The sequence below is a fragment of the Paenibacillus sp. FSL E2-0151 genome, assembly GCF_037993015.1.
In the GTDB taxonomy this organism is placed as follows: Bacteria; Bacillota; Bacilli; order Paenibacillales; family Paenibacillaceae; genus Paenibacillus; species Paenibacillus amylolyticus.
Map to the genome: position 1 here is coordinate 6684897 of NZ_CP150308.1, position 57671 is coordinate 6742567.

Below are 57671 nucleotides of genomic sequence, written 5' to 3' on the forward strand. Positions count from 1 at the left end.
GTAGTTTTGCGAAAATAGTTGAAAGTTTTTTGCAATTCCATAAATAGGTATTTTCACTGCTTTCATAAAGCCCCATTTCCGTAAGCTTATCCGAGGTTTCAGAAGACAAAAAAGGCCCCTCCCAACTCGCTTTTAAGCAAGTAATGGAAGGACCTTGGACCCTTAACCTTTTAACCTTTAACAGAACCCGCAGCAATGCCCTCCACAATTCGATTACTCAAGATGAGAAAAGCAATCAGGATTGGCATAATGCTAATCATCAGCGTTGCACCAATGGCTCCCCAATCCGTTGTGTATTGTCCAATAAAGTTCTGTACCCCAACAGTCAGGGTTTTGTACGAATCTGTACTGATGAACGTATTAACAAAGATGAATTCATTCCAGTTATAGATCATGTTAATGATCGCCGTTGTGGAAATGACCGAAGACGTCATCGGCAGCACAATCCGAAAGAAAATCCGATGCACGGAGCAACCATCCATCACTGCGGCTTCTTCCACTTCCCGGGGGAGCGCGTAGTAGAATCCAAGTAGAATCATAATGGTAATTGGCATATTAAAGGCAATATAAGACAGGATGACTGACAAAGGATGATCTGTGAGATGAAGCTTCAGGAACAAGCTGAACAGCGGGATCAACGTGGAGTGTACAGGGATCATCAGACCCACCATAAATAGCCCCAGCACCAGCGAACGACCCTTCCAGCGCATACGTGTAATGGCAAAGGTCACCAGGCTGGCAAACAGCACAGTGACCACCACCGAGACCACCGTAATCCATACACTGTTGAAGAAGTACAAGCTGATATTTCCCTCTGTCCATACCTTGACATAGTTTTCCCAACGCGGAGTAGCAGGAAGGGAAAAAGGCGCCATGTCGAATACTTCCTGATTATTTTTAAGCGAAAATAACAGCAGCCATACCAAAGGTAAAATTTGCAGCAAAGCTACCAAGGACAAGAGGAAATACAGCAGAATATAGCCAAATCTCCTTAACCATGCCGAACCTCGGCTTGTCCCCGGGTAAGTTGGCAATCTAACGGCCGTATCCGTCTTCACCGGGATGGACCTCCTTTCATTTCACTAGGGCGTGTCTGGAAACTCCGAAGGTGGCAGATTTTGCCGAATTTTCGTTCCAAGCAAGGAAATTTTCCGCAGGCGTGCCGGGGCACGTCAAGGGAAAGTGACGCAGCAGGGGGCGAAAAGGCGGTAAAAGATGCACTTCAGCGAGTTTTCAGACACGAACTAGCGTCAGGAATACTGGATCGTATCTTTGGATGCTGTCGCTTTACGAAGCAGCCAGGTAACAAGCAGACAGATCAAGAGCAGGAAGAACCCTACAGCACTGCCGTAACCAAAGTCGAAGCTACGGAACGCCTGACGATACATATAGGAGGCCATCACTTCGCTGGAGCCATTTGGTCCGCCATCGGTCATCACGTAGATGAGGTCAAAATACTTGAGTGAGCCCACCACTGCCAGTACCACAGTCACCTTGATGACTTCTGTAATAAGGGGCAGCTTGATTCGAAAAGCGATCTGCCAAGGACTTGCCCCATCAATCCGGGCTGCTTCCACCAGAGATTCCGGAATATTTTTGAGGGCCGCATAATAGATCAAAATATAGAAGCCTGCATACTGCCATAGAATCGGTACGAACAATGCATACAGCACCAGTGATGGCTCCGCCAGCCAAGCTGGCGGATTGCTGAAGCCGATCGCTTCCAGAAAGGTGTTCAGCACACCATTGCTGGGATGGTAGATCTTCAGCCATAACTGAGCGATCGCGACCGAAGACAGCAGCATCGGGATCAAATATATTTTGCGGAACAGATTGGCCCCCTTGATCTTGCCTGACAGCACCAAAGCGATCATCAGATAACCGATCAGACTCAGCGCAGAGAACAAAGCAAGCAAAAAGGTATGGTTCGCACTCTGCCAGAATGTTCCGTCTTGAAGAAGTCTGGCGTAATTATCCAATCCAATAAAGGTCATTGCACCGATCCCGTCCCATTGCATCAACCCATAATACCCGGTGAGCACGATCGGGATGTAAACCAAGACCAGCAGCAGAAGCAGTGCAGGAAGCACGTACAACGCAGCAACGAGACGGTTGGACATGACTTTGTCCATCACATTATCCTCCCTTCAAGCGTTCAAACGTGTGTACGTCAATTGCCTTTATCAATTGCAGCCTGATGATTCTTCACAAAGTCCTCCGGTGTTACCGCTTTGCCAAACAACGCCTGAATCATGTCGAGATGGGCCTGAGCGGCTGCCGGTTTCATCTGTACATCTGCAAAGAGTGTAAGGCTGCTGGCCTGATTCAATTCGTTGAGCAGGTCAATGTAAAGCTGTGGCAGCTGTACTGCAGCTGTATCCACTTTGGTAGCCGGGATGACGCCTGCTTCAGTTACAGAACTTTCACCCCATTTTTCCACAAAGTATTGCACAAACTTCTGCGCTTCTTCCTTCACTTTGGAGTTCTGGGCCACGAACAGTCCTACGCCTGGACCACCTACCCAGCTGTTAATATCGCTCTTGCCATCTTCCATTGTTGGGAATTTGAAAAATCCGATCTTGTCCTTAAATTCCTGCGGGATGTCCGGGTTAGTCGTGAAGTTTGGCAGTTCCCAGGTACCCATCAGGTACATGGCAGCTTTTTCGTTCATGAATTCGGATTTACCCTCATCGTTAGACAACCCGTTGAAACCTTTGTTGAAGGCATTCATATCCACCAGTTTTTGTACCTCGGCAGCAGCTTGAGTCAGCGCAGGATCATCAAACTTGCCAGAGCCATTGATCGCCTTTTCCAGTGCATCTCCACCTAACCGATTCGCCAGATACATATACCAGAGTGAGCCGGTCCAGCGGTCTTTATTGCCCAGTGCGATAGGAACCTCACCGTTCTCTGTCAATGTCTTCAGCACACTCAGGAATTCATCGTACGTTGCTGGCGGCTGCAAGTTATATTTCGCAAAAATGGCTTTGTTATAATAAATGGGGGAGATATTCAACTCGATTGGTAACGCATATGTTTTGCCGTCTATGGCATAAGCTTCTGTTGTTCCGGCTATGAATTTCTCGCCCAGAGAGTCACTCAGCAGATCATCGACCGGTGCGAACAGGTTCCCCTTCACATAAGGGTCCAGAAATCCGGCAGCCCAAGTTACACCAACATCGGGAAGTTCATTGGATGCCGACAGAATTTTCAATTTGTTCTTATATTGTTCATTCTCCAGCACTTCCTGCTTAATGGTTACATTGGGATGATCCGTCTGATACTGCTTGATGATATCGTTGACCAGTTTGTTTTGCTGTGCGGAGCTGCCTGCTGGCCAGAGGTGCATAAACTTGAGGGTTACTTTCCCATCTGTGCCGTTGCTGCCTGATTCACCCTCTTCATCCGAACTTGAACTGTTACATCCGGATAAAATTACGGCGAGAACCAGCGTCCATGACAGAAGAATGGCCATCGTCTTTTTGCTCATTATTCCAACCCCCTTGGTTTTTTCGGTTAATGTAACCGCTTTAACCAAATTGTAGCACGGGCCTATCACACCTATAAGACCAGAGTAATTTGGAAAAACTCCACTTTTTTGAGGTTATTTGTTATTTCGTTCAGATAGGGAATGCCGATATTTGCTTGGACTAAGCCCCTCAAGACTTTTAAATACCGTGATAAAATACTTATCCGTCTGATAACCCACCTGTTCCGCAATCTCTGAGATTGGCATCGTTGTCTGCACAAGCAACTCCTTCGCGCGCTGAATGCGTTTGCGGGTAAGGTATTCACTAAAATTGATGCCGATCTGTTCCTTGAACAATACGCTGAAGTAACTGGAGTTGAGATGAAGTAAATCAGCGATTTCACGCATGGTCACATGTTCACCCAGATGAGCATCCACATAGGTCAAAGCTTCACTGATCTGGCTATTGAGCCTTTGTTCCCCTCGCTCCTTAACATCCAGCAGCTTGGGGTCAACCATTTCTTGCATCGTTTGAATACGTCGCTGTTGTTCGCTGAACTTTAGGGCTTTTTCGACGGTCTGCAGCAATTGTTCCTTATCAATCGGTTTCAACATATACTCCACAACACCCAGCTTAATGGCCTGCTGGGCGTACTGAAAATCGGCATGCCCCGACATAATCAGGACAACAGGCTTGTTCGAAAAATGTTGAATGGCTTCAATCAGAGACAAGCCAGAGAATTCCGGCATGCGAACATCCGTTATTAACAGATCTGCCGGCTTTTTCTTGAGCCATTCCACAGCCTCGACGCCACTTTCTGCAGTCTGAATGTGATTTCGTCCTGCCGACCATCCCTCCAGTGTTTTGCGAATACCCTCTCTTGTACGCGGTTCATCATCCACGATAAGAATTGTTTTGTCATGAATCATATGCACCCTCCGTTCCCATGGGAATCTCAAAGCAAATGACAGTCCCTTCCCCAACCTTACTTGTTATGGAAAGCTTGCAACGTTCGCCAAGTTGGCTGCCAAAGTAAAGCATAAGTCGCCGATGTACGTTGATTAGACCTACACCTGTACCCTTGTTAGATACAGCGGGCCCGCCATGTAAAGCATGAATGACAGATTGAAGCCGTAATTCGTCCATACCGGGACCATCATCCCGAACCTCAATGCGAACCAGATTTTTCTCGGTCGAAGCATCCACATGGACGCTTATCTTTCCCGGTCCCAGTTTACTTTCAATCCCATGGAGAATCGCATTTTCCACTAAGGGCTGTATGAGCAGTTTCGGTATTGCGACCTTACGCACCGTATCACTCAGCTGAATCTCCCATTGCATTCTCTCTCCCAACCGCATCTGCATAATTTGAAGATAACGCTCGGCGTGTTCCAGCTCGTCGGCAATCGTAACCCATTCATCCTGCTGCGAACTGGAGATGATATAACGAAATAATCGGGACATCGCCACAACCATACGTGCCATCTCCTCGTCTCCCTTCTCCTCAAGGGACCAATAGAATGCCTCCAGTGTGTTGAATAAAAAATGGGGATTAATCTGAGACTGCAACGCCTTCAGCTCAGCCCGGGACTGCATGACTTCCTTCTCATGAACCACACGGGTCAATTCATTCTGCCTGTAGACCATCTGGTTATATACGTTGTTAAGTTCATTGATCTCCATCGTAGAGCTAACCATTAGATTAGGTCTCATTGCTCCCGGCTGTGCACTGCGCATGGCCCGCATCAGACGTATGAGTGGACGTGTAATCATTGTGGACAGAAAAAAGGACATGATAAGGAACAGAACAACACCAATCATTCCCGAGACGAGCAGCGCTGTTCTCAGGATGGATACACCTTCCGTTGTCTCCCGCAGCGGGGTCAGGACAGCAAGTGTCCATCCCGTTAACTCCGATTTTTGCCTGACGACGATATAGGATTCCTCCCCGTTCTGCACGACTGATCCGCTGTCCAATATGGCTTTGGGATCGAGATTAATCTCCAGATCAGAAGTCACCACTTCGCCTGCCCCATCCAAGAGCATGATAGAGTCCTGCGAACCATCTGTCCCATTCGAATCATTGAGTTGAAAAAAACTGCGCTGCATCCGCACCACCACATAACCTCCATGTTCAAAAGAATGATCCAGCAGGTTAATCCGCCGAATAGCCAGAAGCACACCCGGATCTTCAGGGTCAGCGCCTGCCCATACCAGTCTGCCTTTTCCTTCATCCGCCAGGTTAATCCAGTTGCGCTCCACTCTGAGATCGAGGGATCGGTCATCCATCGGAAAGATGCGGTTATAACCCGTGGTGTATATCTCCATACTCTGCGCTCCGTTGATGAAAGACTGATAACTGCCTGCAATCTGCAAGAGAGCTTGGCGCTGATTAAAGGTGGCCGGGTTGTCTTGTTTCTCATCGCTAAGCAGACGCTGCACGTATGAATCATCCGCCACTTGGGCGGTCAGCGAATTCACTTGTGCAATGAGTGCATCCAATCTGCCACTGGCTTGGACAGCGGTTTGATGAATATGTTTCTCCGCATTGCTTTTCAGCAGGGCAGCTACCCGATCATAAGCCGTTATGCCTGCGAGCAGCAGAACAACAAGCATCACCATAACGAAACCAATGAAAATCTGATTCCGAAGTGAGTTAAAATGTCCTTTTTTCCCGTGCAACTTCCCCATTCTCCTCTCTTTTTGGCATGTAAAAGAACCCACCACCTTACGCCCGTGCTCTTGAAGACTGGGTACAAACGATGCCGGATTTATCTACGTATTCAGTTCTTCTATATAAAATGAACAAAAGAATATTTACACTAGCCACTACGATGACAGAATAACCTTCCAATCGCTGTTATCCCCAGATTTTTTGATTCCCTTTTTAAAGGGGAAAATCCGGTGATAAAGGCGAAGCATATGCTTCCGATGCAGCTTTCTTTCAGAAAGCCTTTAGCTCCGCTTTTTCAGGTTATTTCTGCCCTCTCCGTTCTCGTGTAAATGTTTAGTTCATTTATATAGTTAAAGCGCTTGCAGAAATGAACCTTACTCTTCTTCTCTCTTAGTCTTTGTTTACCGATTAAACTAACGACTAAAAAATAGCATAGTTTTACAGGTTAATCAATCCTCCCGAATAGTTCCCAAACGTTAAATGACAAGGATCAAAAAAAGAGAGGGGACTTTTAAAGTCCACCTCTCTTTGTTCATATCCCTTCACACATATCCTTCTCTGTGACACATCTTCAGTTATTTCACGGACCCTTGGGTAACCCCGTTGATGATCCACTTCTGCGCAAACAGGTAGATGATAATCATCGGAAGCAACGCGAGCAGGTAGGATGCAAACGCAAGGTTAAATTCAGTATTGAACTGTCCTTGGAATACATACTGTACCAGCGGCAGCGTGTACTGTCCCGGATCACTGATAATAATGAGTGGCAGCAAGAAATCGTTGTACGTGGATAGGCATGTCAGAATACCAACCGTGGCACTGATGGGTGCCATGAGCGGGAAAATGATTTTCCAGAACGTGCCCCAAGTTGTCGCCCCATCCACAAACGCCGCTTCCTCCAGCGCTACCGGAATGGACCGGATGTATCCAACGTACACAAATACGTTAAATGCCAGGCCATATACCGTGTGCAGCAGGATCAGACCTACCAAGTTCGTCATCTCCAGCGATGCGGTCAGCTTAACGATCGGCAGCATGATGATCGGGAACGGAATGAACATGGCGCTGACGAAGTAATAATAGAGTCCTTTGAAAAACTTGCGTTTCTCCATATTCCGTGCAATCGCATAGGCCACCATCGAGTTACTGAGCAACGTCAAAAGCACGGTGGATGCGGTAACGATTGCACTGTTACGGAAAGATTGGAAGAAGTTTGTCATGTCGATGGCTCTCGCGAAATTCTCCCAGTGAAGTGTCGTCGGAATGGCAAAGACCGATTGGGCCATCTGTTCCGGATTTTTCAAAGCTATTGTAACGGTCATATACAATGGGAACAGGATAAACAGGGTACCCAGCACAACAAGCAGCATAACGAGCCAATTAATTCGTGTACGGCTTCTCATTACAGATCCATCTCCCTTCTTTGCAGGAACCGGATTTGCAGAATTGAAATCACCGCAATAACGATGAAGTAAATAACCGAGTTCGCAGATTGATATGCATATTCGCCGCCTTCAAATCCGCCGGTGTAGATCAAGTGGGAGATGGACTGCGTCGCCCGCCCGGGACCACCGTTGGTCAAGGCTACGATTTGGTCGAAGACCATAAGTGAGTTTTTCATCGCCAGCACCATATTAATGGTGAAGAATGGGGCAATAAGCGGGAAAGTAATACTCCAGAATTCACGCCATTTTCCTGCACCGTCGAGGTTGGATGCCTCGTACAGTGTTGTTGGTATCGTTTGCAGACCAGCCAAATACAGAATCGTATTCAGGGCCACGGATTGCCATACTGCAACAATGACGATACCGATCCAAGCCAGACTCTCGCTGCCGAGAATGTTGGTGGATAGCGCATTGATGCCCAGATTTTGTCCCCAGATCGGGAATACGTTGGAGAACAGGTAGTTAAATATGTAACCTACGATCAGTACACTCAGAATATTGGGCAGGAAGTAGATGCCGCGGAAAAAGTTACGGAACTTGATCTTGGCATTCAGCCCGAGTGCAATGAGTAAGCTCAGAATATTGGTCAGGATCGTCACCACGATCGCAAATTTGAACGTAAACCAGTAGGCATTGCCTACATTGTCATCTTGGAACAAGTTGAAATAGTTTTTAAAACCAACAAAATCATATTCTTTCCCGAATCCGTTATAATTCGTAAATGAATAATAGATGCCCTGAAGGGCCGGCAGCGTCATAAATACAAAGAACAATACTACCGCCGGAACCGTCATCCAGTAATAAGGTGCGATTCGCTTGTTCATATTCCATCCTCCTTCAGACAAGGCTTAGCGCCGATTGGCAACCTTGTCCCATTCTTTGTCGAGTGTATCTAGATAGTTGTCGATGTTTTGGTTCTGCAAAAAGGACTGTACGATGGAATTCAACTGCACGGCAGCCGGAATATAGTGATCGGCAAAGTCAACAACCTTGCCCTGCTCGATATAAGGCATCAATTCCTGTACGGCAGGATCATCCTGCTTCACATCTTCTACCGCAGAGAACAGCGTCTGTTCATCAATGTACCTTCCGATATTTTCAGACTTTAACAGGAATGCAATAAACGTCTCTGCCTGCTCGCGATTAGGCGTGTCCGCCGCAATGGTAAACAGGGAGTCGATCCCGTTCACCAGCTTGATCTCGCTCGCATCATTGCCCGTAGGGAATGGGAAGAAACCGATGTCTACATTCGGGTTCGCTTTGCGAATCTCCGAGATGGCCCAGGTTCCCTGGATGTACATAAAGGCTTCACCGTTAGCGAAGGCACGGTTACCGTCCGAATAAGCTTTACCAAAGTTATCGCCGTGACCGTATTTCATGAGTTCCAGTTGCTTCTCAGCTACCTCGCGGTACTTCTCCTTGAATGTCACTTTGTTATCGCGTCGCTCTTGGTAGAAATCAATACCGACCAGATTGGAGGCCAGTGCATTGAACGGCAGGCTCGTCTGCCAGTCATCCTTGTATGTGAAATAAAATGGAATCTCACCTGCATCCTTAATCTTTTGGGCGGTCGTAATGAGTTCATCCCACGTCTTGGGCACATCCAATCCCATTTCCTTAAACAGCGTTTTGTTGTACATGATGCCGTTTGCATTAGTCGCGTAAGGAATACCTGTCACTTCGTCCATACCTGTGAGATCCTTCAGCATTTGTATGTAGTTCGGATCAATCGTCTGGAGTAATGAGCTGTCCGTCAGATCGGTGAAAATATCACTCTGGGCCAGGATCGAATACGTATCCGTTGCCCCCATGGCCATAATATCCGGAATATCATTTTTGACGACACGCGTCTTCAGTACTGTCTCCGCATCGGGCGGATTCACCTGTGTCACTTGGATATCGTCATGCTCCGCATTAAACGTTTTAATTAATTCATCAAAGGTTGTTTTAGCTTCAGGCTTGTTCTGGAAAAATTCAATCTGCACTTTGCCATTCGCGCTATCTCCACTGGTACAGGAAGATAAAAGTACAGCCATCATTCCACACAGCAACATTGTCCCGAGAGCCTTGGTAAGCGTTGTTCTCATGTTGTACCTCCCTCAGCTTAATATACGTAAAGATTTACCCATCCAAATGGTGAAATAACCATTTGGTTAATCCTTCCAAACCGACTTCAATCTGAATGGATAATATACGTCTTTATTATTTCTAAAACGGTTTCGGTAAAAATGAATCACGGCAGTTCTTCCCATGACCTGAATCAGGCATAACAAAAAGGACACTGGATGATATCCAATGTCCCTCATTTAATAAGCTTATATTCAGCCACTGTAACGCTTTTATCCAACCTATTACGAACGTTCTGCTTTCGGCAAAGCATTACGTAAACGCTTGGCCCGATAACTCTGATATGCACGAATCAACATGCCAATGATAATCATGACCACACCGATGTTAATTGCGACATCAGCGAGATTCAAAATCCCGCGTCCTGACGGAAATACGAGGAAATCCGTTACCCGGGCATAGATAAATCGATCGATTGCATTTCCCAACGCCCCGCCAACCATAAAACCCGCGCCAGCTTGCATCCAGAAACCGCGAATCTCACCTTTACTCCGGTAATACAGCATGCCCGCTATGAACAGAACAGCAATCACACCAAACAAACGCGCATTTCCCTGAAACATGCTGCCCGCCATTCCACTGTTCTCGTAATGCTGTAACTGCATGCCTGAGTTACCCAGTCTCATGACGTCGCCAACTTCCATATACATCCTCACTGCAATCTTGGTTCCCTGGTCCACCAAAGTCACCAGCAGTGCTACAAAATAAAACAGCATCGTGCTTCTCCTCCTGCCTACGTAGCAATAACTTATTTTAACTTTAAGAGTTATGTATATTAGGTTCCCTTCACTTTAACACAGCCGATGTACGGTCTCCAAATGAACGGTCTTTAACCACGCAAATAACGTCCACTAACATCGTTCAGACTGCATCCAGAAGGGACTACACCAATCCATGTCGAATGTAGACATCAATCATATACGTAAAGGGGATGCCTGTAATTTGAACCTGACCACGACAGAGAAATTAAAGGAAATGCAACAGGAAGAAAAGGACTTGGTATTTGACACATTTGATTCTGAAATGGCACTTAACCTTGGCCTGCATCTGGTTGAAGAAGCGAAGCGTCGTTCCCAAGCCGTGACCATCGACATCACCCTGGAGGGGCATCGTCTCTTTTTGCATGCGATGGAAGGCACTCATCCCGACAACGAAGACTGGATTCGACGCAAAAACAACGTGGTGAATCATTTCTCCTCCAGTTCTTGGCATACCGCCCTGCGGTTGAGAAGCGAAAACCAGACACTTGAGCAAGACTTCAATCTGCCTGCATCGGACTATGTTCTGGCTGGTGGTGCTTTCCCGCTGATTCTGGAAAATGAGGGACAGGTCGGCACCATTACAGTATCGGGTTTGCCTGATGAGGAAGACCATGATCTGGTCACGACAGGTATCCGCTCGTTTTTGTTGCAGCAAGGTTAGATTAAAATGAGCAAAAAAATCCGTACCTGGGATAGGCACGGATTTTCTTCTTTTTCCTGTAGTTAAATTCCTGCGTTTATTGGATCGCCGAGAGAACGTCCAGCAGCATGGATTTGAACTTGGGCCGATCAATCGCCTCACAGACACGTACATTCGGCTCTTTGCCAAAACGTCCGTTGATATCAACCACACTGTATCCACGTGTCAACTCTCCTGCAGCTTCCACATCCACATAATATTGACCCGACTTGGTCATGATGGATTCATCTGCCGCAACAGCCATTAGCAACGTATCGGGATGAGTGGTGCCATTCAGCTTATGTACCGACTTGTTGAACTGCATAACTACTTTGTTGATTGCAGTGAAGAAATCGGCACCCGATGTACCGAGAGCTGCAATCTCTGCATGATCGTCATCGTCCATCACTGAATATTGCGTGCACATCTCCCACCCAACCATCGTGATCGGAATGCCTGCATGCAGTACAATTTTCGCTGCTTCCGGGTCCACGTAGAAGTTATACTCCGCCGCCGGTGTGATATTGCCAAGTGCATTATTGGTTCCGCCCATGATGTACAGGTGAGCAATCTCCGGAATAATCGTTGGGTCCTTTTGGATCGCCATTGCAATATTCGTCAGCGGGGCAATCGCCAGAAGTTCAATTTCACCTGGATGTGCATGCACCTTCTCAATGATAAAATCAACCGCATGCCCGCTCTCGGGACGCTGATCTGCCTTCGGGAAATGCGCGCCGCCCATACCATCATCCCCATGCACATCTTCCACTGTGCGGTGCTGAGCTTTACCGTAGGCCATTAGCGGACGCTCGCAACCTTTATACACAGGTACCTTGCCGCCATGTCCAGCAACCTGTACCGTGTACAGGGCATTTTCAACCTCTTGGTCGAATTGTACGTTACCGCCCGTAATGGTGATGCCCTCCACCTGAAAGTGATGCAATGCTGTCAGGATCGCAATCGTATCGTCTCCTGCTGTATCTGTATCGATGATGACTCTTCTCATGATGCCGCGCTCCTTCTTCCGTTTAATAGTACATTCTATAAAACACTATGTCTTATTTTACATCAAAAACGTACCAATGACGATGGAAACGCCGATGATAATCGAACGCAGCAGCTGAGCTACCGCCATATTGCCTCGTGCAATTTCGTCACACACCCGCATCTTCGGAATCAGGAAATCAAATATAATATAGACCAGGCACAGCACAATAATTCCAAACGCCGACCACAGCAGCATATCCAACCACGAATGCGTCGAGAAAGATACCATGCCCACAATAATACACAGTCCCAATAATTTGCTACCCATGTACATGCCCGCCGCTTCGTTACCTTTGGCGATTTCCTCACTATCGTTATACCGGGTCAATTTGCTAAAAGCGAAATATCCACATACCAATACCACCAGCAGAATGCCTACACCCACCGCAATATTCACGAGGTTTAATCCCAAGTTCTCCATTCCTTCTCCTCCTCATCATTCATCCGTTCACGAGCCGTAGCCGCGCAATAATAGGCCATATCTCCGGTTACTTTCTCCCCGACCCGTGGTAGCATCCCAGCCAAACGCCCACCGATAACAAACACCCCTGTAAGCAGATAACCGCTGTATGCTCCAGCTTCCGTCTCGATCACAACCTGTTCCATCGGAACCAGCTGCTGATAGATTTTGGGCTGATTTTCGTAATACGCTGTAATCTCTTCATCCTCGTCTGTTGACCCAGATGCAAGATTGGATTCCAGCGCCTCGTTAAGAGGATGCTCCATATCCTGCTTTCCAAAGGCATTGTCCGTTCCTCCATCCAGCAAAAGAGTTCCTCTGCCTTCGCGCCCCCAATAGCTCTTGGCTACATATGGCATGGCGTTCAGCTCGAAAGGCTCCGCCGAAAAATAGGTTGGCAGCAGATATTGGGAGATCACGTCCATCTCTGCTTCATCAAAGAGGGTAAACCCGCAATATTCCGGGGTTTGCTCGTTCCGCTCGTAGAGCGACCAGATTGCCGCCATGAAACCTTTGCTCTGCATCAGTACATGCTGAACCGGATTCATCAGGCCTAGTCGTCCCTCCCGTACAAGTTCAAGCAGCGCAGCCCCAATCTCCACCCCTGTCGTCTCATCTCGATCATCGATCAGATACTCCAGTGGATAAAGGCGATACAGTAGATTAATCTCCCGACCCTTATGGTAAAGCGCCTCTCCCGGAACAATCTCCAGTTCCTCAAGTGGAGCATAGAAAACCTCGTATCCCGCTTCCTGACAACGTCTCATCAGGTATTCCGTATTCGTTCGGTCTTCGACATGTTCGCCAAAAGAAGTGAATGTCACCGGACCCTTTAATCCCTGCTCTGTATAGAATTCCAGCCACATCTTGAAACATTCCCGAATACGTGTATCCATCTCGGCAGATGGCGCAGTTAACGCGGCATCCTCAGCAAGACCGACCAGGATATTTTCCAATGCAGCAGCCTCCGGTATGCCCGTTGGAGTGTCCGTATTATTTTCAATACACTTGGGCCCAGCTTCTCCGATAATCCAGTCCTGACGGGTAATGCCTCCAGTTACCAACTCCATACGTGCCGCCGGGATAAGCCCCGGATGAATACCCAACTGATGCTCTAAAAAAGAATCCGGCATATATTGCTGGATAAATCGCATCACTTTACAGTAAATGCCGTCTACCGCCTCGGCTGCCGCACGCAGCTCCTGCATCTCCGAGGGAGAATAGACCGTCAATGCAGGCACACAATATTGCTTCCCGTACATTCGATGATATGGAATCTGTTGTTCCGTTTCACCCTGAAATACCTCTTCGTGACTTAACGGTAGTTGAACCACTTGCCTCATCCGGTTATCCTCCCGAGCTGCGGAAGAAGCTACCGAAGCCGCTTGATTTGGACTTGGATTTGCTATAGGAGCTGTTACTGTCCTTATTGCTTCGATACGACGACCCACCGTAGTAATAGTGCCCACTGCTGGAATCATATTCACATCCGGTATCATACTCCGGGTCACATTCATCATTGTTGCTACCACAACCGGATAACACGGCAGGAACCGCCAGCATCAGGGAGAAAGCAACCAACTTTGCTTTTGATCCGGGTTTCGATGCTTGCCCCCGCTCTTGGTCACTCATCACAGATCCACCTCTTTCATATAAAACAACACTTTCTTGCGATCCGCATCCAGCACGGAATACAGGAACTCATACGTCTTGCCACCGCGAACCATGTAATGGTCCAGCAGTTGTTCGGCAAGCTCCATCGTATAGGTGGAGGATACTGTGAGTTCCAATTCCTGAAATGAACTTCCATTCCACAACATATACTCTGCACTATACATGGAAGACATTTTGCACATCGCCAGCGCAGCATCCGCAATGGCTGCACCGTACTCGTCCGGCATCTGTTGGTCATACGCCGTCACGTATACTGCATGTTCCCGCCCATCCTGGCATTCATTGGACAGATGCGCCCAGAGTTTGTTTTTCACCAGGGTGGCATCCACCAGTTTGCGCATGAACAGTTCATCTCGTGTGACTGAAGCCTGTTCCAGCACCCCCGTCTCCGCCTGTCGATCATCCGACCAACTCCGATACGTCAATGAATAATAGATACCGATAACCTCCCTTTTTGCGAGCTCTTAGGTGAGCCGTTTCAATTCATACAAACGTATTTAACGCATCAGAAGGAAAAAAGTTACACTAGTGAATCAATTTCATAGTACCTTTAGCTGCTTCAAATCAAGGCTAGACATAGATCAAAATGGTTTAATTTGTCTATGTGTAGTTACAAAACTTCATTTTTAGTGATTTATGAAATTGATTCTATTCACCATGACATGTAATAAAGAACATGTTGGCTACCTTCGTTCTCCGATTAACGAAGCAGGAAATAACATACTGTTTTCTACTTTTAGTATGTAATCCAGTTCAAAAAGGCCGGAGAAGACTCTCCGACCGCACTTTTTTTAATCTTATGCTCATGCCATTCTGACTTATAACTCAGCCCACTGTGCCAATACATCATTATATTCAGCGGACAATTGCTCGCGATCATTCCAGATTTGTTCCAGTTCAAGCGGATTGTTCTGCACCATTTCCAACTGTTGATCCAGCACCTGAATCTCTGCCTCAAGACGAGCCAACGTCTGTTCCAGCTTCTCCGCAGATTGTTGGTTGCCACTGCCACTTCTATGTTTCGATGCAGTTGCTGCCGAAGGAGTCAACGCCTTACCTGATTCAGTAGAAGCTTTATGATCATGACTTCCACCGGCAGCTACAACAGTGGATCCGTTCATTGTCGAGGTTGCTCCTGGCTTCTTCCCTGATCTGGCAGTCCCGCCGGGCGCGGACGTTAAACCTGACTTCATCTCTGACTTGGTGTTCCCACGAGAAGAAACGCCCACGCCTGCTGTAGCCTGAGTTGTCGCCGCCGCACGAGCTTGCAAATCAAGCTTCTTCTCACGATACGCCTCATAGTCTCCCAGATAAGCGGTCATCTGACCGTCCTCCAGTTCCCAGACACGGGAAGCGAGGCGATTGACGAAGTACCTATCATGCGAGATGGCAAGTACGGTTCCTTCAAAATCAACCAGTGACTCTTCCAGCGCTTCTCTCGATGCGATATCCAGATGGTTGGTTGGCTCATCGAGCAACAGTACATTGGGTTTACGTTGCACCAGCAGAGCCAAACGCAGACGCGTCCATTCCCCGCCAGATAATTGCCCGACAGAGCGGAATACATCCGCTCCATAGAACAAATATCGTGCCAGAATTCCGCGAGCCTCTCCCTCTTCCACGCCTGCTTCTAGACGGAAGTATTCGAGCACATTCAGCTTTGGATTCGTAGGTTCCTCCTGTTGAGCCAGATACCCGACATCCACACGCGCCCCCCACTCCAGCTTGCCCGCATTGGGCTGCTCGTCACCAAGCAACAGCTTGAACAGTGTCGTCTTGCCGGAGCCATTGCGGCCAATGAGTGCAATTTTATCTCCATATTCCAGCAGACCCGAGACCCCGTGCAGGATTTCACGCTCACCATAGCTCTTCTCGACCTGTTCCAATACCGCTACCCGTTTACCCGTTCGATCCGTAGGACGCACATCGAACTCGGCATTTCGGCGCTCCAGTACAGGACGCTTCACCTGTTCCATCCGCTCGATGGCTTTACGCATAGAAGCCGCCCGTCTGAAGAACTTTTCATTCCCACCAACTCGGCCCCACTCCTCTAACTGGCGGATCGTTTCTTTCATTTTTTTGATAACCTTCTGCTGCTCCTTGAACTCCTCGAATTGCTGCAACAGCCGTTGTTCCTTCACTTTCATATATTCCGTATAACCGCCAGCAGATGTTTCCGCTTCTCCATCCTCCAGCTCCAGTGTTCGATTCACGACCCGATCCAAAAAATAGCGATCATGCGAGATCAGGACAATGGTGCCGGGATATTCTCGTAAAAATCCTTCCAGCCACTCAACCCGCTCCAGATCAAGATGGTTTGTCGGCTCATCCAGCAATAACAGGTCGGGTCTTACGATTAGCTGTGAAGCCAGAACCACCCGAGTCTGCTCCCCACCAGACAGGGAACCAAAGCGCCAACCATAGTGTGCCTTGGCGATATCCAAACCGTCCGCCACCTGATCGATCCGGGCATCCATTTCGTATCCACCCTCACGCTCGAACTGGTCTTGCAGTGCCGCGTAGCGTTTCAGTAGGCGCTCCAATTGAGTAGGGTCTGCTGCACATGCCGGATCGGACATCTGTTGCTCCATTTCCTTCATTTGCGTGCGACATATCATAAGCTCCTTGAATCCAAGACTCAGTACATCCAGTACGGTATGGTCATCCAATCCTTCTGGAACCTGAGCCACATATCCCATTCGTGTATCTTTCTTGATCATCAATTGCCCTTCATCCGGCTTGTTCAGTCTTGCCATCAGGCGCATAAGTGTGGTCTTGCCGCTTCCGTTGCGGCCAATCAGGGCGACCTTGTCACCTTCCATAATTTCAAACGTAATGCCGTCCAGCACCAGATGTGCTCCGTGGTATTGAGTCAGTTGTTGCGCGCTAATCATTATCATAATAAGGTTCCTCCTATGGTATGGAAGATCCTGACCGCAACACAAAAAGAGCCGCAGGAGGTTAGCTCCGCGGCCCTTCAGAATTCAAGCAATATCGCTTATCGTCCGAAAGAGGTCAAGGCAGGCATCTTCTCGCAAATGTTAACTTCCGTATATTCAAAATTGGACAGACTTCTCCCGTTGGTCAGAAAAGTATGAACAATGCCAGCCATAGCAATCGGCAGCTGGCTAATACGGTTGTTAAGCATCTCGTGATTCACCTGTCTTCACCTCCCTTGTCATAATTAATGTCAATATATCACAGACGAATGCGTTTCCGCAACCATCCCTTCGCCCAATTCAATCATACTGTACAGTAGTTTCATTCTTACGCTTAATTCCTGCCCCGTCGCCGAAGCATTACATCCCTGATCGCTACCGTAATGAGTGTTAACATTCCCGCGGTACCCAGTGATGCGCCCAGCAGGGCATATCCGATGCCATTCCACCCGCCAATATCGATGCTGATCATGATTACAACGGCACCGCCGAGCAAGGCCACACATGGCAATATATATTGAACCCACGTCATTCGCCGTCCTTGCAATCGGTAAATAAGCCATTCAATCAGCAGCAGCACCGCCCACATTCCCAATGTCCACAAGATCAGTACTTCCATAAGGTTCCCCTCCTGTTGCTGGATGGATTAAGCCCTTTGTTACAGACCTTACGTTACTTCAACCAATCCGAGAAAAAGTGTCGGTACCCTTCTTTCATCTTCGTGCGCGAAAAGGCACCAAACGCATACTCCCGGTTGTCTTCTGACACACTACGAGGCGCAGCCGCAGCCATGTTCACCAGTTCAAACCAGTTATCCTCGTTGCCTGCAAAGGCATGCGTGGATCGAATATGACCGTAGCAAGCATGCTCCGGTTTCACGACCATTTTGCCCATCGCCATCGCTTCCGTCAACGGCATCGCAAATGTATCAAAGGCCGAACAGTTCCAATACACCTTGGATGAGTTCATCAACGTAAATATCTCATCCTGCGTGAGCGCAAACTTCAGCTTCACGTTGGAAGGAATGTCGTACTTCTTCATGGTTTCCTTATAGCGTACACCGCCAAACACCATATATACTTCCTTGTCCGGGTTCTGCCGAGCGTATTCCAGCACCAGATCCGGGCGACGATTCGCCTCATCCCTACCGATCCAGAGCACCCGATTATGCACAACCTGACTCGGATCATAGTGCCGGTTCGCCAGCTCTTCGCTAAAGCCAATCGGAATAACGTTCACGTCATGTACACCGAAATTGCGACCCAGCTCTGTTTTCAAAAACTCCGTCTGTACAATGGCTTTATCCACCATCGTATAAAATGGCTTCATCATCTCATATCCCGTTAGCGCGGGATCGGGGAAACTGTGCGGGAACAATACACTTTTCGGTAAGAACATCTTTAAAAATGTAAACCCGGATACGGTGTAGATAACATGCTCTATATTCTGGCTATGAATCTGGTCCAGCACGATATCGTAGTTCACCAGGTCACCTTTCTCATGCTCATAACCCGGCAACCAGTCGTATCCGCTGACATGACGCTCCGGCGAGATGAACACAATATCCACGCCCAGCTCCAGACCAATCTGCTTCAGCCGATCCGCAAATACGCGTGGCCCCTGTGCTTCCGTGAATTGAATTTTACGCATAACAAGTCCGACTTTACGCAAGCTTCTCACCCCTCATTTCTATTCCTCATCCAAGTGCTTCATGCACTGTTCCAGCGTCGCTGCCGTCTCATGCCACTGGTTACGCAACTGTTCCTTCGGCCACACACATTCCTCACTTCTCAGGTCACCATCAATTAAACACAGCATCCAGAGTGAGAATACAATAGCATAAGCGTCGTACCATTCTGCAAAAGAAACCCGTTCAATCTGTACGCCCAAGCTCCCCAGTTTGTCCAAATAAACATCCATAACCCGCTCTCGCAATGCAGGCGTAACCGTTCTGGGAAACAGTGGATGCGAGAGATCCACCAGATGATATATATCCCACAGTGGCGTATTCAGATGGGCATGCTCCCAGTCCAAGATGACCAGTCTGCCGTCCACCTCAGCCATGTTACCGGGATGCAGGTCTCCGTGACACAAAACGGTTGGAAGTTGCTCCTCAGCTGTGACGATCAACGTGGTAATCTTGTCCCAATCCGATGAAGACAACCCCATATCCAGTCTGGACAACAGGTCATCCGTAGATTGTCTGTGCATTTGCAACTCATCCAATATTGTGCGAATAGACGGTTTCTGGCCCACGCGAGGCAGCTCACTCCAATCCGTAACAGGCAATGCATGCCATGCTGCCATATGTGCCGCTACGCCGAGCATCGTCGCTTCTTGCGAATCATGTACCAGTTGCCCCAGATCCTCGTAGATCATCCAGCTCTGTGCTGGAGCAATGGTAAGATCCGACGCTGCAATGAGTTGCGGATAGATTGGTGGTAAGCCAGACATCACACGCTTGTACATCCATCGTTCCCGTCCATGCTGTACAGGATTCGTTAACGGTTTGAAAATATAACTTTCACCGCTAGGAACAGTGAATCGCTCCACATATCGTCCGTTCATTCCTTTATACAACTGTTCACGGCTTGTTATATATTGATCATTCAGCATTCCTTCGGGCGTCACCCAGCTGTATGCATCCAACTCTTCGTTCACGCTACCCACCATCCATTTCGTTCTCCCTGCTACTCCGATGTTGATTTCTATTCATCATACGTTGCCGCTCACAAGCCTGCAAGCTTTGGTCGTAAGCGCTTATTCAGTGTCTCAATTCAGAGTTTCAAAATTGCTTATTGCATTTTGGTTAGTAATCACTTACTATACAATCATGAAGAACAAATCTCATGTGGATAGCAAAAAGAAAGATATCCTACAAGCGGCGATGCGCTTGTTCGCAACCAAAGGCGTTGACGGCATATCCGTCAAAGAGATCGGTGACGCCGCCGGAGTAACCGATGCGGCGATCTACAAACATTTTAAAAACAAAGATGCCGTTGCCCTGGAAGCCTTCACCCAATACTGTGTCGACTATACTGCACTGATTGACGGGTATGTTCGACAGGAAGGTCCGGTGTTGGAACGCTTCAAGCAACTGGTTACCGAGGTTCTCCATCTGCATGATGAAGATCCCTACGGACTGCTGCTGATTTCACAGAATCATGAAATATTCATTGAAGCCGGAAGCAGCGAGGATTACCGTCAGCCATTGGATGCGTTAATGGATCTGATCGATCAGGGAATGATGCGGGGCGAACTGCCTCAGCAGGATTCACGGCTCACAGCCGTGCTGGTGATCGGTGCAATTACACGTATGGCGGTCTCCAGTATGCAAGGTGAACTACCGGAGCTGTTGGTACCTTATACGGGGGAAACGGTTCACAGACTTGCATCGATGTTAGGGCAGGTACCCCAGGAGTAACAATGGAGATGGGATGAAGCTAGAAATGGATTAGCGGAGCGTAGGGAAAACGACGTGAGCAACTACATTGTTTCCGAAGGAAACAACCTTCGTAAGTTTCCGCTTATTTCGGCTGAATCCCATATTCGATGCAGATGATGCTGCTAGGCATGATTTGTAATCAAATACGGACTTGTTGAATAACTTCTAAAGAGAATCGTCAGCATACCATTAGGATATAAGAATGGATTACCGGGTCACACGTGACCTTTTCTTTTTGCACATGAGGTTAGTGTTCATTAACTAAAATAGTCAGGACGTGTCATCTTCCATGAAAAAAATATTAATTATTCAAGGCAATCCCGTCTCCCCCAGTTACAACGGCGCACTAGCCGAAGCTTACCGTAAAGGTGCGGTGCAGGCGGGTGCCGACGTCCGCATGATCACCCTGAACGAGTTGGCGTTCAACATGAATCTGGAGGGAGGATATCGTAATAAACTTCCACTTGAACCAGATTTGCTACAAGCTCAAGAAGCGATTAAGTGGGCTGAGCATCTTGTATGGGTATTCCCAATCTGGTGGGGAGGACCGCCTGCCCTGTTGAAAGGTTTCGTTGACCGAATCTTCATGCCAGGTTACGCCTTCAAGTATCAAAAAGGAAAACCTTTCCCGGATCAACTGCTCAAAGGCCGCACCGCTCGCATGATCACCACGATGGATGGTCCAAGCTGGTACTTCAAATGGTTCCAAGGTGAGCCTGCGCATAAAATGATGAAAATCTCCACATTTGCACTGACTGGCATCAAACCTGTGCGGATAACAACTGTAGATCAAGTTGGTAAAAAGTCAGATGAACAGAGAAAGAATTGGCTTGATAAGATTGAGCAGCTTGGGCGGAAGATGGGGTAAAGATTTCTGCAAGAAAGCCTCATGGGAAGTATATACTTCTCTCCAGATTTTCACGTTGTAAGTTAAATCAAAAATCTGTGGATACGCGCAATTTGAAGGTAGTCCTGTAATCTGCAAGTGGCACAATTGTAATTATAGTCTGACTTATAACAGAAAGCAGAAATGTGCCTATTCCCAGTTACAAAAAAAGGGTTGTCCCCTACGTCTTGAACAAGACGTAGGGGACAACCCTTTTAGTATTCATTATGATCTAACGAACCGTAAACACGTTATTAGCGCCATTTCCGATAAGTCTGAGGTTTAACGAATCGTAGACGCGTTATATCCTCGATCTGTGTATCATTTAATGATTTTAAACTAGTTTGCACCGGAATAACTTCACTGAGGTTCGTTACATTTTGCATTCCACGCTAAATCGCCATTTAACACTGACTCGGTTCGTTAGCGACTTGCCCATCTACAAATACAAACAACGCATTACCTAAACGAAATACGACCTGATGGATGCTCAGGCAAAATAGCTGTAACCAACTGCTGCACAGCCGGATGATCAGACTGCATTACCGAATCCCCGGCATCACCGCTATATACCAGCTTTCCCTGATCCATCACGGCAATGCGGTCACAGATCGTCATGGCAGCTCGAATGTCATGTGTGATAAAAAGGTAAGACAACCCGTAGGATGCTCTTAACTCTCCCAGTAAGGATAGGATTTGCGTCTGGTGCACCATATCCAGGCTGCTGATCGACTCGTCCAGTACGATTAACTTTGGCTTGAGCGCAATGGCTCGTGCGATGTTAACTCGCTGTAATTGCCCACCGCTGAACTGGTGCGGAAGCTTGCTCCCATCCTCAGGTGTAAGCCCAACCTGCTCAAGCAGTTGTCCGACCACACGAAGTTGTTCTTTTGCCGAAAATCGCTCGTAATTATCCAGTGGCTCACCGATGATCTGCGCGGCAGTCATGAGTGGATTCACAGCCGAATAACAGTCCTGGAATACGACCTGCAGATCGCGCCGTAATCCCTTAAGCACGGGTTTGCTGGATCGATAGATATCCTGACCCTGAAACAAAACCTGACCCTGGCTGGGCTTCTCCAGACCAAGAATGATTTTACCCAAGGTACTTTTACCTGCCCCGCTCGTACCCAGGAGCCCCAGACACATACCCTTTTCGATCGTAAGTGAGATATCTGCCAGCACAGGAGGACGCGCTCCCGAACGATCCAGCCAGTTGCGTTTGCCATAGCTATGGCTTACTCCACGTACCTGAAGCATCAGGTCATCCTCCTCTCTTGTACTTGGCAGAAGCAATCTCCGAAGAAGCCGAATTTACACATCACCATGTTCATTCCACCCCTACGCCTACCCACTCAAAACACAGTGTATTCCCGCTCTACACATACACTCACTGAACAATTCAACTCATCTGTCATTCGCTATCGTCCTAAATACATACTGGGTCTGGCATTTAACAACATCCGTGTATACTCATGCTGCGGGTGATCGAACAGTTGGTACACATCCGCCTGCTCCACAATTCGCCCCTTCTGCATGACCGCGACTTCATCCGCCATTTGCGAGATCACGCCCAGATCGTGGGAGATGAGCAAGATGGATGTGCCATACTCCGTACGTAGCCGATCCAATTCCTGAAGCACCTTGAACTGATTCACGACATCCAGTGCCGTCGTTGGTTCATCCGCAATAACCAAAGCCGGTCGCAGGCACATCGATATGGCGATCATCACACGCTGCAACATACCGCCACTCAGTTGGAAGGGATATCTCTTCATCAGTTTAGCTGGTTCGGGTAAGTTCATATCTGCCAAGGCAGCAATGGCCCGCTCCCTGGCAGCTGCTTTGGACATTCCCGTATGCGTACGCAAGGTTTCAATGAATTGAGATCCAATCGTATATACGGGTGTAAAAGCATTCATCGGATTCTGCATAATAAATCCGATTTCCTTGCCACGGATGCGCCGCATCTCCTCACCTGACAACGAGCCAAGCTCCCGTCCATTCAGGTGGATGCTGCCCGACACTTCCATCCTGCGCGGATCAAGCAGATGGAGCAACGCGTTACATGTAACGGTCTTACCACTGCCACTCTCACCGACGAGACCGAAGACACGACCTTTTTTTAATTCAAAATCAATGGGCTCCAGTAACGGGACTGAACCCTCCGCTGTTCTTAGATTCACTTGCAGACCACGAACTTCGAGTACCTTCGCTGCATCATCCATCGTTACGTTCACCCCTCATATGCCTTCGATTCCGAACCACTACCTTTTTGCAATGCCATAACGCTCGGATAACGCTTCTCCCAAAATGTTGAACGTAATGACTACGAGCAGAATCAATGCCCCCGGGTAGATCATCAACTCCGGATGACTGCGAATATAACCTGTCCCCTCATGAATCATAGCGCCCCATTCTGCATTCGGTGGTTGAATACCGAGTCCCAGGAAGGACAACGCAGATATATCCATAATCGCCCAGCCCATCTCCAGCGTGCCCATCACAACAATGGGACGCTGCACGTTGGGGATGATATGTTTCCGAATAATCGTCCACGAAGAGGAGCCGCTAATCCGCGCCGCTGCGATGAAGTTCCGTTCTTTCAGACTAACGACCATGTTCCGGCAGATACGTGCATAATACACCCACTGTACCATCATGAGTGCTAGAAGCACCTGCATCAAACCTGGACCAAAGATCCCTACAATACCGAGCACCAGCACCAGATTCGGAAACGCCATAATGCCTTCACACAAGCGCATCAACAGACTGTCCACCCAACCACCAAGGTAACCGGAGATTGAACCTACAATGACACCTATGAGCAAAGATGACAGGAAGATCAGGGTAGCAAATCCAAGCGACACTCTCGCTCCATACATCAGCCTGGTGAGATTGTCGCGTCCCAGATGATCCGTTCCGAGCCAATGCTCCAGCGATGGACTCGCCAGCTTCTGCAACAGATTCACCTTCACCGGGTCATGAGGAGCAATCCATGGGGCTAATAACGCGATCACGAAGAAAAGCAATATGATCACCGAACATATCTGGATGGCTCTCTGTCCTTTAAATACCGCACGCCATTTGTTTATCAATGTTCTGCCCGTCCTTTCGCTGAAATCCGTGGGTCCATAACGAGCTGCACCAGATCAACGAGCAGATTGCATACGATGAACAGGCAGGCCGCCAGGAAGACATAACATTGAATAACGGGAATATCCCGATTAAATATCGCATCGACAAAATAACGTCCGAACCCAGGCCAGGAAAACACCTGCTCTACAATAATGGTGCCTGTGAGCAGCTTGCCCATACTCATCCCCATCCCCGTAATAAGGGGCGATATGGCGATTTTCAGGACATGCTTGAGCATAATCACTCTTTCGCGAATCCCGCGTGTTCTCGCATACTGTACATATGTCTCCTGCAATTGCTCCAGTACACTGGAACGCAACAATCGGGTGTAGACCGCAATAAGAATCAAGGAGAGTGTAATCGTAGGCAGAACCAGATTCTCCCACGATCCACGGCCCTCCACAGGCAGCCAGTCCAGCTTCACCGAGAAAAAGAAGATCAGCAAGTAACCGAGCCAGAATTGCGGAATAGATGCTCCAAAATAGGAAATCGCACGACTGACCATGTCAATCCAGCTATTCTTATACACCGCCGCCAGTATTCCCAATGGAATACTCACCAAAGCGGATAACAACATACTCCAGAGGGCTAGTTCAGCCGTAGCGGGAAGCCTTAGTTTTACTTCATCCCATACGGGTTTGTTGGTGAGATACGAAGTACCAAAGTCGAGCTTGGCAATCTTCTGAATCGTATGCACATATTGGGTTAATAAAGGCTGATCCAGACCGAACTCATGCCGTTTTTGCGCAAGCAGCTCCGGTGTTGGATAGATATGAGCGGCTGTCAGATAAGCCTCGGCCGGATCAACCGGTGAAATATGAATAAGCGCAAAGGTAACAAGTGTAGCGATAAAAACGATAGGAATGATCGCGATCATTCGTTTACCAATATAACTGATCACCAAACGTTCCTCCCTTTTATCAAGCTACATGGATCATTATTGATTGCCCAACTCAATGCCTACAAACGGATTTTCATCACGGTTTGCCGGGAAAATAAAGTTGGAAATTTTCTTCTGATATACCGCCGTTTTCTTAACATACGAGATGGGGACAATCGCCGATTGTTCCTGAAGTGTTGTCAGGATAGAGCCATACAGCTCCTGACGTTTCGTCTCATCTGTTGATGATAGTGCGGCATGCACCTGCTCGTCCAGTTCCTTTTTCATCGGCAAGGCACTGAGCGTCTCAGAGATACCAAATCCAGGGCTCGCTACAACGTTAATGAAGGAATGTGGATCATACGGAGCACCATAGTTGTACCAGAAATACAGGTCAAAATCATTGGCTTTCAAACGTTTGATCTGTACCGTCAGTTCTAGCCCAGTGAGGTTTACCTTAACCCCAAGCTCGCTCCATTCCGCCTGAATGGTCTCAGCCATCGCTTTCTGAATCGGGTCCGTCTTGTCAAAAATCATTTCGAATTCAAGCTGTTGTCCGTCTTTCTCACGAACGCTACCATTCGCAGGCATCTTCCAACCCGCTTCATCCAATAAAGCTTTGGATTGTTCCACATTATATTCGATCGGTTTCAGGTCAACATTGGTGTATGGGTAGTTTTTGGATAGTGCCGTATCTGCCGGTTCTTCCAGACCCAGAGTGATGCCTTCCACCATCGCTTTTTTGTTAAATCCTTGCTGGAGCGCCATCCGTACTCTGAGATCAGACAGCTTCGGATTGGAGGAATTCAGCAGCAGATCTCGCGTACCTACCGGATCAGACAGCTGACTCACATATTTATCGTTGTCACGAAGCTGTTGGAACGCATCCAGACTGATCATACCTTCACCATAGATCAGGTCGAGATCACCTTTTTCAAAAGCAAGCACGCGGGTTTCTGCATCAGGGATGATCTTAACCGTAATCTGATCCACCTTCGGTGCGGTTCCCCAATAATTCGGGTTGCGTTTGAAAACAGCATATTCGTCCTGCTTGTAATCAGCCAGCATCCACGGGCCCGTTCCAACTGGCTCTTTGATGCCTTGGGATGTATCTCCGTCATCCGGGAATCCGGCTTCACCCAGGAAGCGGAAAGGACGAACCACCGACAAGTCCTGAAGAACAGGATAATACGGCTCTGTGAGTGTCATGCGGAAAGTCTGATCGTCCACAACCTCTGTCTTGTCGAGCACACCTACAATGCCCAGCCAGCTATGTGTAGCTTTATTTTTCATCACAGCGTCAAAATTCTTTTTCACAATCTCAGCATTAAATGGCGTACCATCTGAGAATTTCACACCTTGGCGAAGCTTAAATGTATATACTTTGCCGTCATCGGAGATGGTCCATGATTCTGCCAGCGCAGGTTCCAGTTTTCCGTCCTTCTGGTAACTGATCAGTGGCTCATAGAGCATGGATTGGGCAAATAATTGCGAAGGATTGTACGTGTGCGGATTCATTGTACCGATATCACGTGGCCATGACATCGTAATCGACTTCGTAGACGTTTGATCCGAAGCAGCAGATGAGGATTCATCTCCACTTCCTGTATTGCTGCAACCCACAATAACGAATAACAACAAGAGCATAGTTGCCAACGTGAGGGCCGAAGATTTGCGATGTTGTACAGACATGGATGTTGAACCCCTTTTCTCTATTTTATGATAATGATTATCATATTCATCCATTAAGAATAGGCAGGAGCCCTCCTTTTGTCAACAAAATTCGACATAGTATGCATCACTACTAAATATGCCAAAAAAGCCCTTCCTGTAGGAGGAAGAGCCTCTCGACCTGCATATGAATCACAACTGAAAAAATAAGCTCCACCATAATCTGTTATTCCTTGCTCACAGCATGGAAATCACGAAAGTACATATGGAGATATATCACTGAGATTCATCATCACATACACCTTCTTGTTTCTCGTTTAAACTCCTACAGCGATGCCCTCATAGAACCGACGAATTACCTGCTCCGCTGGCTTGCCGTACACTCCATATCCGTCATCGGTCAGCGCATCCTTCTCCGCGTGCAGATGTGCGCTCCAATCCCACAGACCAAATCCCCGTACCCAGTCGCGCTGACTGACATCCCGGAACATCGCCTCATAGAAACGCTCTTGTTCCTCCGCACTTACTTCGCCTTCTAGTCCCCAATCGTTTGGTACCTGGGCTGATCCACTGCGGCTGGGACAGCCTGCTTCTGCGAAGAAGAAAGGTTTGCCGTAGGGAGCAATCGCCTGCTCAATTCGATCCAGCTGTGCCTCCCAATCTCCGATGGGATAATAACCACTGGAAGAGATCACGTCCACAGCATCCCACCACTTCACATGATCTTCCTGATATTTGTCCGTGTTGTATGACACCAGTCCCGTATACACTTCACGCACACCAGCGATCACCTCGCGCCACTCTTGATCCCGACGCTCGGATTGCACCATCTCACAGCCAACGATGAACATTTCACACTTTTCCTGCTCTGCAATCGCTGCATAATGCTTCTGAAATGCCGTGTAGCTGCGGAACCAATCCTTCCACTTTGGCTCACACGGCACATCGATATCAAAAAAGTTAATGTGTGCACGCCATGTGCCATCGGTACAGTTGACGGTTGGTTTCAGAATGACACGCAGCCCGAGTGTACGGGCATAACGAATCATGTCCACCAGTTCATCATCAACCACCAGATGTGTGCCCCGATACTTGACCTCTACCGCCTGCGGATGATCCTGATGTGCCGCCAGTGCAAAAATAACATGAGAACTGCCTGTACGTTCTGCCATCAGGCGCAAAGATTCTTTGGCTTCCGGCTTACGGAAGTCACCCTTACCACTCATCCAACCAAATGTAAATCCCTTGATATAATCCATATGCATTGCTCCCCAATGTTTCTGTTTACTTAATGAAAAAAGAATGACCTACTATATACACTTTCACTACGATTGCAGTACCATCTTCCGATCGCCGTTATCCCCAGATTTCTGTCAATCCCTTTTATACAAGGGAGAAATCCGGAGATAACTGCGACCACTTCGCTTCTTCAGATTGGTTCTGCACTTTCACTTCGATTACAGCTTGCCTTCCTCGTGGTCTCCAGCGATGACTTCGTCCGTCTCGATCACATAGTTCACGATTTCCTCGATGGTCGTGTAAGCCACGCCCACATAGGTATCGGCAGCACCGTAATAGATGGCGATACGCCCAGTTTCTGCATCATGCAACGTTGCGCATGGGAAGATGACGTTATCGACAAACCCTTGCTCCTCGTACCATTTTTCCGGTGTTAGTACGAAGTTAGAAGAACGATATTTTACTTTGGACGGCTCATCGAGATCCAGAATGACCGCTCCCATGCTATAGACAAAACCGTTACAGGTCCCAGTGACGCCATGGTAGAACATCAGCCAGCCTTCGGACGTCTCGATCGGAGCAGGCCCGCCACCAATTTTGACCGATTGCCACCAGCCTTGGCCGCCCTTGCTCATCACATGACGATGCTTGCCCCAATACACGAGATCCGGGCTTTCACTCAGGAAAATGTCCCCGAATGGCGTGTGTCCACTGTCACTTGGTCTGGACAACATTACATAGTTATCGTTGATTTTGCGTGGGAATAACACGCCATTACGATTAAACGGCAGCATTGGATTTTCGAGGCGGACAAATGTTTTGAAGTCATCTGTTTTGGCCAGGCCCAGTGCTGCGCCGTAGAAGTCTGTACACCAGATGATGTAATACGTGTCCTCGACTTTGACCAAACGTGGATCGTACGCATAGTTCGGCATAAACGGATCGCCATTTTCATCTACAAATGCAATGCGTTCCTCTTCAATTGTCCACTCCAAGCCGTCTTCACTCGCCCCCATGTGAAGGTGAGGACGGCCATTAACAGTTTCGGCGCGGAATACCCCAATGAATTTGCCTTCATACGGTACAACGGCACTGTTGAAAATGCGGGCAACACCTTTGACCGGGTTACGCGGAACCACCGGGTTGGCCGAATGTCTCCATACCGGGCCTTCCGTTCCCTCCGGTTTGTTCTCCCAAGGCATATTCGGCAAAGCGTCCCCAACAATGTGTACGTTTTTCGTTTCAGCAACTGACATTTTCATTTCTCCCTTCGGTTAGGCTTTATGAAATGAATACTTAAAATTGCACTAGACCACTTTGATGACAGAACAACCTTCCGATCGCCGTTATCCCCAGATTTTTTTTGATCCCCTTATAAAAGGGGGAAATCCGGTTATAGCGTATGCTTACGGAGCGAGCTTTCTTTCAGAAAGCTTTTAGCGTCCCCTCCGTTTCTCCAGCTTTTTTCCGTCCTCTTCGTTCCTGTGTATTCTCATATGCATTTCATATAGCCTTTCGTTTTTTTATTTAACGGAGCCTTGCGCGAAGCCATTGTAGATGTACTTCTGTAACAGCAGGAAGATGATCATCGTTGGAATAATGGCGATCATGATGCCGGCGCTGATGACTTCCCACTGCGATCCAAACGGTCCCTTGAATTTGAACAAGGCGGTGGATATGACCTGTAGATCGGTCTTTGGCATGTACAGGAACGGTGTGTAAAAGTCATTATAGATGTTCACACCCTTCACGATAATGACCGTTACAATAGCCGGTTTCAGCAGTGGCAGAATGATTTTCCAGTAGATCGTGAAGTACGACGCGCCGTCCAGCATGGCGGATTCATCCAGTGCACTTGAGATGGAGCCCAGGAACTGTAGGAAGATATAAACCGCGATGATATCTGTACCCAGGTACATCACGATGGCCGCCCAGCGTGTGTTAAACAGGTCGAGCGCGTTGATGATCTGGAATGTGGCGACCTGCGTTGTAACACTTGGAATCAGGGTAGCGAGCAGGAATGCCGCGACCATAATTTTCTTGCCCTTGAATTTGAACCGATCCAGCACATATGCGATCATGGAGCCCGTTAAGGTCGCTCCTATAATAGAGATGATCAGAATAATAATGGTATTTTTGAAACCAACCAGCATGTTGCCATCCACAAAAGCCTTCGTATAGTTCGCAAAGTTCAGCCAGTTGGCTGGTGGAGCAAGCGGGCTGCTGGTGGCGTATTCCGCATTCGTTTTGAGAGATGCAAACAGGATGACCACGATGGGCAAAAGCGCGATAAACGCCGCAATAACCAGGGAAGCATATTTAACCACGCTCGCAAGGGTGTATTTGAGTTGTGTCACGTTTATTCCTCCCCTTTCATGGTGACGCGCTGCACAAGCGTAACGAGAATAACGATCAAGAGCAGCACCACAGCCATGGCGGATGCCAGTCCCAGCTTGCCATATTTAAACGCCAAATGAACCGTCTGGATTACAAATGTCATACTGCCGTTGGAACCATCGGTCATGATATATGGAATATCGAACGCACTAATTGCGCCGCTAATCGCCAAGATCAGGTTGAGCTGCAGGATACGTGTAATGCTTGGCAGGATGATGTGGCGGAATTGCTGCCAGCGATTGGCGCCATCAATATCGGATGCTTCATACACATCCTTTGGAATGGAGGAGATTGCACCCAGGAAAATGATAAAGTTGAAGCCCATGTATCTCCATACCGATGCACCTGCGAGTGACACGTTGATAATATTCGGATTACCGAGCCAAAGCTGCGTGTATTGTCCCAGCCCTACAGCATGCATGAGCATATCGAGTGTACCGTCCGGTTTGAAGAAAAAGAGGAAGATAAAACCGATGGCTACCCCATTCAGCAAATAAGGGAAAAACAGTATGCCTTTGAAAAAGTTTTTGCCTCGAACCTTGAAACTCAGAATGGTGGCAAAGTAAAGCGCCAAGCCCATCTGTAAGAACGTAGCCACGAAGTAATATAAACTGACAATAAATACTTTGAAGTATTCGGGATCACTGAATATGCGCGTGTAGTTCTCAAACCCAACATAATCAAACCTTTTACTGTATCCGTTCCAATCGGTGAAACTGTATTTGAACATGTTGATGACAGGTAAGTATGCAAACGTGAACAGCAACGCCAGCGGAATAATTGAGAAGGCACAGATGATAAATATGCGTTGCGCTGAGTAGCCCCAATTCGAAAGTTTTAAGTACTTCATGCTCTCCACACCTCCAAGCGGTTCTCCCGCCTATATATCGAAAGACTCCCGTCCAATGGAATTCCTGCGGAATAACTGCCGGGGAAGAGCATGGGCATCATGCTTTCAAATACCACATACTCCATTCACAAATGGATTCCTATATCCCCGCAGTCCATTCATCACCTGATCCACTTACGTTAATCCAATTATTTTGTGAGTTCTGCTCTTGCTTTGACCCACTTGTCGTTCAGATCTTTCATGATGTCGTCATACGATTCCTTGCGGTTCCCAATACCTGCTTCGATAATGCGTTTCTTGAAGTCAGGCTGCCAGAGACCGATTTCGCCTTCGTTATCAATCTTGTCAACCAGACCTTCCTGACCTTCTTTGGCAGGTGTAAGCGTGGAGAATTTAACGTCTTTATATTGATCCAAAATTGGTGGTAATTCAGCATTCTTGTCTGCATCCATACCGCCACCCTGTTCAACCGCGTAGTTTGATTTCGCCAGGAACCAGTCAATCCAGGCTTTGGCAGCAGGTTTATTCTCACTGTTTACGTTCATGCCGATGTTATAGTCGGCGGAGAGCGGAACCACAACCTCACTAGCATTGGTTGGGAAAGGTAAGAATCCAATGTCGTCCGGGGTATCCGTCATACCTTGGATCTGTGTGATGGCCCAAGAGCCCAGTGCCATTGTGGCAATTTTGCCTTTGGCAAGATCTGCTTTGGAGCTTTCCCAGTCGGTTGTTGTTGGATCTTTCTCGATTAGACCGTTCTTGGCTGCATCAAAGAGCACTTTATATAGTTCATAATGCGGCTGACCAGGCACAAAGTTCTCATCTGTGTTCGGTTGGTCCACGTTAACGTAATCCACACTGCCTGCAACGGTTGGCAGATCCGATTCCCATTGGGTGAGAGCCCAGCCGGATGCATAGTTGGTGTAGAGCGGAACCGCATCTGTATTGTCTTTGACCAGTTGAAGCGCAGCCTGAAATTGCTCCGGTGTTTTTGGAACTTCCATAATGCCTGCTTCTTTAAACACCTGTTTGTTATAAATGATTCCTGAGAACGTGATCACGGTAGGAATACCGTACACCTGACCATCCACCATGCGTTCTTCAATGGCGGTGTATTTGTCTTTCAATTCATCGTACGTGCCGAGCGGCTCGAAAAAGTCCGGGATATCTGCGATCGGAACACTGGTCGGGATCATCAGTACATCACCGTAATCCTTGGTGCTCATACGGATCTTCACTTGTCCTTCGTAGTCGGCCAGTGCCTGGAAATTTACTTTCACATCGGGATATTCCTTGTTGAACTCAGCCGCATAGTCTTTGAACACGGTATCCACAATATCTGTCCGTTGTGTCAGAACAGTTATTTCACCTTTGATATCTGCCGGATCTGTGCTGATCTCCTCCCCTGCCTGCGAAGATCCACCTCCGGATGAACATGCAGCAAGTAGCGAAGTGATGAGCAACATCGTCAGCAACATCATCCAACCTTTGTTTTTTTTCAATTGTTTCGACCCCTCTCTTAAGTTAATTAAGTTATCGTTAAGGTTACAAAATGAATTCTATTATGGTAACGATTACCTGTCAATTAAATTATTTATAACTTAACAAGAAAAATTGCGAAGTAATTCGTTGACATCTGTTTTTTAGGGCACTAATATTATTTAATAAAGTTACCGTTAACTTAATTTAATTAGATTGATGCACTATTTTGAAGGAGCGCTCACTTATGAATACAAAAACAACCGAACTTCAATCTGAAATTAAGGCGCATTGGGAGACGCAGATTTTACCCTTCTGGTCCAACCTTAAAGATACAACCCACGGTGGATTCTACGGCTGGGTTGGCAATGATCTTCAAGTGAATCAACAGGCGCCCAAAGGCGGGATCGCCACGGCACGGCAACTTTGGTCTTTTGCAGCAGCCTATCGGGTAACCGGAAACGAAAGATGGCGCAATCACGCGGAGCACGCCTATCGTTTTCTCGCTGACCATGTGATGGACACCGAATATGGCGGTATGTACTGGATGGTAGATTACACAGGGGAAGCACTGGACACGAGCAAACATGTGTATACGCAATCATTCGGCGTGTATTCACTCAGTGAGTACTATCGTGCAACTGGGGATACTTCTGCATTGGAACTTGCGAAAACGCTTTTTGCTCTAATCGAGGACAAAGGTCTGGATGCCGAACTACCTGCGTACAAGGAACAATTTGATCGCACATGGAAGGAACAGCCCAATGAAATGCTGAGCGAAAATGGAGTGATTGCGGATTACACAATGAATACGCATATCCATGTGCTGGAGGCCTACACCACGCTCTATCGCGTGTGGCCGGATCAACAAGTGAAGGCGGCGCTGGAATGCCTACTCGGGATTCTGTATGAACGGGTGTATGACCAAGACACCAAGTTTCTCGGGGTATTTTTCAACAAACAGTGGGAATCCATCATTGACCTGCGCTCGTTCGGACATGACATTGAAGCCAGCTGGCTGATTGACGAAGCATTGAAAGTTCTGGGGATGGAACAACATCTGGAGTATGCGGCGATGGTTACGGATATCGCCTATAACATTTCCAATGTAGCCGTGAATGCCGATGGTTCCCTGTTAAATGAACAAGAAGGTGAACATATCCATGAGAAGCGAATCTGGTGGGTTCAAGCTGAGGCGATGGTCGGTTTCTATAATGCATTTCAGCGTACAGGTGATCCACTGTTTCTGGAGAGAGTGGAACGCTTGTGGACCTATACAAAAGAAAACATCATTGATCGGCGCGCTGGTGGGGAATGGTACTGGTCGGTTGATGGAAACGGAACACCGGATCAGAGCGAAATTGCCGGACCGTGGAAATGCCCGTATCACAATAGCAGATTCTGTATTGAACTAATTGAGAGGATGGGATCAGAATGATACACCCGAAATACAAGGAGTTACTGGAGAAACAGGAGCAGCTACTTAGTCGCCCTAATGAGATCAATTCTTCCTTCTACAACGGCGTATATGACCGGTACCAATATCCGGTAATCACTCGCCATCACGTACCACTGCATTGGAGATTCGATCTGAATGAGACGACAAACCCGCATTTCATGGAACGCCTGGGCATTAACGCAACACTGAATCCGGGAGCCATCTATTTCAATGGCAAATATATCATGGTCATTCGTACCGAAGGATTGGATCGCAAATCGATCTTTGCGCTCGCCGAGAGTGACAATGGTATCGACGGATTCCGTTTCACGGGTAAACCATTGGTCTGGGAAGATATCGATGCGGATGAAACCAATCAGTATGATATGCGCCTCGTTCAACATGAAGATGGCTGGATCTATGGCATCTATTGCTCGGAACGCAAAGACCCTGAGGCTCCTGCATTTGATACATCCAGTGCAGTCGCACAGGCAGGACTGGTTCGTACACGGGATCTTACAAGCTGGGAACGGTTGCCCAACATCACAACGAATTCCCCTCAACAACGCAATGTCGTATTGCACCCGGAATTCGTGGATGGAAAATATGCCTTCTACACCCGTCCACAGGACGGATTCATCTCAACAGGCAGCGGCGGCGGAATCGCCTTTGGTCTGTGTGAGGATATCTTGAACCCTGTCATTCATGAAGAGAACATTATCGACGAACGGCAATATCATACGGTATATGAGGTCAAAAACGGTCAAGGCCCTGCTCCGCTCAAGACGGATCGTGGCTGGATTCACATTGCTCACGGAGTTCGGAACACCGCGGCAGGCCTGCGTTATGTGTTATACACCTTTGCTACGGATCTGAATGATCCGGCGCGTATTATTGCCAAGCCGGGCGGCCACTTCATTGCTCCTTATGACGAAGAGCGTGTAGGCGATGTATCCAATGTTATTTTCTGCAACGGTGCTGTGGTCAATGAAAAAGAAGAAGTCTTTATCTATTACGCATCCAGCGATACCCGCTGTCATGTGGCAACAACTACTCTGGAGAAACTGGTTGATTATACGTTCAATACACCAGCTGATCCGTATCGTTCCCTGGACTGTGCCAGCCAGCGGGGTCAGCTGATTGAACAGAATGAGAAGCTTTTACAGAAACAATTAACGTAACATCGGTAGAGCGTCCTCTCAGGGAAACCTGCAATGTGCTGAAAATTAGCGAAACAACAGCCAGAATGGCTTTATTACAAGTGGGTAACGATGTATACTGATATGGATTGTTATTATGTTGGAAGAAAGTGTTCATCATAATGACAGCACATTGTGCCTATACCGGCTTGAAGGAGGCGACCATACTGAAGAACAATATCACCATGCGGGATATCGCCGACAGGCTCGGGGTCAGCAGTGTGACCGTCTCGAAAGCATTGAATGATAAAGATGGCGTGAGTGGCGAATTAAAGGAAAAAATTAAAGTGCTTGCTGCCCAAATGGGCTATCGGTATAATGCTGCTGCCCGTTCCATGAAGGAAGGCTTAACCCATAATATTGGCGTAATTATCCCGGAGCGTTTTACCGGGCCTACGCAGTCGTTCTATGTACGCGTGTTCCAGCGCATCACCAAACATCTGGAGGAACAGGGCTACTACGGCATTCTGCACATTCTGAATGTGGAGGATGAGGAGGAATTAACACTGCCCAAGCTGTACAGCGATAACAAGGTCGATGGTTTCATCGTGCTCGGACAGATCAGCAAAGAGTATATTGAACTGGTGCGATCGATGGAAGTTCCCAAAATGTTTCTCGACTTCTACGATGAACATTCGGACATCGATTCCGTTGTTACCGATAACTTCTACGCTGCCTATGAGCTGACGAACTATCTGGTTCAGCAGGGCCACCGTAACATTGCTTATGTAGGGAACCTGTATTCCACGAGCAGCATCCAGGATCGATTCCTCGGGTACTACAAATCCTTGCTGGAACATCGCTTGCCGATGAATCCAGATCTGGTTCTGAATGATCGGGATGAACGGGGTACGTTTATTGAGATTGATCTGCCGGAACAGCTGCCAACCGCTTTTGTATGCAACTGTGATCAGGTCGCTCATCTGCTCGTTCAAAAACTGACTTCAATGGATATTCAGGTGCCTGGCCAATGCTCTGTTGTTGGTTTTGATAATGATATCTATGCGATGCTCTCCGATCCCAAGCTCACAACTGTTGAAGTGGATGTGGAACAGATGGCACGCACGGCAGTTCAGTCCATGCTCAAAAAGGTCGACAACCCAAACCGCAGTTTCGGCCGTGTACACGTGAAAGGCAACATCATCTATCGTGAATCGGTAAGTGCTGTGTCTGCCTCATCAGATACTATGGATATCTGAATAAAAAAATGAAATAAACGAACACAGATGACTGGCCTTTATCTTACTGGCCAGTCTTTTCTGATGAATTGGAGCTTAACGACGGCGATGATCTGTTGAATTTTCCAAAAATGTAGTCGTTCTCCAAATCGAGAGGATGAGGATCAGCTCATACACATTGGTTAAAGTACCGGTTTCCACTGGCAGGGAGATTAACTGCCCTACAAACAACAAGGCAGTTCCAACAAACAGCCAAACCCATTTATGTTTGAAAAGAACGACCAGGCTAACAAATAACAGAACAAGCCCCACGATGATCACCATCATCGGCGGACCTCCATGACCTTCTGCCATATATCTCAGTACTCCATACTCTTCTATAACCTTGAGATTTTTAACCTCGGATAAAGTAAAACCTACAATCTGGTAGATAACCAAACCTAAAGTTATCAGCCATGCCACCACACTCGTTATACTTCTATTGGCAAACTTGGCACCTGAGCTGCGCAAGATATGGTAGCCAACAAGAATAAGGGTAGGGGTAGCAAAGGCATGTAGCCAAAATCGAAGACTACTGAGGACCATTAACACTTCCCCATCCCCTATCAAATTACCTACAGCAATAATTCCATTGTCATATGCCAAGCTGAACGCTACGAATAGCTGAAAACTGGAATACGCGAGCCATTGCTTCCTCTGGGTTAAATCGACGGCCATCCAAACAACAAGTATCAAATAAACAAGAGTAAGTACGGAGTATATCCATACATCCAAGCTGCTTCACCATCCTTATTGGTCAATTCTAATAAATTATATTTACCGGTAAGTAAAATTACAAGGCGTACTTGCATAAATGGTTAATTTGTCATAAATTACTCACAAAGGTAATGAAGATAAATAAAGATTCACAACGATCACCGGCGAGACTAACACATGCTGTAGCTGGAGATGATCCACCCTAACAAGGAGTCACTTTTCAAGCGGCCCGCCAAACTGTTTATGGAGCCGATTCATATAAAAAGAGCACCCCCGGCTATCGTAGCTGCAGGAGCACTCTTTTCCTTATTTGAAGAACGTAAAAGCAACAGGTTACTCTGATATCAATAACTTGTCTTCAACCAATTATCCTTGGACCAGGTCAATTTACCCGAACCCGCGCCATTGGAAGCCGTGAGGCGTGCATTCAGCGTGGATGGATCATCCGTGGTATAGCTGTAAGGAAGTGTCGAGAAGCCGTTCCAGGAGAACGATTTTATCACCGCCGGGATTGGCGCCAGTGGACTGCCAGACGTATCACTGCTTCCACGGAATGAGCTGCCATCCAAAGAATACATGGTATCGGTCACTCTGATTTTGCCGGTATAGGTTGGGTCTGCCGGATCGGTCTGATTGTTGCGAACAGGATACAGCACGTCCTTGATGACTGATTTCTCGACCAATACGGCTCCGCTCTCTGTGGAGATTGCCCCATTGCCAATGATATCAAATTTATAACCTTTGGACGCAATCGCTGTTGCCATCGCCGTTGTAATTTTGGCTTTAGCGGCACGTGCCCCTGTCGAATCCATCACGATGTTGTATGCATGTGCGTTGCCTCCACGCAGGCGCGGCATCCGATCCTGAATATCTTTGTACAGATTATGGTGCAGCGTCATGGACAGGTTGGCGTTAGCTGATTCCAAGCTGGTCGAACCGACCAGATGTCCTTTCTTTTGGGGTCCGGAGATGGCGATAATATCGGCTTTGCTGAGACCTACAGCACTGCTGCGCAGGTAGTTGTACATGGGATAGGAAGCCTTATTTGCTTCCAATTCGTTAATCTGCTGGGTAACCCAGCTGTTCGAGCTGCCGTCATCCCCTTTGAAGAGGGACCAGGAGATGGTCACGCCACTGGTTCCTTTTTTCGAATCGACGAGTCCGTCATAGGCTTTATTAAATGTGCAGTGATCAATCCACACGTTGCTGTTCTCCTCCAGGGTGATGTAATCCCAATCGTTCTTGTCGTAATCACCTTTGGTGGATTCATCCCATTCCCATAACTCATCAAATTCCAGGTTGCGGATGATGACATTTGAGCTTCGTTTCACGCTGATCGCAGCGTGTTTGATCTTGGAACCATTGGCGGAGAAAATCGTGAGTCCATTGAAACCGTCAATCGTGAGCTTGCTGACACCGGTCTGTTTTAATACGGGATGCGTCAGCGCATCATTATGCTTGGCTAAAGGAGAAGTCTGCGCTGCGCTCGGAATTTCATTCCATCCCAGATTCAGATCGTTCATGATCTCAACAACTTTGACACCGGAGTTCTTTTTCAGCGCCAATGCCAGATCGGTCGCATTATACACTTTCTTATACGTGGCTGTGTTAGATTCGCTAATGATGCCGCCGCCCGCGTTCCCTTGGGAGAAGCCTGTAAGATTGTAGTCTGCGTTACCCGCTGCCTGCACACTTGCCGGGCCGGACAATAAAGTTAACCCCAACGTTAGAGCCAGGGCTGTGCTGCATAAACTTCGAAATTTAGTTTTCATCGATTCCATTCCTCCCAATATATGATGATGACATTCGTCCATCGCTGCCATGCCAAGTTACGAAGGACATGTTCTCAATGTAAGTGTTGAAAGCGATTACAACAATAATCCCTATCTCACATGTGGTTAGGAAAGGCTGGTATGGTAAGGGTTTGTACTGTAAGCAACCTTGAATCGTACAGAGTTAACTTGGAGAGTGAGGTTTCAGGGATACATCGAGGTAACAAGAACATTCCAGATGGGATGAAATTAAAAAAGCAGGACTGCATCTGCCGCAGACCTGCTCGATTTTACTTTTTGATGGAACGTGTCCAGAAGCCGCCATGGAACTGTTTGGGCTCCACGGTAATAACAAATGCTTTGGGGTCCAGATCGAGAATCGTCTGGTAGAGCAATTTCTGGTTTTTACGTTTTGCCAGAATCTCCATCACAAGCCGATCTCCATCACGTCCACTGCCCACCCATGCAGTAACGCCATATCCTTTATCTCGCAGGGCATTCGCGACGCTTCCATCCAGCTGATTACAGATTACTTTAACGGTGATATAACCGAGCGCAATCTTTTCTTCAATCCACGCTCCGAGCAGCACACCCAATCCGTAACCTACCGCATATACAATCAGGGCCTCCGGTTGTTTCAGATAGTTTAACACCAGATTCAGACCGAGCACATAGATCACAATCTCACCCATGCTGATCAGTGCGGCGATATATTTCTGTCCTTTGAGTGTCAGAATCATCCGGAGTGTATAAGCCGATACATATACAATCTGGATCAAAAAGATAAATACCAATATTTTAAACAATCACAATCCCTCTTTCCTGGCCTTCACAACGAAATTGGCCCTTTGCTGCATATCCTCGACGATTTCGTTTCATCTATGCTTCCTGTATGTTCGCTCTATCTCCATCATTGGACGTTATGCCCTCATTCTAAACGGTTGAATGTAAATCCGTAGGCATTTTCTGCTCTCTGGCATGCCGGAACTGCAATTATAGAACCGTTTGTACCGATTATCAACCCGGCGGAGGTCCCAGGGTCGAAAACGGGGGTCTTTGAATATGCTGTATCATCATAAAGCCAAGCACGCTGGCACAGGATATCAGGTCAGAACCAGGATGGATGGGTCAAAAAAAAAAGGGGGTACCGTCATGCAGCTATGGCAGGAGATGGAGCGGGAAGGCATGGAGGAACTCATTTTTTGCCATGATGCAGATAGTGGATTGAGGGCGGTCATTGCCATTCATAACACGGTCCTTGGACCTGCGCTCGGCGGATGCCGCTACTGGACGTACGCGTCCGAGGAAGAAGCTGTTCGGGATGCTGTGAAGCTTGCCAAAGGCATGACGTACAAAAATGCAATCTCTGGACTGCCGTATGGTGGCGGGAAAGTGGTCATATGGGATTCACCCTTTGCGAAGAGTGCAAAACCGGATGTGGATGGTTGCGGGTCTGTTAGTGGTGAGCAAGTCGCTGGAGATCTAGGGGTAGAGCAGCAAAAGAGCGCTGCCACGGAACGAGAAGTCGCCGCCGATCAGGTTGCTGATCGTATAGATAAGAGCCTGGATACGGACGTATCCAGGCGGGCGCAGCGCTTTCGTGCACTGGGTCGTTGTCTGGAGCGGCTGAACGGGCGATACGTGACTGGTCTTGATCTGGGTACCACGGCGACAGACATGGACCAGATCCGACTGGAGACCGCACATGTGACGGACACCACGGGTTCGCTTGGGGCGCAGGATGACTTCACTGCCGAGATGACCGCCTACGGCGTACACATCGGCATTGTGACCTCGCTGCGCCAGCAAGGCATTGCATCTTTGCAGGGCATTCCCGTTGCCGTCCAGGGACTGGGCAAGGTCGGGTATGCCCTGTGCCGTTACCTGCATGCAGCCGGGGCACGGCTCATTGTGGCAGACGTTGTACCGGAGCGTGTACAACGTGCCCTTGTGCAGTTCAGCGGCGCCATCTCGGCCGATCCGGCCCATATTCACGCCGCTGACTGCAAGGTCTTCGCCCCCTGTGCCCTAGGGGGCGTACTGACCCCGGCAACGGTGGAGGAGCTGCGCTGCTCCATCGTTGCCGGGGCGGCCAACAACCAACTGAGTGAACGACAGCTGGTTGCAGGCCGCATGCAGGCGCGCGGCATCCTGTACGCGCCTGATTATGTGCTCAACGCAGGCGGAATCATCTCCACCGCCTACGAGCTGGAAGGCGCCGGGCCTGACCTGATCCGCCAAAAAGTGGCGGGGATTGCAGGCACGCTGAGTAAGGTATACGCAGAGACTACGCAATCTGCGATCTCCACAGCCGATGCAGCCGATCGGCTGGCGGAATCCATCCTCCGCTCAGGCCATAAGAAATAGGGCATCCAACCCTGCTACCTATGTATATTCACACCGCACACACATTCTTCGTCACTCTAATGTTCAAAGCTATAGCATATCTGGAACTCATTATAGCTTCACTGGATTTCGACATTTCGACGTACTGAAAGAGAGCCTCCACTGCTTTACTCCATTCTAACGAATCTGTTACACCCTATTTGCCCCTTTTAGCGCGAACCTACTATCTAACGAATCTCAGACGCACTATTTCGCCTAGATTGATTCTTTTTCAAGCTAAATAGCTACTTTTCCAAAGGATAGCGTTCCTGAGGTTCGTTAGAATTTATATTTCAGATTTTCACCCTGAATAGGTTGTCTCAGGTTCGTTAGCGTTGCGGGCGAAGGTTCTATGGGGTAGTATCACCTATCAAAAAGAGCTAACCTAGACGTAAGTGTCCCGGTTAGCTCTTTTTAGCTCTTCTTAGTTCTTCTTAGTTCTTCTTAGCACTCTTAACTCTTCTAGGCTCTTATCACTTCGTCCTTCTACTTTCTAATCCCTTATCGCTTTTGCTCTTGCTCTTGATTCTTTGATTCTTTGGCTCATTTTTTTCCAATCGCTCTCTGTACGGATTACATTAAGTTTTCTTGTAAACCGTCCCTCTCAACGTAATCCACCCTCTTTTCTTTCCTTCTTTTACTCTTTTATTCTTCAGTTCTGCTGCAACTTCTCAAACTGCAACCGACCTCTTCTTCGCTGTCTTCTTCTCTCGAAACAGCAGCGTCCACAGCAACACATTCGCTACGATCAGTAGCGCACCATAGATCCATACGCCCCCTGACACTGATCGGAAAAAGACATGGACTCCCCATAACATAGCAAGCACAGGGAGGGCGGCGAATACATACCAACCATCACTTTGCTGCGCCATACTGAAGGATTGGGAGAACGGTGGCTTACGCAACAACAATTTGCCTGCCAGTGGCACAAGCGCCGTAGCTGTCAGCATAATAATTGCAATATCCGGCAGTATCCGTGACCCAAATGTCCAGGTAAACAAAATGGCATTTGCCAGAAATATAGGCAGGAACATGTTGCATAAGAATGCCTTTAGGGCTCCTTTATATAACGCGCTATCATTCGCCATCGGTGCAGCGCGAAAAGTCCAGAATGCCTTATATTGTCCTGAAAATTTCAGCATGACTACAACCGTTACAACCAGCATCAGCACGATGTAAAAGGTGTATACAAACGAACTTTGTCTAAACTCCGCCCAACTAGAAGATTGCAATTCAGTAAACCAAAATACATAAGGTAAAACAAATGATAAACCAAGCGATGGATACACCTTCAGCTTGAATTCCCGTTCATTACGCATCATGCTGGCTGACAGACGGAAGCAAGCCTGCTCTTCTCTCGAACGACTGACCACCTTGGAGATCAACCGATCCCATCTTCCACGTCTGCGTCCGGAGGACTGACCCGAATGTGCCATTTTTTCCAAATACAATTCAAAGGAAGGCATAAGCTTCACATATACGATCATGCTCACCACAGGAACCAAGACTGCCAGTGCTGTGAACGTATAGATCCACACATTCCCGCCCCCTGCAAATAACCATTCATATGCAGCCGCATACCATAACGGAGGTAACAGCAACTGCCACCAAGCCGGGGTAAATACCATACCAAAATCAATAATACTGAACGAACGGATGACCAGCTGATAACCGATCGCAATCCCCACGGAAAGCAGAATCTGTACCATATTGATCATATCCTTCAGCTTCTCACCATCCAGAAACTTCATCATGAACAGATAGATCAGAGACGTTGTCACCAGAATCAGCATATTGATCAGAATCAGTTCTACAAGGAAAATCAGAAAGAATCCGATCCCATGGGTCACCAACGCGGCAATTAGCGGTATACCGGTTAATGAACCTGTCAGCAATAGCAGGTATACGCCCGCATGGATGGCTCGGGCCATACCCACCGTTCGCCCATTAACGGGCTTAGTCATAATGATATTACGATCCCGAATGTCCAGTAGCACGGAGGAAAAATCTGAGATCATAGACGTCATGATCATAAACATTAAGATGCCAAACACAAGGCCCATCTGAAGCATGAAATGCCCCGTATCCCAGACGATGAAGGGAACCATCATCAGTCCCATTAATCCATATAACCACAGGGATCGAAGAAACTGATTACCTTCCTTGCGCTCCTTTTTTCCTGAATTGTTGGATAAAATAGTAGGTACTCTGCGTTGATCCATCTGGAACTTCACTCGCAAGATCAGACGTAGCACATCATAATCAGCCCCTGTTCTGGCGATGATTGGCCGAAAGCGATCCAGAATCTTGAGTGTGCGGAAGTCGGAGGATTCCTCCATATCAGTACACCTCCTGCACAATCGATACAAATCGCTCAGCAATGGCTTTGTGCTCATTGAAGCCCGTTAGTTGATTGAATACTTCCTCCAGCGTGCCTTCCATGGATTGCTGTTGGAGCTGCTTGAATGTACCGTCTGCCACTACGCGCCCTTCAGCAATTAGTACAATTCGACTGCTGATCTTCTCCACCACATCCATGATGTGTGACGAATAGAAGATCGTTGTGCCTTTGGCTGACAATTGTGACAAAATCTCTTTGACCACCATCACACTATTGGCATCCAATCCGCTGAGTGGTTCATCCAGGAACAACAGATCCGGGTCATGCAGCAGCGCAGAGATCAACAGCACTTTCTGACGCATACCTTTGGAAAAAGAGGCAATGCGGGAATGATATGATTTTTCCATTCCAAAACAATCCATCAATAGCTTGGCTTTGTAATCCGCATCCTCATAGGACATACCGTATAACTCTCCCGTAAAAGTCAGATACTCCGCAGGCGTTAATTGTTCGTACAATTCCGCCACCTCCGGAACATAGCCGATTCTGCGTTTATACTCTACATCTCCATCCGCAATATCTTTACCAAAGATTCGCACCGTGCCTACATATCCTTCAACCAGCCCGAGTAAAATCTTAACCGTCGTACTTTTTCCAGCCCCGTTTGGACCAATATATCCAATCATCTCACCGCGATTTACTTCCAGATCGATGCCGTTCAGCACATAACGTCCGTTGTATCTCATACGCAAGCTTTCAATGGATAGCACTTGTTGTTCACTCACTTCGTTATCCAGCTCCTGTCTCTACCTTTTTCTACAATTCTACTAGTTTACCACAGATTGGGATGGTAATGATCGGAAATAGGTCACGATATCAGCCATCAGCTGGATATCCCCTTCGAGTAAAAGCATCACGTAACATGCGTGAATACATCACAAAGCCCCTATCCCACCTTATGGTAAGAGACAAGGGCTTCCACTTTATGTTGAATCTTATTTTCTAATATCTAAAAAGTCTTACTGCACCTTAACAATCTGAAAATGCTGATTCGTGCCGCCATTATCCGTCCACTGGATGGCCGCAGCCCCATCTGCCAGGGATTGACTGGAGATATCCAATACTTTGCCTGTACTGCGGTTCTTCAGTTTATAATAACCACCACCTACATGGACGAGCTGCCATTGCTGGCTGGCCCAGCCACCATCATTCCACTGTTCAATGACAGCCCCATCCGTCGTGGCACCATTCTCCACACCAATTAGCTTGCCACTGGAACGGTTGATGATTTTGACATAACCGCCACCCGCATCGGTAATCTGCCACTGTTGACTTGTCATCCCCCCATCTGCTCGCTGCTCCAGATCCGCACCGTTGGCGGAAGAACCCCCAATGACATTCAGTAATTTATTGCTTTTACGGCTAATCAGCTGATATGAAGCATTCGGGTCCCAGACATCCGGTGTACTCACTCCGGTCACGGTCCCTGTTGCTGTATCTATCGTAATACTGCTGGCCCAGTTCATCGCCAGACTGGTTGCACTCGGGAATGAAAGTGGCAGCCAGACATACTTGGAATCCTGCACCGGTCCGCTCCACGCTCCAGCCCAGCGATCACCCATGTAAAGATAAGATGTGGTCTGTGAACCTTCTACAGGAACGACATAGGTGGATTGGGAACCATACGTTGTGCTGTCTCCAAAATTGCTAAGACCACTCCATGTGCCTGTAATGCTGGAGGCTGTCGCATATTTGGCCTGATTTGGATTCCAGCCGGTCGCACCCGAGGTGATCAGGAAGTAGACGCCGTCTTTTTTGAATAGGGCAGGTGCTTCACGATATTGTCCGGGCCACAGCGTTGTGACTAAGGATTCCACACCCAGGAAATCCGGGGTCAGCTTATATATATTCAGATCAGCATTCACTCGGGTCGCAGAGATCAGATAAGCGGTTCCGTTATCGTTGTATACCGTCATGTCTCTGGAATCATACCCAAGTGGACGATAACTGCCCACATACGTGTAGTTGCCATCAACCGTATTCGAAGTAGCTACGGCCACTCGGGCCTCGCCATAATCCAGACCATTCTCCTTGTGCATCCACAGCACATATTTGCCGGTAGCACTGTTGTAGATGACCTTTGGGCGTTCAATGTTAGAGATATTTAGCTCGGCTGCCGAGCTGCTGGTCAGCACATCATTACGATACTCCCAGTTCTTCAGATCCGATGAACGATACACGGACACTGCCTTGAACGTTCCATTCGTATTACGATTCTCCCCAAACCAGTAATAATACCCATTTGCCTTGATCATCCCGCCCCCATGAGCATGAACGACATTGCCATTGGTATCCTTGAACTGTATCCCGTTCGTTACACTGAGTGGAGCAGCTGAAGCATCCGGTCCGGGTGCGAGCAGCATACCTATGGATTGCAGAGCCAAAACCAAAGCAAGCAGATAACTCAAGCGACGGGTAAAGCGACGTGAATGTGTATTCTTTTTCAACCATCCATCGTTCATAGCCATATCGTAATGCACCTCCATGTTTTTTATGAAGCGCTTACATAAAATTAAAATCGATATGTCTCATCTGCCTCCGATCGATGATGCATTTCAGCATTAGAATTCCTGGCAATACTGGCTGGGCGTTCACCTCCCTGATTCCGATTGTATCCGCCACGTTCCTGCTCGAATAGTGAACAATCCGGCGGAAGATGTACAATTTTATACTCCGCTCTCTCAATCAACAACAAAAAGACGCTTCCCCCGAAGCGTCCTCTGCTATACCTGCCCTGCCCCTCCATGATGTAACGATCTCTAGCTGTGTGCGGCTGTTCATAGGCAGGTTTTTATATGATGTTTTATCGGCGTATACTCACCCTTATTGCTTAATCTTGGTCGTCAAAATCCTGGTCAAACGATAACACTTTACCTGTGTTGGCATCGATATCTAAATCTGCTTCACCTTGAGCAGTTCTCAGTTCGATCTCATACACATAGCGACCATCATCATGATCCAGCTCGACTTTGGTTACTTTACCACCCGTAACTTGTTTCAACGCAATGTTTGAAGCCTGGGATGCCGTCAATTTGACCTGCTTGGAAGTAGAGTTATTAGATGTGTTGCCTGTTACAGTACCTTTATAATCGTCGTCATCATCGTAGTCTTCATCATTCACGACCGCAAGGATTTTGCCTGTATAAGCATCCAGACGAACGACAACATCATTGGTTCCTTTTCTGTCGATCTCAACTTCATAGAACGTTTGGCCGTTTCTACGCTCCAGATCCACGTCATCCACTTTACCATCGGCTGCTTTTAACGCCAACGCTTTCGCTTGGGATGCATTCAGCATTTTACCTGTGCTGTTCTGATTCTGTGTTGCAGATTGTGTTGTTGACGTTGGTGTAGTTTGCACCGATTGTCCGTTCACATTCCCGCTAGCCGCTACGGCCGATCCACCAAGTAATACTGCTGCTGACAAGCTACCAATCCAAAGTTTATGTTTGTTCATCATCATCATTCATCTCCTCGTTGTTGTTGTTTCGTTCTCGTCTACATTTATAGAATAACCTGCAGGAATGAGAGATCAGCGAGAGTTAGATTAGAATTTGATGAGAAAATGAAGAGAATGCTCATTTAATGAGTGTTCATTATGTATGTAATCTAAAAGAAATGAAAAAGATGACCCCTAAATTAGGAATCATCTATCCAACAAGGTGTAACTCTATATTCAATGGATTCCTGTACAAATGTTAATCATCGTCCTCATCCCAAGTCACCGAACGAATTGCTCCTGAGATGGCATTCACTTGCACAATAGCCTCCCGGCCATCCTCCAAATCAATTTCAACCAGATAATATGGATTCCCGCTGTTGGTTCCACGCAGTTCGATGTCGTCCACTTCCCCCGGAACCTCCGCAAGTGCCTTCTGTTTGGCTTGTTTCTCGCTCAGAAACTGAGGTTTGGGATCATCCTTGGTTGGTTCAGTTGTCGGGGCTGCTATTGTTTTGGAAGCTATCGTCTCTCCCGTGTATGGATCAATTGTGAGTTCTTCACGACTGTTATCCTTTGCCTTCACTACCGCGGTGTATACCGGACTGCCTTGCTGCTCCACAAGTTCAAGCGAGACCAATTGGTTATCTGTTTGTTGTTTTAACAACGCCGTCTTGATCTGCTCGCGGCTCCATAACGTCTTCTCTTCCGCTTGCGGGTTCGACTCCAGCCGTTTAATGGAATTCACAGCAGCTGTAACGGCATCCACTTGCACATCATATAGGCCGGTCTCCGAACGGAGCTGCATGATATACGTCCCGTCCTTCAACGTCGAATTTACAATCTCTCCTGGATATTGATCAAGCACCGATTGTGCTGCCGCATCTGCCGTAAGTACCGCACCCGTCGATTGCCAAGGCTTCCACCACACCACAACTGCCACAATCAGCACAACGAGAAGCCCTGTACCCCACCAGAGTGACCTTCGCGATTTCGCCCATCCACTGTTCCCTTGTTCATGCCGTTTCATCTCCGGTGGTCGCTGCTCATGCTCTGTCATCACGTTTCCCCCTTATAACTCTCCCAATAGCCCGAGTTCATCTGTTATATATTCGGTCTGAGTTTAGTTTCCAATGCTACTACATAAAATGAACTAATCTTTTACACAGTAACGGAGAGGACAGAAAAACCTGAAAAAGCGAAGCTACAAGCTTTCTGCAAGAAAGCTACTTCGAAAGCATACACTTCGCCTGAAAGCTTTCTGAAAGAAAGCTGCATCGAAAGCATACGCTATCCCCGGATTTTCCCCTTGAGAAAAGGGAATCAAAAAAATCTGGGGATAACAGCGATTGGAAGGTTGTTCTGTCATCGTAGTGTCAGTGTGAACAATCTTTAGTTCAGTTTATTTAGTATATAAGAGAAGAATGAGAATTTCATGAGAGCGGCCCGTTCTGAACCGATAAAGGCAAAATAATCGAAGCCTCGGTGCCTTCACCCTCGGTGCTGGTCAGTTCAATCCGTGCTCCAACTGCTCCTGCAAGCTCTTTGGCAAGTGACAATCCCAGACCTGAACCACTTGCACCTAAGCTGCGTGTTCTGGCCGGATCAACCCGGTAGAATCGGTCAAATACCTTCTCCAGCTCGTCCTCCCGCATACCAATCCCGGTATCCACGATTCGAATACGGCACTCTTGCCCCTTGGCTTCTAGCCTGACTTCAATTGCATCCTCACTATACTTCCGGGCATTATCCAGCAAAATAAACAACAGTTGCTTCAGCTTACTCTCATCGCTGATCGCCCAGATTGGACCTGGATCTTCACACCGGACTTCACGGTGATAGGCTTCGCGAAACGCACGTGTGGAGTCTGTAGCCAGTCTCGTGATATCCACACGCTCCAACTGTACATTCCACTGCTCTGGCTGCTTCGCAAGCAGTAACAGTTGCTCGGTCATCTCTCGCATGCGAACCGATTCGGACAGAATCGCTTCTACCGCTTCTTCAAATACCTCGGGCCGCTCTTTTCCTCGCCGCTGTAGCAGACTGGCATAACTCTCAATAATAGTCAGCGGTGTTTTGAGCTCATGAGATGCATCGGATACAAATCGCTCCTGTCGCTCAAAGTTGGATTCGAGCAGATCCATCATCCGGTTGAACGTCTGTCCCATCGTTTTCAGTTCATCCTTCGATCCTTCCTCCAGTGGAAGACGCTTGAATTGTCCGCTGGACTGGATGTCAGTCATCGTGCGTGTCATCTGCTGAATCGGTCTGGTCATCCGGTTCGCCAGAATCCGGCTGGAGATAATGGCTGGAATGAGAGCAATAATCGTGACCGCCACAAGCACAGTCCGCAGTACAGACAGACGATTCTCCGTCTCTGCAATGCTCTCGGTGACCTGTACATTCACCACCTCGCCATCAGGCCAGATGACCGGGACTGATACCCACACATAACCAATCTGTTCAACTTGGGTATACTCCGATTTCTTCTCACTTTCGTACTTATAAGGCAGCTTGCTCAGCTGCTCGGAAGCTGCTGTTGTTGTCACTGGGGAACTGGTGCCGTCTTCATTAACGATCCGAAGCATGCCGTTCACAGGCGCGTAGGCCCGCAACAAATCATCCGGCGGAATGGAGCCGGCAGACTGACGCACTCCTTTGACAATAGACTCCGCTTCCGCTTCCACCCGATTAACCTCATTATCAATCGACATCCGTTCAAACACGATGTAGACCGACAGGTTCACCGCGATTAACAGCACAGCAAATAATACAGACGAATATCCGTAGATTTTACTGCGCAGGCTCATAACTGTTCCTTCAGGACGTATCCTACGCCCCGTACGGTATGTATTAAGGGCGGTGTGAATCCGTTATCCACCTTTTTGCGCACATAACGGATGTACACATCCACCACATTGGTATCTCCATAATAATCGTATCCCCACACGGCCTGCACAATCTGGTCACGACTGAGCACCTGACGTTGATTCTGAAGCAGGTACACGAGCAGGTCGAACTCACGTGGAGTAAGCTCAATGGCCACACCATCTCGGGATACCTCTCGCGTTCCTTCATTTAGTTTCAACCCGGCAGCCGTCAACCAGCCCGCCTCAACTTCAGCCTGATGCCCATAAGAGTCATTCCCCGTATCAGCAGATGTAGACGAAGAGGCGGAAGAAACAACAGACGCCACTGCACTAAGCCGCAATGCAGCCCGAACTCTCGCAAGTAGCTCTTCAATCTGGAACGGTTTGGTGATGTAGTCATTGGCTCCAAGATCCAGGCCGGATACTTTGTCTTCTACAGAATCTTTGGCAGTGAGCATAATGATCGGGACCGTAGCATCTTTGGCCCGAACTCGCCGCAACACTTCAATTCCACTCAGACCAGGCAACATCACATCCAGCAGAATCAGATCCCACTGTCCTTCAGCATACTTCTCCAGTCCTTCTGTTCCACTACCAGCCTTGCCCACCTGATATCCCTCATACTGTAGTTCCAGTTCCAGCAGACGTGCTATTTTGGGCTCATCCTCTATGACCAGCACGGCTTCGTTCATGCAGCGCTCCCCCTCATCCCCATCATTTCATTCTCCCGTTATCTTACAATAACATCTACAATTTGCCCAAGGCATCTTCAACCGGATGCTCCCCGGCAATCAGATCAAAGGCCATCCGGTACGTCTTCTCTTCCTGCAAAGAAGCCACGATTACGCGGGCTACATCTTCACGTGGGATGCTTCCTGGCTCCAGATCGGTTCCAACTGCGATCTTACCTGTGCCTGGTTCATTCTTCAGACCACCTGGACGTATAATCGTGTAATTGAGATCACTTGCAAACAACACACGATCCGCATAATGTTTCGCCACGTAATAAGGCTTAATGGACTCTGACCATTTCTCCCGTTGATCTGCGCCATACGCACTGACCAGAATATATCTGGAGATTCCTTGCTGCTCTGCGGCTTCCATCGTTTTCACCGCACCGTCGAGATCAATAAGCAGTGTTTTGTCCTGACCGGTAGATCCGCCAGAACCTGCCGTAAACACAATGGCATTATGATCCTTCATTGCCTCAGCCAAATCCTCTACACTACCCTCCAGGTCACCAATTACCACTTCGGCACCGAGTTCCTTCAGTGCATCCGCCTGCTCCGGTTTGCGGATCATAGCCGTTACTTTATGTTTGCCTTCCTGTGCCAGCTGCTCCACCACAAACTTACCGATTTGTCCATTTGCTCCTATAACTAAAACGTTCATACGTCATTCTCCTCTCAGTTGAACGGATGGCTTGAATGGCTTGTTGTTGCTCCCCGTTCTTTTTATTTAAAGATACTCATCCTATAATTTAAACGAAAGCCGGCGCTTCTAAGCGCCGGCTTTATGTCCATGCCCGTTCAGTACCTCTATGAAATCTGAAGGATTCCATCGTTCCATTAATATGCCATATCCCCTAGGTACTTTATACGCGACCTCACATCGACCACTTCTGCCGCACCTTTTTTCATCTGAATATCTGTTATTCTTTGTAATGGTGACAACCAAAAAGGACGCCCAAAAGGGCGCCCTTGAATGGCATTAAGATTAGTAAGCCAGTGCGAACAAACCGTGAATGTGAGCCAAGTAACGGATGTTACTTGCTTCTTTCATCATGGTTGCAGGCAGACCTTTCAGACGAGTCTGGTTGCCACCGATCATGCCGACAGCATCTTTACGACCCAGACTTCCCAGCGTACCGGAGAATACTGGTGTGAAGGATTCCATTGCGCCACCTTTGAACATAACGCCCAAGTTGTGACCAATAGTCTCACCCATTTGCCAAGCCAATTGTGCTGTTGGAGGGTAAGGGCGAGCGCCTTCGCTAGGGAAGACCACTGCGCTGTCACCAGCAACAAACACGTCTTTGTGAGAAGTAGATTGCAGAACTTCCGTAACTTTCGCACGGCCACGATCCACTTCAATTCCGCTGTTAGCAACAACAGCGTTGCCTTGTACGCCACCTGTCCATACGAGTGTGTTCGTAGGGATGGAGCTGCCGTCTTTCAGCAGAACTTCGTTTTCTTTCATCTCGGTAATCGCTACGCCAACGATGAAGTTAACGCCACGTTTCTCAAGACTTGATTTAGCACGTTCAACCAGCTCTGGCGGGAATCCTGCCAGGATGGAAGGACCTGCTTCAACTGTGTACAGGGATACTTCTTTGAAGTCGATGCCTTTTTCTTGACATACAGCAGGAAGCAGGTCAGCGAATTCTCCAACAAGCTCAATACCTGTCAAGCCGCCGCCACCAATAACAAACGTAGCGTCTGCTTTGTTGCCGGACTGTTTGTAAGCATCAAGACGTGCTTCAACGTGTGCACGAATACGGTTTGCATCGCTAACCGATTTGAGCGTGAAGCTGTACTCTTGCAATCCCGGAATTCCGAAGAATGCCGTTTCGCTGCCCAAGGCAACGACAAGTGCATCGTAAGAGTATGTGGAGCCGCTGGTCATCAGAACTTTTTTCTCATCCGGCTTGATTGTATCCACCGTATCGATTTTCAAGTTCACGTTTTTGCCACGCAGCAATTTTTCAAGTGGAAGAGCAACTGCTTGTTCAGCAATGCTTCCCGCTGCAAGACGGTGCAGTTCCGTGATAATTTGGTGTGTAGGGTAACGGTTCACGACAGTAATTGTCGCTTCTTCCGGAGACAAGTATTGACGCGCAGTCAATGCAGTCAACAGACCGCCGTATCCTCCACCCAAGATCAAAATTTGCTTCGACATATCCATCCTCCGTTCTTCTAAGTCTTAACGTTTCGGTTGTTGACGCTCGTTCAAGATGCTCAAGAAAGATTGAGCAAAACGAAGCGATTGTTGTACGTTTGGATCTTTAAGCATTTTCAGCATAGCGAACAAGCCAACTGAAGTTTGCTCTGTTTGCGCACGGTCATTGGCTTCGATGGCAGCAGAAGCTACACCTTTAGCTTTGTCTACAACAGGCTTAGCGAACTCGCCCATTGCGCTCATTGTGTCGCTGATCAGAACTTTGTCTGTTGCTACACTTTGTGCAAAGTCATAAGCTTTTGTCATAGCAGTAACCATTTCAGCCAATTTAGGCAGGTTCTCCACCAGAACGGTTAAAGACTCCTGTACCTCAGGCTTCATCAGTTGATCCAGAACGTCCAAGGACTGGCGCTCGGAAACGTTGGCACCTTCTGTAACTGGCACCTCTTGTTGAGTAGGCGATTGTGACATAAGAGAAAGTCCTCCTTTACTTTGGGATAGAAGTCCGCGACTTTCATGATGCCTGTCAAGCAGAGCCGAACCACAAAATACATCGAATACATTTAAATGTACCAAATTTCACACAATAGGATGAGCGTAGCTCATGGCCACTCCCATATCATGCATTGTATCTTGGATCTATTGCGGACAACATGTGTTGACGCACAAAACGACAAGCAGGCCGAAACCGAACTCTATACCCTTATATTACACCTCTTACACATGAACATGAAAAAGAAATTTTTTACACTTGTGAAGATATTGTGAACATTGTAACAAAATCGATTTTTTTGTCAACCCATGAAGGCAAGCTAACGCCGCCGATCCCCCTGTCCAAGATCCGTATTCCTACCACATGTGGTATTAAGACAAGATCACATATGACCAGATGTGCGATATGTACACAAGGAAGGAATCGTTTATCCAAATGTTCAGGAATTGTTTTCCAATATCACAATTTTCATGCAACGAAATTGGTCACTGTCGTTATTATGCAGCGTTGGGCCCGGCCTTATTCCATCATTGAGACATCTTTTCTATTTCAAGTATGAACCTCTTGCGTCACGAATGCAAAAAAAACAGAAAGAAGGCCTGACGGATCGTCCTGCCTCCTGATATTTATTTTCACTGTTTGCCCCATCTGATCGTTACAATTAGGTCACACCATAACTATTTCTGGGGAATGCTGATCCTTTTCTTCAAGCAATGCTTTTATTGCAACGACGGCGGATCGCTCCAATTCCTCCACTTCCAGAAGTATCGAGATGGCCTGATCGGCATGAGCCTTCTCATTAGGCAGTCCTCCATCTGGAAAAGGAAATAATACCGCGAGTGTATTTAACTTTTGGGACATGTTTCGATATAACTCTTCTGCCTGAAGACAGAATGAAATCAAGTTGGAATAGCAGGCAGTCGAAGCCCACTTTAGTGAAAGTTCTTTGAAAAACTCACTTGCATAACGCCTTGCATCCCACAAAACCGCAATGTTATAGGCGTGACCATTCGGTTCTACCCGTCTGTATTCAAGGGCTTCTCTCCAGACTGCATAGGCAGCCACACCACTGACTGTGTTCGGCAGGGTATACGGGTCCTCCCCACGATAATGAGCCAACACAGCTGTCAGTGCCGCGTGCAAGTTCATTTCTCGTATCATGCCATCTGATTCCGCTGCCAGTACAAATACTTCCTGATTCACACCCCGGCCTACATGATCATAGGGAATTATTCCTGATTTAGTGAAATCGGTACCGTGTAGGGTCCGGGCTGCGTCATCATAGCCATAGATCAACCCGAATTCGGGAATATTCAGGTCCCACACGACGGCCGGAATTCCCCGATGAATGGAGTAACGTATCAAGGAGAGTGCCTGAACAAGTCTCGGATTAAGCAACCTTTTCCCCTTCGCTTTCTCCTCTAGCATCGAAGGATCGACCAGATTGGCATTGAGTCCCGCTTCGCTCGCCAAAGCCTCAACCGCATGGGAACGATAACCCATATGTCGCAATCCTCTTGTAAGCACCTCTTTGAAGTTATAGGCGGTAGGTCCAGCAATATGTATGTCCTGAGGCAGGATGGTCAAACGAAAAGAAAGTCCACTCATCCCCATAACCATGGGGAGAGACGGAGATGGACCGATATAACCTAACATCTCGTGAATGGATGCTGCTGCCGAGTTCCAGGTTTGGGGAGCCCGAAACGAGAGGGGCTCCTCCAGAGTCACTCGATTTTGCCCGAGTGAATTCCACTCTGCCAGCATTTCTTCTACAGATAAATGAATATGAAGCTGAGACACTTTTTTACGTGAACGGGACAGAATTTGATACACATTGGCACTTGTCAGATTGAATTTGTAGGCCATTTCTTGCGGTGACAGCTGCTCCATCCAATATGATGTGAAGACCTGTTTTTCTCTTTCATTCAGACAACCTAACAGCCTGTGGAGATTGTTCCTCATTTCCTGCTGAGCAACAGCTTGATACGGATCATAGTCTGTCTCCTGCGATCTCCGATTTGTATCCTTCAAAAGATGATTCAGCGTCATGTCGAGCGAGTCTTGATCGCTCCATGAGGCATCATCGACTCCGAATCCAAATGCAAAGAACGAAGAAAAATGTTGTTCCCTCTGCTGCTTTTGGCGCTGCATATGTGAGTACGCCTGATTACGTACAATACGCTGCATCCAGGCCATAAAACGCTCAGCATTCTGAAGCTGTCCCATATGAATGAACGCACGAATAAGCCCATCCTGTAAAATGTCTTCTGCGAGATAAGAATCATACGTAAGCGCCCGCACATAACGAAACAATTGCCCACGGTAACGGTGAATCAACTCTCCAAAGGCCTCTGTATCCCCCGTTTGGGCTCGTTGGATAAGCGCGATATCCGGCTCCTTTTGCCGATCCTCTAATATCTCATCTTCCCCTGGCCTGATATGGCGATTGTTAGTTAATCCATCCATGTATATCTCCCTTTCTTATAGCGTCGCTTCGCTTTCATTACTCCATCTTCAAAATAGAAGCTTCGATCATGGCTTCCGTCTCCGCGAGTGCCACCATGATTGTCGCAGCAGCCTCCCAGTTCCGAGAGACAAGACGGGATTGGCATTCCCCGAATTGACGGGATTGTGCATATTTCAAAGCTGAAAGGTCAGGATGGATTGTGTTAAAAAACAAACCATAATCATGGGCACGACGTGCGCCTACTGGCAGAGAAAAATACACATAATGAGCCCACTCATTATCATCGATTGCTCCAGTACGAACCTGTTCCGCCTTATGCAGAATGGCTGATGCTCCGGTTCGTCCTTCCTGTGCAGCAATATCATGGGTCTGTTCTGTAAGGGTTGATTTGAACCAAGTGAAAGCCCGGCGGTTAATCTCCTCCAGATCAGGATGTTCAATGCGTTCAGGACTCCACCATCGTCGATACACACCGCTACTCCATGGGAATTCAGACTTCCATGCTTCCTCAAGTTTATCCAGTGTCAGGAAGACATTCGGAAATCCAGCCGGGTCATGCAGACATATTTCATCGCCCCTCATATTGAGCGCAACTACATAATGATCGCAACCACCCAGGTTGGGAGAGTTGGGATTGTAGACGAGTTTGCCCATATCCAGCGGCCCCATCATCACAGGGCCCTGCTTCAAAGCCTCTCTTAGCTCATCTACAGGCATCTCTGTACCCCGTGCTTGCACACTTTCGCGCACACTAAATCCCAGAATGCTCATCGCCTTGCTGATGGCCAGATCAGGACTGGAGGTACAGTTATCAAAAAAAAGCATATCTTCCTGCGTTCGAAAGGCCCCTAGTGAAAAGCCACCGATGGTTTCAAGCAGACCGGGATCTATCTTTTCTCCAATGGACGACAGCAGCATTGAAGCTGAATTGGCGTAACAATACGCACCATTTCCAATATAATTGCTCATATCATAACATCCTCTCATTCCTTTAATGAAGCACGCAATTATGCAATGCCTATACTTATACTGACTCTTCGTACAGATCATTTCTGACAGAATATCCAGAACAAATTTCTGACCGCCACGAAATAGCGAACGTTTAGAATGCGGA

Annotated in this window: 52 protein-coding genes; 7 read left to right on the forward strand and 45 right to left on the reverse strand. The window is 47.7% G+C overall.

The genetic code is table 11. The features are described from left to right. Nucleotides 1-170: 170 nt before the first annotated feature. The 9 genes from MHI55_RS29600 to lspA all read right to left on the reverse strand — a co-directional run bounded on the left by MHI55_RS29600 (nucleotide 171) and on the right by lspA (nucleotide 10432). Nucleotides 171-1034, reverse strand: coding sequence for a carbohydrate ABC transporter permease (locus MHI55_RS29600; protein ID WP_047841074.1), 864 nt, complete (start codon nucleotides 1032-1034; stop codon nucleotides 171-173). A gap of 216 nt (nucleotides 1035-1250) precedes the next feature. Beyond that, nucleotides 1251-2132, reverse strand: a complete 882-nt coding sequence (locus MHI55_RS29605) for a sugar ABC transporter permease (protein ID WP_036606643.1) — start codon at nucleotides 2130-2132, stop codon at nucleotides 1251-1253. 38 nt (nucleotides 2133-2170) lie between these two features. Continuing rightward, complete coding sequence (locus MHI55_RS29610) at nucleotides 2171-3490, reverse strand: extracellular solute-binding protein (RefSeq protein WP_076251841.1); 1320 nt, start codon at nucleotides 3488-3490, stop codon at nucleotides 2171-2173. Between the two features lie 114 nt (nucleotides 3491-3604). After that, the gene (locus MHI55_RS29615; RefSeq protein WP_036671597.1) at nucleotides 3605-4399 is read right to left on the reverse strand and encodes a response regulator; all 795 of its coding nucleotides are present in this window, start codon (nucleotides 4397-4399) and stop codon (nucleotides 3605-3607) included. Continuing rightward, nucleotides 4389-6161, reverse strand: a complete 1773-nt coding sequence (locus MHI55_RS29620) for a sensor histidine kinase (protein ID WP_340387959.1) — start codon at nucleotides 6159-6161, stop codon at nucleotides 4389-4391. Before MHI55_RS29620 ends, MHI55_RS29615 begins: the two co-directional genes overlap by 11 nt. Before the next feature lie 558 nt (nucleotides 6162-6719). Then, the gene (locus MHI55_RS29625) at nucleotides 6720-7547 is read right to left on the reverse strand and encodes a carbohydrate ABC transporter permease (protein ID WP_036606635.1); all 828 of its coding nucleotides are present in this window, start codon (nucleotides 7545-7547) and stop codon (nucleotides 6720-6722) included. Continuing rightward, the gene (locus tag MHI55_RS29630; protein WP_036606633.1) at nucleotides 7547-8413 is read right to left on the reverse strand and encodes a sugar ABC transporter permease; all 867 of its coding nucleotides are present in this window, start codon (nucleotides 8411-8413) and stop codon (nucleotides 7547-7549) included. The genes MHI55_RS29625 and MHI55_RS29630 overlap by 1 nt, the downstream gene beginning before the upstream one ends. 24 nt (nucleotides 8414-8437) lie before the next feature. Then, nucleotides 8438-9676, reverse strand: a complete 1239-nt coding sequence (locus MHI55_RS29635) for an extracellular solute-binding protein (RefSeq protein ID WP_340387961.1) — start codon at nucleotides 9674-9676, stop codon at nucleotides 8438-8440. Between the two features lie 264 nt (nucleotides 9677-9940). Continuing rightward, a complete protein-coding gene (gene lspA, locus MHI55_RS29640; protein ID WP_036606631.1) occupies nucleotides 9941-10432 on the reverse strand; it encodes a signal peptidase II in 492 nt (163 codons plus the stop codon). A 178-nt stretch (nucleotides 10433-10610) separates the two neighbouring features. On the opposite strand from lspA, the gene MHI55_RS29645 reads away from it, so the two are divergent. Next, on the forward strand, nucleotides 10611-11138 hold the full coding sequence (locus tag MHI55_RS29645; RefSeq protein ID WP_340387963.1) for a heme-degrading domain-containing protein: 528 nt from the start codon (nucleotides 10611-10613) through the stop codon (nucleotides 11136-11138). Nucleotides 11139-11214: 76 nt separating this feature from the next. Here the strand turns inward: MHI55_RS29645 and MHI55_RS29650 are convergent, their stop codons facing one another. The 10 genes from MHI55_RS29650 to MHI55_RS29695 form a co-directional block, all read right to left on the reverse strand. Further along, complete coding sequence (locus MHI55_RS29650; RefSeq protein WP_036671600.1) at nucleotides 11215-12162, reverse strand: nucleoside hydrolase; 948 nt, start codon at nucleotides 12160-12162, stop codon at nucleotides 11215-11217. A 57-nt stretch (nucleotides 12163-12219) separates the two neighbouring features. After that, on the reverse strand, nucleotides 12220-12624 hold the full coding sequence (locus MHI55_RS29655; RefSeq protein ID WP_340387965.1) for a DUF350 domain-containing protein: 405 nt from the start codon (nucleotides 12622-12624) through the stop codon (nucleotides 12220-12222). Next, complete coding sequence (locus MHI55_RS29660) at nucleotides 12606-14006, reverse strand: glutathionylspermidine synthase family protein (protein WP_340387968.1); 1401 nt, start codon at nucleotides 14004-14006, stop codon at nucleotides 12606-12608. The genes MHI55_RS29655 and MHI55_RS29660 overlap by 19 nt, the downstream gene beginning before the upstream one ends. 4 nt (nucleotides 14007-14010) lie before the next feature. Beyond that, on the reverse strand, nucleotides 14011-14295 hold the full coding sequence (locus MHI55_RS29665) for a hypothetical protein (protein ID WP_036671603.1): 285 nt from the start codon (nucleotides 14293-14295) through the stop codon (nucleotides 14011-14013). Next, nucleotides 14295-14762 carry a hypothetical protein gene (locus MHI55_RS29670; RefSeq protein WP_083684547.1) on the reverse strand — a complete coding sequence of 156 codons (468 nt, stop codon included), beginning with the start codon at nucleotides 14760-14762 and terminating at the stop codon, nucleotides 14295-14297. Before MHI55_RS29670 ends, MHI55_RS29665 begins: the two co-directional genes overlap by 1 nt. Before the next feature lie 393 nt (nucleotides 14763-15155). Beyond that, on the reverse strand, nucleotides 15156-17237 hold the full coding sequence (locus MHI55_RS29675) for an ABC-F family ATP-binding cassette domain-containing protein (RefSeq protein ID WP_076251855.1): 2082 nt from the start codon (nucleotides 17235-17237) through the stop codon (nucleotides 15156-15158). Between the two features lie 98 nt (nucleotides 17238-17335). Beyond that, the gene (locus tag MHI55_RS29680; RefSeq protein WP_017691697.1) at nucleotides 17336-17497 is read right to left on the reverse strand and encodes a hypothetical protein; all 162 of its coding nucleotides are present in this window, start codon (nucleotides 17495-17497) and stop codon (nucleotides 17336-17338) included. A gap of 113 nt (nucleotides 17498-17610) precedes the next feature. Beyond that, the gene (locus MHI55_RS29685; protein WP_076251857.1) at nucleotides 17611-17895 is read right to left on the reverse strand and encodes a YesK family protein; all 285 of its coding nucleotides are present in this window, start codon (nucleotides 17893-17895) and stop codon (nucleotides 17611-17613) included. Nucleotides 17896-17948: 53 nt separating this feature from the next. Next, nucleotides 17949-18947 (reverse strand): glycosyltransferase, encoded by a 999-nt coding sequence (locus MHI55_RS29690; RefSeq protein ID WP_036671606.1) that lies wholly within the window; start codon nucleotides 18945-18947, stop codon nucleotides 17949-17951. Nucleotides 18948-18965: 18 nt separating this feature from the next. After that, complete coding sequence (locus tag MHI55_RS29695) at nucleotides 18966-19949, reverse strand: aminoglycoside phosphotransferase family protein (RefSeq protein ID WP_340387970.1); 984 nt, start codon at nucleotides 19947-19949, stop codon at nucleotides 18966-18968. A gap of 160 nt (nucleotides 19950-20109) precedes the next feature. Between MHI55_RS29695 and MHI55_RS29700 the strand changes: the two genes are divergently transcribed. Together MHI55_RS29700 and MHI55_RS29705 are read left to right on the forward strand one after the other, a co-directional pair. Beyond that, complete coding sequence (locus tag MHI55_RS29700; RefSeq protein ID WP_036671691.1) at nucleotides 20110-20700, forward strand: TetR/AcrR family transcriptional regulator; 591 nt, start codon at nucleotides 20110-20112, stop codon at nucleotides 20698-20700. A gap of 310 nt (nucleotides 20701-21010) precedes the next feature. Then, nucleotides 21011-21589: an NAD(P)H-dependent oxidoreductase gene (locus MHI55_RS29705; RefSeq protein WP_076251861.1), complete on the forward strand. Its 579-nt coding sequence runs from the start codon at nucleotides 21011-21013 to the stop codon at nucleotides 21587-21589. Nucleotides 21590-22066: 477 nt separating this feature from the next. Here the strand turns inward: MHI55_RS29705 and nikE are convergent, their stop codons facing one another. The 10 genes from nikE to MHI55_RS29755 form a co-directional block, all read right to left on the reverse strand. After that, nucleotides 22067-22867 (reverse strand): nickel import ATP-binding protein NikE, encoded by an 801-nt coding sequence (gene nikE / locus MHI55_RS29710; RefSeq protein WP_076251863.1) that lies wholly within the window; start codon nucleotides 22865-22867, stop codon nucleotides 22067-22069. 161 nt (nucleotides 22868-23028) lie between these two features. Then, nucleotides 23029-23835: a nickel import ATP-binding protein NikD gene (gene nikD / locus MHI55_RS29715; RefSeq protein ID WP_047840856.1), complete on the reverse strand. Its 807-nt coding sequence runs from the start codon at nucleotides 23833-23835 to the stop codon at nucleotides 23029-23031. A gap of 39 nt (nucleotides 23836-23874) precedes the next feature. Further along, on the reverse strand, nucleotides 23875-24705 hold the full coding sequence (gene nikC, locus MHI55_RS29720) for a nickel ABC transporter permease subunit NikC (protein WP_036606611.1): 831 nt from the start codon (nucleotides 24703-24705) through the stop codon (nucleotides 23875-23877). Further along, nucleotides 24702-25646, reverse strand: a complete 945-nt coding sequence (gene nikB / locus MHI55_RS29725) for a nickel ABC transporter permease subunit NikB (protein ID WP_253504072.1) — start codon at nucleotides 25644-25646, stop codon at nucleotides 24702-24704. Before nikB ends, nikC begins: the two co-directional genes overlap by 4 nt. A 36-nt stretch (nucleotides 25647-25682) precedes the next feature. Further along, on the reverse strand, nucleotides 25683-27317 hold the full coding sequence (gene nikA, locus MHI55_RS29730) for a nickel ABC transporter substrate-binding protein (RefSeq protein WP_340387972.1): 1635 nt from the start codon (nucleotides 27315-27317) through the stop codon (nucleotides 25683-25685). Between the two features lie 296 nt (nucleotides 27318-27613). After that, the gene (locus MHI55_RS29735) at nucleotides 27614-28555 is read right to left on the reverse strand and encodes a 1,4-beta-xylanase (RefSeq protein WP_340387974.1); all 942 of its coding nucleotides are present in this window, start codon (nucleotides 28553-28555) and stop codon (nucleotides 27614-27616) included. Between the two features lie 198 nt (nucleotides 28556-28753). Beyond that, entirely contained in the window at nucleotides 28754-29791 is a 1038-nt protein-coding gene (locus tag MHI55_RS29740; RefSeq protein WP_339190713.1) for a glycoside hydrolase family 130 protein, read from the reverse strand. A 267-nt stretch (nucleotides 29792-30058) separates the two neighbouring features. Continuing rightward, nucleotides 30059-30892, reverse strand: a complete 834-nt coding sequence (locus MHI55_RS29745) for a carbohydrate ABC transporter permease (protein ID WP_074092703.1) — start codon at nucleotides 30890-30892, stop codon at nucleotides 30059-30061. Between the two features lie 2 nt (nucleotides 30893-30894). Beyond that, nucleotides 30895-31782, reverse strand: coding sequence for a sugar ABC transporter permease (locus MHI55_RS29750; RefSeq protein WP_017691677.1), 888 nt, complete (start codon nucleotides 31780-31782; stop codon nucleotides 30895-30897). A gap of 188 nt (nucleotides 31783-31970) precedes the next feature. Then, a complete protein-coding gene (locus MHI55_RS29755; protein WP_282319937.1) occupies nucleotides 31971-33284 on the reverse strand; it encodes an extracellular solute-binding protein in 1314 nt (437 codons plus the stop codon). A 224-nt stretch (nucleotides 33285-33508) separates the two neighbouring features. On the opposite strand from MHI55_RS29755, the gene MHI55_RS29760 reads away from it, so the two are divergent. The 3 genes from MHI55_RS29760 to MHI55_RS29770 all read left to right on the forward strand — a co-directional run bounded on the left by MHI55_RS29760 (nucleotide 33509) and on the right by MHI55_RS29770 (nucleotide 37097). Continuing rightward, a complete protein-coding gene (locus MHI55_RS29760) occupies nucleotides 33509-34699 on the forward strand; it encodes an AGE family epimerase/isomerase (RefSeq protein WP_340387976.1) in 1191 nt (396 codons plus the stop codon). Further along, nucleotides 34696-35880, forward strand: coding sequence for a glycosidase (locus MHI55_RS29765; protein ID WP_340387978.1), 1185 nt, complete (start codon nucleotides 34696-34698; stop codon nucleotides 35878-35880). Before MHI55_RS29760 ends, MHI55_RS29765 begins: the two co-directional genes overlap by 4 nt. 140 nt (nucleotides 35881-36020) lie before the next feature. Further along, the gene (locus MHI55_RS29770; protein ID WP_340387981.1) at nucleotides 36021-37097 is read left to right on the forward strand and encodes a substrate-binding domain-containing protein; all 1077 of its coding nucleotides are present in this window, start codon (nucleotides 36021-36023) and stop codon (nucleotides 37095-37097) included. A gap of 75 nt (nucleotides 37098-37172) precedes the next feature. Here MHI55_RS29770 and MHI55_RS29775 read toward each other — a convergent pair whose 3' ends face one another. From MHI55_RS29775 to MHI55_RS29785, 3 genes are all read right to left on the reverse strand, one after another. Next, the gene (locus MHI55_RS29775) at nucleotides 37173-37850 is read right to left on the reverse strand and encodes a hypothetical protein (protein WP_340387983.1); all 678 of its coding nucleotides are present in this window, start codon (nucleotides 37848-37850) and stop codon (nucleotides 37173-37175) included. Nucleotides 37851-38176: 326 nt separating this feature from the next. Next, nucleotides 38177-39604, reverse strand: coding sequence for a hypothetical protein (locus MHI55_RS29780; protein ID WP_340387985.1), 1428 nt, complete (start codon nucleotides 39602-39604; stop codon nucleotides 38177-38179). 290 nt (nucleotides 39605-39894) lie between these two features. Continuing rightward, nucleotides 39895-40410, reverse strand: coding sequence for a DUF2179 domain-containing protein (locus tag MHI55_RS29785; RefSeq protein WP_101313505.1), 516 nt, complete (start codon nucleotides 40408-40410; stop codon nucleotides 39895-39897). Between the two features lie 346 nt (nucleotides 40411-40756). Here MHI55_RS29785 and MHI55_RS29790 point away from each other — a divergent pair, with 346 nt between their 5' ends. Beyond that, nucleotides 40757-41971 (forward strand): Glu/Leu/Phe/Val dehydrogenase dimerization domain-containing protein, encoded by a 1215-nt coding sequence (locus tag MHI55_RS29790; protein ID WP_340387987.1) that lies wholly within the window; start codon nucleotides 40757-40759, stop codon nucleotides 41969-41971. A gap of 689 nt (nucleotides 41972-42660) precedes the next feature. Here MHI55_RS29790 and MHI55_RS29795 read toward each other — a convergent pair. The 13 genes from MHI55_RS29795 to MHI55_RS29855 form a co-directional block, all read right to left on the reverse strand. Continuing rightward, nucleotides 42661-44328: a hypothetical protein gene (locus MHI55_RS29795; protein WP_339190700.1), complete on the reverse strand. Its 1668-nt coding sequence runs from the start codon at nucleotides 44326-44328 to the stop codon at nucleotides 42661-42663. 1 nt (nucleotide 44329) lies between these two features. Further along, nucleotides 44330-45115 (reverse strand): ABC transporter ATP-binding protein, encoded by a 786-nt coding sequence (locus MHI55_RS29800; RefSeq protein WP_036606587.1) that lies wholly within the window; start codon nucleotides 45113-45115, stop codon nucleotides 44330-44332. A 234-nt stretch (nucleotides 45116-45349) separates the two neighbouring features. After that, nucleotides 45350-46858 carry an RICIN domain-containing protein gene (locus tag MHI55_RS29805; protein WP_340387989.1) on the reverse strand — a complete coding sequence of 503 codons (1509 nt, stop codon included), beginning with the start codon at nucleotides 46856-46858 and terminating at the stop codon, nucleotides 45350-45352. Nucleotides 46859-46902: 44 nt separating this feature from the next. Then, a complete protein-coding gene (locus MHI55_RS29810) occupies nucleotides 46903-47082 on the reverse strand; it encodes a hypothetical protein (RefSeq protein ID WP_143781152.1) in 180 nt (59 codons plus the stop codon). 138 nt (nucleotides 47083-47220) lie between these two features. Continuing rightward, nucleotides 47221-47817 carry a PepSY domain-containing protein gene (locus MHI55_RS29815; protein WP_339190695.1) on the reverse strand — a complete coding sequence of 199 codons (597 nt, stop codon included), beginning with the start codon at nucleotides 47815-47817 and terminating at the stop codon, nucleotides 47221-47223. A 271-nt stretch (nucleotides 47818-48088) separates the two neighbouring features. Next, entirely contained in the window at nucleotides 48089-48889 is an 801-nt protein-coding gene (locus tag MHI55_RS29820) for a PepSY domain-containing protein (protein WP_339190694.1), read from the reverse strand. Between the two features lie 373 nt (nucleotides 48890-49262). Further along, nucleotides 49263-50639: an ATP-binding protein gene (locus MHI55_RS29825; protein WP_339190692.1), complete on the reverse strand. Its 1377-nt coding sequence runs from the start codon at nucleotides 50637-50639 to the stop codon at nucleotides 49263-49265. Beyond that, on the reverse strand, nucleotides 50636-51391 hold the full coding sequence (locus MHI55_RS29830; protein ID WP_339190689.1) for a response regulator transcription factor: 756 nt from the start codon (nucleotides 51389-51391) through the stop codon (nucleotides 50636-50638). Before MHI55_RS29830 ends, MHI55_RS29825 begins: the two co-directional genes overlap by 4 nt. A gap of 55 nt (nucleotides 51392-51446) precedes the next feature. After that, the gene (locus MHI55_RS29835) at nucleotides 51447-52091 is read right to left on the reverse strand and encodes an SDR family oxidoreductase (protein WP_339190684.1); all 645 of its coding nucleotides are present in this window, start codon (nucleotides 52089-52091) and stop codon (nucleotides 51447-51449) included. A 324-nt stretch (nucleotides 52092-52415) separates the two neighbouring features. Further along, on the reverse strand, nucleotides 52416-53597 hold the full coding sequence (locus MHI55_RS29840; RefSeq protein WP_036606574.1) for an NAD(P)/FAD-dependent oxidoreductase: 1182 nt from the start codon (nucleotides 53595-53597) through the stop codon (nucleotides 52416-52418). 24 nt (nucleotides 53598-53621) lie between these two features. After that, nucleotides 53622-54068 (reverse strand): DUF1641 domain-containing protein, encoded by a 447-nt coding sequence (locus MHI55_RS29845; RefSeq protein WP_017691658.1) that lies wholly within the window; start codon nucleotides 54066-54068, stop codon nucleotides 53622-53624. A gap of 688 nt (nucleotides 54069-54756) precedes the next feature. After that, complete coding sequence (locus tag MHI55_RS29850) at nucleotides 54757-56556, reverse strand: RNA polymerase sigma factor (protein ID WP_340387991.1); 1800 nt, start codon at nucleotides 56554-56556, stop codon at nucleotides 54757-54759. Nucleotides 56557-56593: 37 nt separating this feature from the next. After that, the gene (locus MHI55_RS29855) at nucleotides 56594-57526 is read right to left on the reverse strand and encodes a hypothetical protein (RefSeq protein ID WP_340387993.1); all 933 of its coding nucleotides are present in this window, start codon (nucleotides 57524-57526) and stop codon (nucleotides 56594-56596) included. Nucleotides 57527-57671: the final 145 nt, after the last annotated feature.

What these genes read in the sequence shown, in the direction of transcription:
- MHI55_RS29760 (WP_340387976.1), top strand. Translation starts at nt 33,509, where the DNA reads ATGAATACAAAAACAACCGAACTTCAATCTGAAATTAAGGCGCATTGG.
- MHI55_RS29820 (WP_339190694.1), bottom strand. Translation starts at nt 48,889, where the DNA reads ATGACAGAGCATGAGCAGCGACCACCGGAGATGAAACGGCATGAACAA.
- MHI55_RS29695 (WP_340387970.1), bottom strand. Translation starts at nt 19,949, where the DNA reads ATGGTGGGTAGCGTGAACGAAGAGTTGGATGCATACAGCTGGGTGACG.
- MHI55_RS29750 (WP_017691677.1), bottom strand. Translation starts at nt 31,782, where the DNA reads ATGAAGTACTTAAAACTTTCGAATTGGGGCTACTCAGCGCAACGCATA.
- MHI55_RS29735 (WP_340387974.1), bottom strand. Translation starts at nt 28,555, where the DNA reads ATGGATTATATCAAGGGATTTACATTTGGTTGGATGAGTGGTAAGGGT.
- MHI55_RS29850 (WP_340387991.1), bottom strand. Translation starts at nt 56,556, where the DNA reads ATGGATGGATTAACTAACAATCGCCATATCAGGCCAGGGGAAGATGAG.
- MHI55_RS29825 (WP_339190692.1), bottom strand. Translation starts at nt 50,639, where the DNA reads ATGAGCCTGCGCAGTAAAATCTACGGATATTCGTCTGTATTATTTGCT.
- MHI55_RS29765 (WP_340387978.1), top strand. Translation starts at nt 34,696, where the DNA reads ATGATACACCCGAAATACAAGGAGTTACTGGAGAAACAGGAGCAGCTA.
- MHI55_RS29675 (WP_076251855.1), bottom strand. Translation starts at nt 17,237, where the DNA reads ATGATAATGATTAGCGCGCAACAACTGACTCAATACCACGGAGCACAT.
- nikD (WP_047840856.1), bottom strand. Translation starts at nt 23,835, where the DNA reads ATGGATGATGCAGCGAAGGTACTCGAAGTTCGTGGTCTGCAAGTGAAT.
- MHI55_RS29615 (WP_036671597.1), bottom strand. Translation starts at nt 4,399, where the DNA reads ATGATTCATGACAAAACAATTCTTATCGTGGATGATGAACCGCGTACA.
- MHI55_RS29635 (WP_340387961.1), bottom strand. Translation starts at nt 9,676, where the DNA reads ATGAGAACAACGCTTACCAAGGCTCTCGGGACAATGTTGCTGTGTGGA.
- MHI55_RS29770 (WP_340387981.1), top strand. Translation starts at nt 36,021, where the DNA reads ATGACAGCACATTGTGCCTATACCGGCTTGAAGGAGGCGACCATACTG.
- MHI55_RS29830 (WP_339190689.1), bottom strand. Translation starts at nt 51,391, where the DNA reads ATGAACGAAGCCGTGCTGGTCATAGAGGATGAGCCCAAAATAGCACGT.
- MHI55_RS29650 (WP_036671600.1), bottom strand. Translation starts at nt 12,162, where the DNA reads ATGAGAAGAGTCATCATCGATACAGATACAGCAGGAGACGATACGATT.
- MHI55_RS29790 (WP_340387987.1), top strand. Translation starts at nt 40,757, where the DNA reads ATGCAGCTATGGCAGGAGATGGAGCGGGAAGGCATGGAGGAACTCATT.
- MHI55_RS29610 (WP_076251841.1), bottom strand. Translation starts at nt 3,490, where the DNA reads ATGAGCAAAAAGACGATGGCCATTCTTCTGTCATGGACGCTGGTTCTC.
- MHI55_RS29835 (WP_339190684.1), bottom strand. Translation starts at nt 52,091, where the DNA reads ATGAACGTTTTAGTTATAGGAGCAAATGGACAAATCGGTAAGTTTGTG.
- MHI55_RS29780 (WP_340387985.1), bottom strand. Translation starts at nt 39,604, where the DNA reads ATGAAAACTAAATTTCGAAGTTTATGCAGCACAGCCCTGGCTCTAACG.
- nikA (WP_340387972.1), bottom strand. Translation starts at nt 27,317, where the DNA reads ATGTCTGTACAACATCGCAAATCTTCGGCCCTCACGTTGGCAACTATG.
- MHI55_RS29660 (WP_340387968.1), bottom strand. Translation starts at nt 14,006, where the DNA reads ATGAGGCAAGTGGTTCAACTACCGTTAAGTCACGAAGAGGTATTTCAG.
- MHI55_RS29840 (WP_036606574.1), bottom strand. Translation starts at nt 53,597, where the DNA reads ATGTCGAAGCAAATTTTGATCTTGGGTGGAGGATACGGCGGTCTGTTG.
- MHI55_RS29685 (WP_076251857.1), bottom strand. Translation starts at nt 17,895, where the DNA reads ATGGAAGTACTGATCTTGTGGACATTGGGAATGTGGGCGGTGCTGCTG.
- MHI55_RS29805 (WP_340387989.1), bottom strand. Translation starts at nt 46,858, where the DNA reads ATGGCTATGAACGATGGATGGTTGAAAAAGAATACACATTCACGTCGC.
- MHI55_RS29655 (WP_340387965.1), bottom strand. Translation starts at nt 12,624, where the DNA reads ATGGAGAACTTGGGATTAAACCTCGTGAATATTGCGGTGGGTGTAGGC.
- MHI55_RS29740 (WP_339190713.1), bottom strand. Translation starts at nt 29,791, where the DNA reads ATGTCAGTTGCTGAAACGAAAAACGTACACATTGTTGGGGACGCTTTG.
- MHI55_RS29795 (WP_339190700.1), bottom strand. Translation starts at nt 44,328, where the DNA reads ATGGAGGAATCCTCCGACTTCCGCACACTCAAGATTCTGGATCGCTTT.
- nikE (WP_076251863.1), bottom strand. Translation starts at nt 22,867, where the DNA reads ATGCTTCAGGTACGTGGAGTAAGCCATAGCTATGGCAAACGCAACTGG.
- MHI55_RS29845 (WP_017691658.1), bottom strand. Translation starts at nt 54,068, where the DNA reads ATGTCACAATCGCCTACTCAACAAGAGGTGCCAGTTACAGAAGGTGCC.
- MHI55_RS29630 (WP_036606633.1), bottom strand. Translation starts at nt 8,413, where the DNA reads ATGAACAAGCGAATCGCACCTTATTACTGGATGACGGTTCCGGCGGTA.
- MHI55_RS29620 (WP_340387959.1), bottom strand. Translation starts at nt 6,161, where the DNA reads ATGGGGAAGTTGCACGGGAAAAAAGGACATTTTAACTCACTTCGGAAT.
- MHI55_RS29665 (WP_036671603.1), bottom strand. Translation starts at nt 14,295, where the DNA reads ATGAGTGACCAAGAGCGGGGGCAAGCATCGAAACCCGGATCAAAAGCA.
- lspA (WP_036606631.1), bottom strand. Translation starts at nt 10,432, where the DNA reads ATGCTGTTTTATTTTGTAGCACTGCTGGTGACTTTGGTGGACCAGGGA.
- MHI55_RS29855 (WP_340387993.1), bottom strand. Translation starts at nt 57,526, where the DNA reads ATGAGCAATTATATTGGAAATGGTGCGTATTGTTACGCCAATTCAGCT.
- MHI55_RS29700 (WP_036671691.1), top strand. Translation starts at nt 20,110, where the DNA reads ATGAAGAACAAATCTCATGTGGATAGCAAAAAGAAAGATATCCTACAA.
- MHI55_RS29645 (WP_340387963.1), top strand. Translation starts at nt 10,611, where the DNA reads ATGTCGAATGTAGACATCAATCATATACGTAAAGGGGATGCCTGTAAT.
- MHI55_RS29705 (WP_076251861.1), top strand. Translation starts at nt 21,011, where the DNA reads ATGAAAAAAATATTAATTATTCAAGGCAATCCCGTCTCCCCCAGTTAC.
- MHI55_RS29605 (WP_036606643.1), bottom strand. Translation starts at nt 2,132, where the DNA reads ATGGACAAAGTCATGTCCAACCGTCTCGTTGCTGCGTTGTACGTGCTT.
- MHI55_RS29625 (WP_036606635.1), bottom strand. Translation starts at nt 7,547, where the DNA reads ATGAGAAGCCGTACACGAATTAATTGGCTCGTTATGCTGCTTGTTGTG.